Here is a 57,671-nt window from a genome sequence, read left to right on the forward strand (position 1 = left end):
CGCTGTCGGCACCGAGGACCTGCGGGCCGATGTAGCCCTTCACCAGGCCACGGTGCTTCTTGAAGTCGTCGTCGCCGGCGGCCTCGACCTCGGCCGGGGCGAACGACACCTCGGCGCGCTTCAGGTCGACGTCGCGGTCACCGGGCAGGCCGACGACCACGACCTCGCGCGTGCCGTCGAGGTGCGTGAGCGCGAGGACGACGTTCTTCAGCGTGTCGGCCGCGGTCCACGGTGCGCCGTCGCGCGGGGCGACCTGGTTGGCGTGGGCGACGAGGGTGTCGATCGTCGGGGTGTCCGACGCCGGCAGGAGCACGGGTTCGGGCTGGCCCTCGATCGGCAGGGACTCGGGGACCGGGGTGACGTACGCCTCGACGTTGGCCGCGTAACCGCCGGCGCTGCGGACGAAGGTGTCCTCGCCGACGCCGATCGGGTGCAGGAACTCCTCGGACTTGGAGCCGCCCATCGCGCCGGCGTCGGCCTTGACGATGACGTAGTCGAGGCCCAGGCGGGCGAAGATCTTCTCGTACGCATCGCGCATGACCTGGTAGCTGCGCTCGAGCCCCTCGTCCGTGAGGTCGAACGAGTAGGCGTCCTTCATCGTGAACTCGCGGCCGCGCAGGAGGCCGGCGCGGGGCCGGGCCTCGTCGCGGTACTTGTCCTGGATCTGGAACAGGGTGACCGGCAGGTCCTTGTAGGACGAGTACAGGTCCTTCACCAGGAGCGCGAACATCTCCTCGTGCGTGGGGGCGAGCAGGTAGTCGGACCCCTTGCGGTCCTGCAGGCGGAACATGCCGTCGCCGTACTCGGTCCAGCGGTTCGTCGCCTCGTACGGCTCACGCGGCAGGAGCGCTGGCAGCAGGACCTCCTGCGCACCGGCTGCGACCATCTCGTCGCGGATGATCGCCTCGATCTTGGCGCGCACCCGGAGGCCGAGCGGCAGCCAGGCGAAGATCCCCGGGGACTGGCGACGGACGTACCCGGCGCGGACGAGCAGCTTGTGGCTCGTCACCTCGGCGTCGGAGGGGTCGTCGCGGAGCGTACGGAGGAACAGATGCGAAAGCCGTGTGACCACGGGGCAAGCCTAGTGGCGGCGGGCTGGCGGCGCGGGCTCCCTACGGTGTCCCCGCCGCTGTGCGCGAGGATCGCCGCTCGGCACGGTGCGAGGTTCGCCGGATCGTGCGGCACGAGCCGCTCGGTGCGCGCCTGCAGGCTCGCACGGGGCGATCAACCCGGCTGCCGCTCGCGAAGTCCGCACCGTGCCGACGGGACGCACGTCGACCAGCCGCGCCGGGCCTCCAGGCCGTTCCCCGGTGCGGCAGGCGCGTCGCCGACGTCGCCGACGTCGCCGGCGTCGCCGGCGTCGCGGAGCAGCGCTGCACGGTGCGGGGTTGATCGGCAGGTGCGGCACCAGCCGCTCCGTGCGCGCCTGCAGGCTCGCACGGGGCGATCAACCCCACACGGAAGCGCGAAGCCCGCACCGTGCAGACCGGCGCCGGCACCAGCACCGCACGACGACGGACCGGAGGCCCGGTGCCAGCTGGCACCGGGCCTCCGGTCAGGATGGTGGTCGCGCCTACGGCGCCATGATCACCTGGGGCGTGCCGGTGGCGGCCGCGGGACCCATCTCGTCCGCGATGCGGTTCGCCTCGTTGATGAGCGTCTGGACGATCTCGGCCTCGGGCACGGTCTTGACGACCTGGCCCTTGACGAAGATCTGCCCCTTGCCGTTGCCGGAGGCGACGCCGAGGTCGGCCTCACGCGCCTCGCCCGGTCCGTTCACGACGCAGCCCATGACGGCCACGCGGAGCGGGACGGTCATGCCCTCGAGCCCCTTCGTGACGTCGTTCGCGAGCTGGTAGACGTCGACCTGGGCGCGGCCGCAGCTGGGGCAGGAGACGATCTCGAGCTTGCGCTCCCGCAGGTTGAGCGACTGCAGGATCTGCAGGCCGACCTTGACCTCTTGCGCGGGCGGGGCCGAGAGCGACACGCGGATGGTGTCACCGATGCCCTCGGCCAGCAGGATGCCGAACGCGGTGGCGCTCTTGATGGTGCCCTGGAACTCCGGCCCGGCCTCGGTCACACCGAGGTGCAGCGGCCAGTCACCAGCGGCGGCGAGCTGGCGGTAGGCCTTCACCATGACGATCGGGTCGTTGTGCTTGACCGAGATCTTGAAGTCGTGGAAGTCGTGCTCCTCGAACAGGGAGGCTTCCCACACGGCGGACTCGACGAGCGCCTCGGGGGTGGCCTTGCCGTACTTCTGGAGCAGGCTCGGCTCGAGCGACCCCGCGTTCACACCGATGCGGAGCGAGACGCCGGCGTCCTTGGCAGCCTTGGCGATCGCGCCGACCTGGTCGTCGAACTTGCGGATGTTGCCCGGGTTGACGCGGACCGCCGCGCAGCCGGCGTCGATCGCCTGGAAGACGTACTTCGGCTGGAAGTGGATGTCGGCGATCACGGGGATCTGCGACTTCTTCGCGATGATCGCCAGCGCGTCGGCGTCGTCCTGCGTGGGCACGGCGACCCGGACGATGTCGCAGCCCGACGCCGTGAGCTCGGCGATCTGCTGCAGCGTCGCGTTGATGTTGGTGGTCTGCGTCGTGGTCATCGACTGCACGGACACCGGGGCGTCGCCGCCCACGAGCACCTTGCCGACCCGGATCTGCCGCGACTTGCGACGCGGAGCGAGGGTTTCGGGGGACTTGGGCATACCGAGGTTGACTGCGGGCACGTGAGCACTCTACGCGCTCGGTCTGACCATGCCTGCTCCGGCCCCCGTGGGTCCGTTCAGAGCTCCCTGACCGAGTCCACGACCGTGATGAGCGGGGCGTAGAGCCGCATCACCGCGAGGGCCCGGTCGTGGTCCGCGTCGCTGGCGCCGGCGCAGGCGTCGGCCACGACCGTCACCGTCGCGCCGGCATCCGCCGCCGCCAGCGCGGTCGACAGCACGCAGCAGTCGGTCGACACCCCCGTGAGCACCAGGTGCGGATGGTCGCCGACGACGGCCTGGAGGCCCGTCCCCCACTTGCCGAAGGTCGGTTCCGTGACGACGGGGTCGTTCCGGTCCGCGGCAGCAGACGCGAAGGGCTCGGTGAGCGCGTACAGCGGGTCGGCGTCCGGGAGCAGAGCGAATGGCCATTCACGGTAGTACGGCACCCACGCACCCTCGGGCTGGACCGGGGCGACGAAGCGGGTGAAGACCGTGCGACCGGTGAACCGGGGCAGGAGCCGTTCGATGCCGGCGCCGGCGTGGTCGAAGCGCGGTGCCGCCCACGGGTTCTCGCCCGTGAAGACCTGCTGCATGTCGATGACGACGAGCCAGGCGTCGTCGGGGACCTCCGCGCTCATCGCAGGTCGTCCGGGGTGCCGAGTGCTTCCGGGGTGCTCAGTGCTTCCTGACGGCGGATCGACCCACGCGCGAACAGCAGCGTGCCGAGGAACCCGACCAGCAGGGCCACGAGCACGCCGAGGTTCGCGTACGCCCAGGCCCCTCCGCGTCCGCCGAGTCCGAACGGGCCGAGCAGGTAGCCCTGCCAGTTCAGCCACGCGGGGACGCCGTACGTGTTCGTGACCAGACCCCAGCCGAGCACCGTGCCGAGCACGACGAGCGCGATCGGCAGCCACCGGACGTCTCCGTAGCGCCCGCGGCGATCGTCGAGCTCCGCCTCGGCGTAGGCGCGACGACGGAGCAGGACATCGGCGACGAAGATGCCGGCCCACGCGGCGATCGGCACCCCGAGGGTCACGAGGAACGCCTGGAACGGCTTCACGAAGCTCTCCGAGAAGAAGGCGATGTACACGGCGCCGGCGACCATGAACGCGCCGTCGACCCCGGCGGCGACCGGCCGCGGGATCTTCACGCCGGCGCTGAGCAGCGCGAGGCCCGACGAGTAGATGTCGAGGACGGCTCCCCCGACGAGCCCGAGGATCGCCACGATCGCGAACGGGACGAGGAACCAGATCGGCAGGATCGTGGTGAGCGCGCCGATCGGGTCGTCCTGGATCGCCGCGTTCAGGTCCGGCGAGGACCCGGCGAGCAGGACGCCGAAGACCACGAGGATCGCCGGTGCCAGTGCGCCACCGAGGGTCGTCCACCCGACGACGCCACCGGTGGACGCGCCCCGCGGCAGGTACCGCGAGTAGTCGGCGGCGGCGTTCACCCAGCCCAGGCCGAACCCGGTCATCACGAGCACGAGCGCCCCGATGACGTTCTGGGTGCTGCCGGACGGCAGGGCACCGAGCGCCGCGAAGTCGATCGTCGGCGCGGCGAGCACGATGTAGACGACGGTCAACACGGCGGTGACGACGGTGATCACGGTCTGCAGGCGCATGATCACGTCGAACCCGGCGATCCCGGCGCCGACCACGAGCGCTGCGACGACGATCAGCGCGACGACCTTCGTCAGCACCCCGCCGTCCCAACCGAGCTCGGTGAAGACGGTCGAGGTCGCCAGGACCGCCAGCGCGGCGAGCGAGGTCTCCCACCCGACGGTGAGGACCCAGCTGAGGAACGAGGGCACCCGGTTGCCGCGGACCCCGAACGCCGCTCGGCTCAGCACCATGGTCGGCGCCGAACCGCGCTTGCCGGCGATCGCGACGATGCCGCACAGCAGGAACGAGAACACCACCCCGATGACCGAGACGATCGTCGCCTGGGCCAGCGAGATACCGAACCCGATGACGAACGACCCGTACGCGATGCCGAGGACGGAGATGTTCGCCGCGAACCACGGCCAGAACAGCCCCCTCGGGGAGCCCTTCCGATCCGACTCGGCGATGACGTCGAGCCCCTGTCGTTCGACGGCGCGAACCTCGGGAGGGTTCGTGGCGGCTGTGCTCATGCGCTGAGCGTAGTGGCTCCGAGCGCTACCCGAACAGGTTCACAGGTCGGACGATGTCGGCGTAGATGAGCAGCGCGCTCATGCCCGCCAGCAGCACCACGACGACCATCGTCAGCGGCATCGTCTTCGCCAGGTCGATGGGCCCCGGGTCGGCCTTGCCGACGAGCTTGAACGACCGTCGTTTGATCGCTTCCCACAGCGCGCCCGCGATGTGCCCGCCGTCGAGCGGCAGCAGCGGCACCATGTTGAGCACGAACAGGCCGATGTTGAGCGAGGCCAGCAGCCCGAGGATCGTGTACGCCTTGTCGACCACGGGGACACCGCTCATCGACGAGACCTCCCCGATCGCACGACCGACACCGACCACCGACACGGGGCTGTCCTGCGACCGCTCCTGCGCACCGAACGCGGCGTTCCACACCGCGACCAGACGCTGCGGCAGGTCGATGATCAGGTGCGCCGACGCGGCGATCTGGGCGCCCGTCGCGGGCAGGACCGCGGCCGGGGACTGCCGCACCAGGGACTGACCGATGCTGACGCCGACCACGCCGACGCGCTGGGTCTTCGTGGTGCCGTCGTCGTTCTTGACGACCTTCCCCTCGGCGTCGTAGACGTCACGGGTGGCGGTCGTCGGGGTGATCTCGAGCGTCTTCCGCGCGCCGTCGCGGTCGACGACCACGGTGACCTGCTCACCCGCGGACTCCTGGAAGACCTGGGAGACGCGCGTGATCGTGGGGTCCTGCTCGCCGTTCACCGAGAGCACGACGTCGCCGGACTCGATGCCGGCCTGCTTCGCCGGGGACACGGCGTCGCCGGGCGAACACTCGGTCGTCCGGCTGTTCGGCAGGACGCAGCCGACACTCGACGTGAAGGTCGTGGTCGGTGCCCCGAACCCGCACAGCAGCACGCCGAACAGCACGATGCCGATCACCAGGTTCATCGCCGGGCCTGCGACCATCACGATGATCCGCTTCCACGGCGTCAGGCGGTAGAAGGCGCGGGAGTCGTCGCCGCCGGAGTCCGCGATCTGCTCGGCGCTGGCCTGACGGGCGTCCTGCACGAACGCGCTGTACATCCCCGTGTTCGTGATCTCGCGGCCCGAAGCGCGCGGCTTGAGCATGCCCACCATCGAGATGTACCCGCCCAGCAGGATCGGGCGGATGCCGTACTCGGTCTCACCCCGCTTGAACGACCACATCGCCTTGCCGAAGCCCAGCGAGTACTGCGTCACCTTGACGTTGAAGAGCTTCGCGAAGGACAGGTGCCCCAGCTCGTGGAGTCCGATCGAGACCAGCAGGCCGATGATGAAGACGACCACGCCGAGGACGAAGAGCAGGACGGATTCGACGGTCACCGGGAAAGAGTACGGGACTGATTCCATGACGGAGCCGAGCGCCGTCTGCGAGGCGAGCTGGGCCTCCAGGCCGGTGCGTCACGTCCGCGGTCTGCCGCCTCCGCGTCGGACGGGAGGCGCGACCCGCGTCAGCGGGTCAGTGCGCGGTCCGCAGCGGTGCGCGCACACTGCTCCGCAGCGAGCACGCCGTCGAGTGACGGCTCCCCCGCGGTGTGCTCCTCGACGACGCGCTCGACCGTGTCGACGATGTCCAGGAAACCGATCGCGCCGGCGTGGAACGCGGCGACGGCCTGCTCGTTCGCGGCGTTGAACACGGCCGGGAACGTCCCACCCAGTTCGCCCACCCGCTTCGCGAGGGCAACGGCTCCGAAGGCGTCCTGGTCGAGGGGCTCGAACGTCCACGTGCTCGCGGTCGTCCAGTCGAGCGGGACGCCGACGCCGGGCACGCGGTCCGGCCAGGCCAGGCCGAGCGCGATCGGCAGCCGCATGTCCGGCGGCGATGCCTGGGCGATGGTGGAGCCGTCGACGAACTCGACCATCGAGTGCACGATCGACTGCGCGTGCACGGTGACGTCGATGCGGTCGTACGGCACGCCGAAGAGCAGGTGCGCCTCGATGACCTCGAGCCCCTTGTTCACCAGGGTCGCGGAGTTCGTCGTGACGACGAGTCCCATGTCCCAGGTGGGGTGCGCCAGCGCCTGGGCGGGGGTGACGTCGCGGAGCTGCTCACGGGTGCGCCCGCGGAAGGGACCGCCGCTCGCGGTGAGGACGAGCCGCTGCACCTCGGTGTCGGCGCCGGAACGGAGCGCCTGCGCGATCGCGGAGTGCTCGCTGTCGACGGGCACGATCTGCCCGGGCGCCGCGGCCTGCTGCACGAGCGAGCCGCCGACGATCAGGCTCTCCTTGTTGGCGAGGGCCAGTGTGGCGCCGCTCTCGAGCGCCGCGAGCGTCGGCCCGAGGCCGACCGAGCCCGTGATGCCGTTCAGGACGACGTCGGCCTCGACGCTGCGGATGAGCTGCTCCGAGTCCGCCGCACCGAACGCCGTGTCGCGGACGCCGAACCGGGCGGCCTGCTCGGCGACCAGTGCACGGTTGCTGCCGGCAGTGAGCCCGACGACCTCGAACCGGTCGGGGTTGCGGGCGACGACGTCGAGCGCCTGGGTGCCGATCGAGCCGGTGCTGCCGAGGACGACGATGCGCCGACGCTCCGGACCGGCGCTGCCGACGCGGTCGTCCGTCACGGTCAGCCCTTGGCGAGGATGTCGACGACGAAGACGAGCGTGGCGTTCTTCGGGATGCCCGAGCCCTCCCGCGGGTTGGCGCCGTAGGCGTCCTCCGGCGTGGCGACGATGAGCACCTGCGAGCCGACCTTCTGGCCGACGAGCCCGGTGACGAAGCCCTTGATGAGCGCGCTCTCCGAGACGGTGAAGGTGGTGGGGACGCCCTTCGACCACGAGGAGTCGAACTCCTTGCCGGTGTCGTAGACGACGCCCTTGTACTGCACGAGCGCGGTGTCGCCGTCGGCGATCGCGGCGCCGTCGCCCTGCTTCAGCACCTCGACCGTGGTCTTCGTGGGTGCCTTCACGCCCTTCGGGACCGTGATCTCCGGCTCACCGGAAGCCTTGTCCTTGACCGTGGGCAGTCCCGGGTCCTGGTCCTGCGGGGTGCCGTTCGCCTTGGTCGGGGTCTGCGCGACGACGTCGGCGACCACGACGATCTCGCCGCCGGTGTTGAAGCCGAGTGCGGAGGACTGTCCGACCGCGGCGATCCGGTCGCCGACCTTCGAGCAGGCCAGGAGCGCGCCGAAGCCCTTGCCACCGACGGAGAGCACCTGCGGGTTGCCCTCGTCGAAGCCGACGGTGCCGAGCTTCTTGGCGTCGGACGCCTCGTACACGCTGTAGGAGACCTGCGCGTAGTCGCCCTCGTCGAGGGACGCGCCCTTGCCCTGCACGAGCCGGGTGGCCTGCGGGGTCTTGGCGGACAGACCGGACGCGAACTTCACGCTCGGCGCCTGCGCTCCCCCGAACGCCCCGGTCGCCTTGATCGAGTCGGACGACTTGCCGGGGTCGGGGCACGAGGTGATCGCCGAGGCCGTGGCACTGGCCGACGGGGTCGGCGAGGCCGAGGGCCCGCTCGAACCGGAGCCGGAGCAGGCGGCGAGTCCCAGCACGACGGCGGGGACGATGGCGATCGGGAGCAGGCGGAGACGCTTCACGGGAACCTAGTCTGCCCCACCAGCCGAAGAGTCCCCTGCCAATGACGCAGGTCGGACGACCAGCTGCGGCTCGTGGTGCACCGGGAACGCCACCGACCGCGCGATGAAGCAGAGCTCGTTGGCCGTGGTGTGCGCGGCCTCGGCGTCCGCCACCCGGTCGGCCTCGAGGATCGTGACCACCGGGTGCAGGGTCGCCTCGGTCAGCTCGCCCGACCCGTCGCGGTTCAGGCGGAGCGACGCGGTCGCGGTATCCCGGTAGTCGACGACGGTGAAGCCCTTCGTGACCGCGACGTGCAGGTAGCTGAGCATGTGGCACTGGGCCAGTGCCGCGACCACCATCTCCTCGGGGTTCCAACGATCTCGGTCCCCGCGGAACGTCGGGTCGGCGGAGCCGGGGACGTCGGGCTTGCCGGTGGCCGAGACGACGTGTTCGCGGCCGTAGTCGCGGTACCCGGAGGTGCCGGTCCCGCGGTCGCCGGTCCAGCTGACGGAGACCTCGTAGGAGTGGTCGTGCACGGGTGCGCCCCTTCGCCTTGGCTAGCATGGCGGCATGACGGTGAGCCCCGAAGTCCGCAGTGATCGCCATCCTCTCACCGCCGACGGTTCCGTCGAGTTGGCGGTGCTCGAACGCTCAGGGTTCGACGAGAGCCGACACGTCGGAGCCGGCGTCGTCGTCGACGCGACCGGCACGGTGATCGACTCCGTCGGCGACGTGACCGCGAGCATCTACCCGCGTTCCACCATGAAGCCGTTCCAGGCGCTGGCGGTCCGACGAGCCGGTGCGCTGTTCTCCGACGAGGAGCTCGTCCTCACCACCGCGAGCCACGCCGGCACCGCCGCGCACCAGGCGCTCGCCCTGCACATGCTCGAGTCCTTCGACCACGTCGAGGCCGACCTCGGTTGCCCGCCGGACATGCCCTTCGACCGCGGGACCGCCCGCACGATGGACGGCCCCCGCCGACTGGCCATGAACTGCTCCGGCAAGCACGCCGGCATGCTCGCCGCCTGCCGGGTGAACGGGTGGGACGAAGCCACGTACCTGGACACGGAGCACCCGTTGCAGCAGCGGGTGCGTTCCGTGGTCGAGGAGTACACGCACGAGACCGTCGACCTGGTCGGCACGGACGGCTGCGGCGCTCCCGTGTTCCCACTGACCCTGACCGGGCTCGCGCGCGGGTTCGCCGGGGTCGTGGCACGGGCCGACGACGACTCCGCCGCCCTGACCGACGCGGTCCTGGCCCACCCGTGGGCGATCGACGGCGTCGGACGTGCGAACACGGTGACCATCGAGCGGCTGCAGGTGCTCGCGAAGTTCGGTGCCGAGGGCGTCATGGTCATGGGGTTGCCCGGCGGTGCGGCGGTCGCGGTGAAGGTGCTCGACGGCTCGCAACGGGCCGGCACCCTGGCAGCCCTGGCCCTGCTCGAGCGCAACGGGCTCGTCGCGGCCGACGGGGTGGCCGACGTGCTCGAGGCGACCGGTGAGCGGGTCCTCGGTGGCGGTGTGCCCGTCGGGACGGTGCGCGCGGGCGCCGGACTGCGCTGATGCTCGGTCGTCGCTGATCGATCGGCGCCCCCGTCCGGCGCGCTTCCTCAGCCGGTGCCGACGGGGTCGAGGTCGAGCAGCGGGAGCGCCGGGGCGACCCGGACGACGTCGTGGTCGTCGGATCGGCGGACGGAACAGCCGTACCGCGTGACCTCGACGGTGACGTCCCGGTGTCGGGGCACCGATCCGAGCCCGGCCACGAGCACCACGGTGCCGAGCGGTCGGCCGCCCTCGTCCATCCACACCGCGACCGAGGTGCCCCGCGGCAGGGTGCGCGGCGAGGGCTCGTCGGTGGTCGGTCCCCCGGCGTCGAGGAGTCCGGGTGCGGCGGCCCACCGCAGGTCGTCCCCGTCGTGGACGGCAGCGGCACGGAGCTGCTCGGCGAGCCCGCGGAACACCGCGAGAGCCAGTGCCCCGGTCCCGACGACCGCGACGTGTGACGTCGCATCGACCCGGACCACGTGATCGCCGGGACCGTGTCCGAGGACGAGTGTGGGTGACCCACCATCGGCGTCGGGGACGAGGGCCGGCGGCTGCAGCACGTGGAGGCGTTCCGACGTGTCAGGAGGTGTGCCCGGAGCACCGACCCGGTCGGGGATCGACGGCGCGACCACCACCACCGGACGGTCCGCCGGGAGCGCCGACGCGGAACGGTGGAACACCACGTCGACCAGGGCGCAGCACGCGCCTGCGCCGAGCAGGACACCGTGCCCGACGCCGCTGAGCGGCGCGAGGACGCCGACCACGACGAGCGCGACCGCGGCCCCCACGACCACGCAGCGAGCGGTGAACCGGGACATGTCCCCATCGCACCAGGAAACGGGTGCCCGGCGTTGGCCCGGGAGCGGATCTGTGGAGAAGTGCCCTACTGCACCAGGAAGAACTGCTCACCGATGTCGACGCGCGCGCCCCGCTCGACGCGGTACCGGCGACCGGGCTCGCAGCGGCGGATGGATCCGTCGATGTGCCGGACGACCGTGCCGTTGCCGGAGAACCGGTCCGAGACCCACAGGTCATCGCCGTCCCGGCCGAGCTCGAGGTGGGTCTTCGACACGGACTTGCCCGGATCGTGCACGGTCAGCAGGTCGTCGTAGCGCTCCCCCGGCTGCGGTCGGGGCAGTCGACCGAGAAGCCCGGTGCCGTGCACGCCGAGTCGCTCACCCGTGCTGAAGTGCAGCACGAACGGAGCCCGGGTCGGGGTCTTCGCGACGATGCGGGTCTCGTCGACGTCCTCGTCGAGGTCGTCGACTCCGGCGTTCGAGTCCGGCCGGTCAGCAGGTTGCAGGGGCAGCGCCGGTCCGGTCACGCCCGGGATCGGGGGCAGGGGCAGGGGCGCAGCGAGCGGTGCGCCCGTGGTCGTGGTGGACGGCGCCGAGGACGGCGCGGCGACGGAACCCGGCACGGGTGGGATCGGCGAATCCGCGACGAAAGGCGCCCCGCGCGGTGGCTCCGATTCGGTCTCCGGTGCAGCGTGCGCCCCGCGGGGGCGTCCGCTCGGACTCGACTGCTCCACGTCGGCGGGGACGGACTCGTCGTCCGCCTGGATCTCGTCATCCGGCTCGTCGAGTGCTGCGTCGTCGGCAGACCCGTCTGGGTCCGCGGGCTCGTCCGCACTGCTGTCGTGCCCGTCTGCCTGGTTCGTGGCGGTGCTCGCCTCGGACGTCTCGGTGCCGGCGGTGTCGTCCGCTGCCCAGTCGGGCCGGGTCATCGGCAACGGCATGACCGGGCCGGTGAAGGCCGCGGTCACGGCGGGCCGGACCGCCCCGCACTCACCGCAGAAGATGTCGTCCGGCTCGAGCCGGTTGCCGCAGACGTGGCAGATGGTCGTCTCGTGCATGCCCGGTGTGACGAGCGGGGCCGGACGCGGCGGACGGCGGTCGATCAGCGGTTCGACCACGGCGGTGTCCCCGGGCTGCGGGGGCGACACGACGGGCGACTGGTCGTCATCGGCAGCGGTCTCCGAGGCGGCGACGGTCAGGTGGTCCGGCTCCGGCGCGGAAACGACCGGCGCGTCGGACGCACGCGCGGAAGCCGGAGCGTCTTGCTCGGCGACCGGTTCGGACGGTGCTCCCGGCATGGGCGGGACGACCGGCTCGGCGGGTGCCTCGGCGGCGGCAGGTGCGCCCCGGCCCACCCACCAGGACGGACCGGCGGGTGCTGCCGGCGGTGCGGAGTCGGCTGGCGGTGCCCAGACGGGCAGGGCGGGCTCGGGCGCGACAGGCGCGACGGGAGCGACGGGAGCGGCTGGCGGAGACGGCACCGACTGTTGCACGGTGGGCGCATCGGCGTCGTTCGCCGGCGCCGCGGGTGTCGCGGGTCGACCGGGTGCCGGGGCGATCCGGGTCCGCTCGGGGTCGTCGGCGTCGAGCGGGTCGGACGCGTAGGCGTCGGGGTCCAGGACCGGCTCGGCCGCTGACCGGTCCGCCGCACCCGACCAGTCGTCGAGCCCCGACCCGGCACCGTGCACGTGCGAGGGCGCCTGTCGTGGGGCGAGGTCATCGGGACGCTGCACCGGCACGGGGGCCGGCGGTTCCTCGCCGCGGCGGTCGGCACCGGTGAGCCAGGCACGGGTCGCGGGGTCGAGCGTGGATTCGGGCAACCAGGCGTCGGAGGCGGGGTCCGATCGTCGGCCGTGCGCGTCGGGCTGCTGCAACGGCGGCGGCGGTGCCTGCTCGACGGGGGTCGGCGCGACCGGGCGACGGCTCGCCGCAGCGGTGACCGCGCGGCCGCACTCACCGCAGAAGATCGCCCCGTCCGGGAGCATCGATCCGCAGTGTTCGCATCTGATCACGTGGTGCCTCTGTCCTCACTCGGCCGACCACGACGCTCGTCCGGCCTCTGGACATCGTAGTCGCCGCGCCCCGGTGCACCCTGGCCGCCGGTCCCCCGACGAGCCCGCGCCGTCGGACGCCGCAGCGTTCCCCGCAGGGACCGGAGCGAGACCGCCGTACGGAACCGCTCCCGGCGGGTGCGGTCGCGGCGCAACGAGCCGATCGCGTCGTCGGTCGCGGACCACATGCGGTCGGCGGTGGTCTGGTCGGGGTCGCTCGGTCCGAACACCGCGCGGTCGGCCAGCGCAGCGAGTCCGGTACCGCCCTCGCCGGGTGCGCCGACGACGGCTTCACGACGGGTGGCGGAACGCCGCACGTCATGCCCACGGTCGAGCAGCTGGTCACGGTACTCGTCCCAGGCACCGACGATGCGGCCCCGCGGCGAGGCGGCGTTCCGCCGTCGGCGCCGTCGCAGTCGCTTCAGCAGCACGATCACGGCGAACGGCAGGAGCACGAGTGCGACCACGCCGAGGGTCCCGAGTGCCCAGGGCAGCACCGCGAGCAGGATCTGGAGCCAGAGCGGCTGCACCGGCGGCGTGTTCCGGTCACTCTCCGGAGGCGCCTGCTGGTCCTGGTCCTGCTGGTCCACCGGAGGCGGCGGCACGACGGTCTCCGGCCGGGTCACCGGCTGCGGGGTCTGCTGCTGCTCGTTCGGGATGTCGCGCACCTCGGGGTTCGGGTTGAGCATCACCCATCCCCACTGCGCGGTGTCCACCTCGATGCGAGCCGTCACGTCGGACCCGCGGAAGGTCGTCGTCCCCCCGCGCTGTGCGGTGCCGTTCCGGCCAGAGTCTCCCCCGGCGGTGAAGCCCATCACGACCCGTGCGCGGAACCCGATCTCGTCCGCCATGAGTGCGGCGGCCGCGGCGTACTGCTCCTGGTCGCCGATCATCAGGGGTGCGGTCAGGAGCTCCTGGACCCGGTCGGCGCCGTGGCCCGACCGGCTCTTCCGGTCGTCACCGACACCGTGGCTGACGTACCCGTTCCGCTGCAGCGCCTGCAGCGCGGCGAGGAGCTTCGCCCCGGGCGCCGACACGTCCTTCGTGGTCGACTCCACGGTGTCGCGGACGGCGTCGGGGACGTCCCGCGCGGTGGGCACGGCAGCGCTCCCCGGCCGGGCGGTGGCGAGCTGCCGTTCGGTCGGCTGGTCGGGCAGCACCGCGGTGAGGTCGTAGGAGGTGCCGTCGCCGACGCCGCCCACCACCGCGCCGGTGCTGGTCGACCCGTTGTAGAAGAACGCGCCGCGCTCGTCGTCGGCGTCCTTCCCGGTGAACTGCACACGTTCCAGGTCGCCGACGGTGGGCAACCAGACGCCGCGGTAGCCGTCGACGGTCACCCCGACGTCGACCGTGGTGCCCCGGACACCCCGGACGTCGACCGCGGTCGGCACCCGTTCAAAGGTGCCCGAGCCGGCCGAACCGTCGGACCCGCCGACACGGTAGACCACGCCGTCGTACGTGTCGAGCGTCGCGATGCGGACGAACCCGTCCTTCGGCAGACCGGTCACCCGGAGCTGGGTGGCGTCCGATGCCGTCGACTCCTCGTAGGCACGGAACCCGCTGAGCGGACTGACGTAGTCGCGGGGGTCGAACGGCTTCACGACGTCGGTGCGCGCGACCGTGCGGTCCCCGGACGGCGGAGCGACCAGGCCGAGACCGGTCGCCACGACCGCCGCGGCCACGATGGTCCCCGTGCCGACGAGCGCCGGACGGACGATCGACCGCGCGACCGGCACACGGGAACCGATGGTGGTGGCCACCGCGACCGCGCGACGCGCGTGCCGCACCGTCAGCGCCCAGACGAGCGCGATGCCGACCAGGACGACGGCCGTCACGATCGACGTGTCGAGCCGGCTCGGCCCGACGACCACGCCCACCGCGAAGAGCACGAGTGCCGGGATGCTCGCGAGTTCCTGCCTGGAGGCGCGGGTCGCCACGCTCACGGCGGTCACCGTGGCGACGAGCAGCGTCACGAAGTACGGCACGAGCAACGCTTCGTACGACCCCACGGGCAGGCTGATGGTCACCAGCTGCTTCCAGCCGAGGGCGACGCCCGCGAAGAGGTCGAGGAATCCGCGCCCGGTGGGCAGCAGGCCGTTGGCCTGACTCGGCACGGCGGCGGGGACACCGCTCACCGTGAAGGCGGCGACCGTCGCGATCGCCACGACGGCCGTCGGCAGCCGGAACAGGGTGCCGAGGAGCGCGACGACCGTCCCGATGACGATCGCGGTGACCGCCGCGGTGAGCATCGCTGAGTCGCGGTACACCGGCCACCACGACGCGCTCGCGACGGCCAGCAGCAGCCAGACCGCCAGGGTGCCGCCGGCGAGCCGGAACGGGACGAGACGTCGGGCATCGCGACGGTCCGACCGTCGCGTGGAACGCCTCGCCCGGTCCGCCGAGGGTGCCGGGGTGGTCACGGGTGCGGCGCTCACGCTGCCGACGCCGATCGGTGCAGGGCGTGCCGGAGGTCGTCCAGGTAGCCGATGGTCATCACGGTCAGGCCGGCGACCCGCAGGAACCGGGGCTGGGCCTCGGGCTCGCAGATCACCGCGACGACCTCCACCCCGACGGGGAACCGGGTTGCGGCGAGCCGCAGGGCGGGCAGGCCGACGGTGGACCCCACCACGAGGAACGCGACGGAGATGCCCTCGGTGTCGCTGCCGACGATCCGCGAGACCTCGGCGATGGGCAGGCAGGCGTCGGCGAGGCCGACCGAGGCGAAGTCGTCGAGCAGGCGCGTGGGCGTCACGGTCGGGAGCGTCCGCACGGCGTAGACGGCGCGCTTGGCGAACTCCGGGGTGCGCTGCGACACCACGACCGAGACCTCACGGCCGTCACGGATCGCCCGGGCACCGAGCGACGCCGCGGCGCTCACCGCGAGCTCGAACTCCTCGTCGTCGGCGAACTCGCCGCGGGCGATGCCGAGCGCGACCACGAGGTGCGAGCGTCGGGTGTCCTCGAACTGCCGGACCATGAGCGCGCCGGACTTGGCGGTCGACTTCCAGTGGATGGTGCGGGGGTCGTCACCGGGCATGTACTCGCGGATCGCGTGGAAGGCGATGTCCGACGGCGACAGGTCGGTCGTCGCCTGCCCCTCGAGGTCGCGCACCAGGCCCGTGCTCGTCGACGGGATCGCGATCGTGCGCGGGTGCACGATGACCTGCTCGCGGGCGGTCCAGACGACCTCGCGGCGGACGAGCCCGACCGGGTCGGCGCGGACCCCGGTCACGGGACCGACGTCGAGCACCCCGCGGCGGAGCGTGGGGACGGGAACCTGCCGCTCGAACGTGCCCTGCGGCCCGATGGCGGGGATCGCCACGTCCACGAGGCCCGATCCGACCGGCACCTCGACGGTCGTCGGCACCGACGGCAACCGTGTGGGGTTCTCGGCCGTGACGATCACACCGGCCTCGTCGCCGACCGCTACGCGGTGCTGCGGCAACCGCATCCGGATCGCGAGCCGCGACCGGCCGATCAGCGCCACCGCAGCGACGACCGCGAGCACCGCACCGGCGAACCCGACGACGACGATCTCCCGCAAGCCGAACCGGTAGCCGGCCACGAACGCGACGAGCGTCAGCGCGGCGACCGTCCACCCGAGCCCGGTGACGACGGACGAGACCTCGCCCCAGAGACGCAGGACGAGCCTCCAGGCCGTTGCCCAGAGCCGGACGATCCCGATGACCGCATCCGCTGCGACGCCGTCGCGGTCACCGACGATGCGCGTCCGGACGTTGGTCATGCCGGTGACGGTCCCCGTGCGCTCGTACGCCGTCGTGCCACGACGCGACCGCGTCGAGGACGGACGGCGCGAGCGCGTGGAGACGGACCGGCGGTCCGTCACGTCGTGACTCGGTCGGCGGGCGGCGGGGTCTCCACCAGCAGCTGTGCGATGACGCTCGGTGCGCTGACGCCGTCGAACTCGGCCTCGGCGTCGAGCACCAGGCGGTGTGCGAGGACGGGGACCGCAAGCGCCTTCACGTCGTCCGGGGTGACGTAGTGCCGGCCGCTCAGCGCCGCGAGGACGCGGGACGCGCGGATCAGGCCCATCGCACCGCGGACGCTGACGCCGAGTCGGACCTCGCTCGCCGAGCGGGTCGCGTCGACCAGGCGGGCGACGTAGTCGGCGATCACGGCGTCGACGTGCACGGTGCGCGCCAGGGCCGCCATCTCGGTGATGGTCGCGGCGGGCACGACGCTCGCCAGCGGGACCGACGCCGAGGGAGCCGACGAGGTCTCCAGGATCTTCACCGTCGCGGCGTGGTCCGGGTAGCCGATCGACGTCTTCATCAGGAAGCGGTCGAGCTGCGCCTCGGGCAGGCGGTACGTGCCGGCCTGCTCGATCGGGTTCTGGGTCGCGATGACCATGAACGGCGCAGCGAGACGGTGGTTGACGCCGTCCACCGTGATCGCGGACTCCTCCATCGCCTCGAGCAGCGCGGACTGGGTCTTCGGGCTGGCACGGTTGATCTCGTCGGCGAGCACGATGTTCGCGAAGACCGGCCCGCGGTGGAAGTCGAACTCCTGCGTCCGCTGGTCGTAGACGCTGATGCCGGTGATGTCACCCGGCAGCAGGTCGGGGGTGAACTGGATGCGGTTCGTGGTTCCCTGCACGCTCTGCGCCATCGCCCGGGCCAGGCTCGTCTTGCCCGTGCCGGGGACGTCCTCGAGGAGCAGGTGTCCCTCGCTCAGCATCGCCGTGACCGCGAGGCGGATCACGAACGTCTTCCCGAGGAGCACCTGCTCGACGTTGGTCACGATGCGTCCTGCGACGTCGGCGAACCAGGTGGCCTGCTCCGGGGTCATGCTCATGCGGGATGGTCCTTCGGTCGTGGCTGGAGGTGCAGCAGAGGGCTGGTCGGGGCGGCGGTGGTCAGCCGCCGGGGGCGGGTTCCGGGGCCGGTTGCTCTGGCGGAGGTTCCGGGGCGGCTGCGACCGGGAACGGTTCGGTCGCTTCGCCGGCCTGGGTCGAACCGGATCCGTCCGTCGCGCTGACGTACGCGCGGACCTTGACGGACTTGGCGAAGAACGGTGGTTCGGGAGGAGTTTGCCCGGCGTCCCAGCTCGATGTCGTGGGGAATCCGTCACCGTCGTCGCTCGCGTACCAGTACGCGGTGTACCGCACCGTGATCCCACTGCCGCTGGGGCCCGTCACGGCGATCGCCTGTCCTTGCTGGGCGGTCGTCACCGTCAGGTTCGCATCGAACGCGGTGGCGTTCCCCGTCCAGGAGTCAGCATCAGACGTGCAGAAGCTGCTCCCTGGGCCGCCGCATGCGCGGAGGGTCAGGGGTGCTGAGACGTTGCGGGCGCCGGACCCGGGCACGCCCGTCCACGTCTGACCAGGCTGGAGCGTGATCGGCTGTCCGCCGGTCTCGAGCTGGTAGTGATGTGCAGGCCGCGACGGGGCGGTGACGCTCACGTTCCAGAGGTTGGTGCCAGCCGGCACGACGCCAACCGAGGTTCTGCCGGTACCCGACGGGCGTTCGTAGGTCACGGCGTCGACGTACTCGACGTTGCAGAAGTAGCCGTTGGTCACGGTCACCGCGTACCGGGTCGACCCACCGCCGACACCCGAGTCGCGCGTCGGACTCGAGCTGCCGAGTGAGTTCGAGGAAGGCGAAGCGCAGTTCACGTTGCCGGAACGGAACACGGCGTAGCGGAGCCCCGAGCCGCCCGCGGCATCACCGGCGCTCCAGGTCACGGTCACGGTCGACCGACCCGAGGAGTCTGCCTGGTCTCCGGCGACCGCCTGCAGGTTCGTCGGCTTGCCGGGCGTCCCGACAGCGCTGCCGGTCGCGGACGCGGAGTTCCACTGCACGACGGTGCCGTTGCGGTCGGCGTCGTTGCGGGCCGACACGGTGACCTTGTACTGGGCAGCACTCTGCGCACCGGTGAACGAGGTGTTCGTGGCGGTCCCGGTGTGGCGAGTTGTCGACAGGCCCGGGCCCTCGATCGAGACGATGTAGTCGTCGACCGCGCTGCCGTTGTTCGGCGCGGACACCTTGCCCCACTTGACGTCGAGCTGGTTCGGCGTCGACTTGCTCGGCGTGACGGTGATGCCCTTCGGCGGTGCCGGCACGAAGTCCGCGCTCACCGGGGCCGAGCGGGCCGAGGGCTTCGAGTCGCCGATCGCGTTGGTCGCCACGACCTGGAACCGGTAGGACGCCTTCGGGTCGAGTCCCGTGAGCGTGCACACCGTCGCGGTGCCGCAGTTCTTCGAGACACCGTTGGTCCCGACGACGCGGTAGCCGGTGATGGGCGAGTTGTTGCCCTGCGGCGTCGACCAGGTGAGGGTGGCCTGGCCACCGTCGTAGGAGCCGGTCCGGCTGGGCGCACCGGGGGCATCGGGAACGTCCTGCACCGAGATCGTGACGTCGCCCCAGACGTAGCGGTCGGGATCGTTCGTCGCGTCCGCCACCTGGTACTGCAGGTGGGCGTCGCCGGGCTTCGCTGTGGCTGCGACCGAGACCTGCAGGCGGGTGCGGTCACCGCTCGGGGTGACGGTGACACCGCTCGGCAGCCCGCCGGACAGTCCGCGGATGTTCACCACGCGCAGACGCTCACCCGGGAACGGGTTGGTCGGCTGGTCGTTCGTGAGCACGTCGATGGTGGTGGTCGCCCCGCGTTTGGTCACCGATCGGTCGGCGCCGGGCTGCACCACCGGTCGCGTGGAGGCGACGACACCGACGGTGACCGTCCCGGCACGCCCGGCGTTGGCGTCGTCGGCGACACCGATCCCGACGGACGCCGTCGTGTTCTTCTTCGCGGTGTCGGCGACCGAGATCGTGAGCTGCTGCTTCGCGATCGACGCGGTCGTCCCCGCTGCGGGCCGCCCGACGATCGAGTACCGGAGTTCCGGCAGGTCCTTCGGGTACGGGTAGTCGGTCAGCTTCGTGAGGTCGATCTTGCGGGTCTCCCCCGGCTGCATCTCGACCGAGGAGCCCGTGAACGCCGGCGGCTGGTTCGACCGGGGCGTCACCGTGATCGGCAGCACGAGTGTGGCGACGCGTCCCTTGCCGCCGTTCGCCGACGACCCGTCGGTGACCTCGAACGAGATCGACGCCCTGCCGTAGTAGAGCTTCGCCGACGTGAACTGCAGCGTCGACGAGTCCACCACGAGACTCTGCCCGTTGGCGTGGGTGGCCTTGACCGTGCCGCGGTCGGTGATCTTCGCGGTCTTGCCGTTCGCGGTGACGACGAAGTCCTGCAGCGGGATGCGGACGGTCGCCTCGCTCTTCACCGTGACCGCGCCCGCGCTGCGGTTGATCTGGGGCAGGGCATCGTCGAAGCCCGGCACGTTGATGAAACCGTAGGACACGATGTCCGGATGGTCGATCCGAGCGACCGAGAACGGGATCACCTGCGAGTCGTCGGTCAACCGCACGGTGATGCGGCCGTCGTCGGTGGGCTTCGCCGTGTCGCCGTAGCCGGGGACGACGCCGACCCGCAGGTCGGCCGCGGTGCCCTCGGCGAAGAAGACGTTGTCGAGCACGTCGACGGTCACGCTCTGCCGGTGCAGGATGTCCTGCAGGTCGAGGGTGGTGTCGTCGACCTCGGGCCGGAGCGGCTGGGCGTCCGGGTCGACGGTCACCGTGAGGAAGGCCGTGCTCGATCCCCCGCTGGTGTTCGCGACGGTGTACAGGACCGCGAAGTCACCGCTCTTCGCCGACTTCGGGGGCGTGACGCGGATCTGCTGCTTGCGGAGGATCTTCGCGGTGACGTCCTCTGCCGTGGGCTCCGCCTGTGCGACGGTGAGCTGCCCACCCTCGGGGTCGGAGTCGTTCTGCAGGACGCGCACCGTGACCGAGCCGCCCGGCCGGATGGTGACGTGGTCGGCCTCGGCCACGGGGTTCGACGCCTGCTCGGCGCGCGGCGCGATGCCGACGCGCACGGTGCCGCTCGCACGGGCGCCGAGAGCGTCCACCACGGTGTAGGTGAACTCGTCGGTGCCGGCTGAGTAGTCGCCGGCCTCGTAGGTCAGGGCGTCCGCGGCCACGTCGGTGACCGATCCCTTGTCGGGGTTGGAACCCACGCCGACGAGCTGGACGGAGTCGCCGTCCGGGTCGATCCCGTTCAGGGGCACGCTGACCCGCACCGACGAACCGGCGACGACGCGCGCGGTGACGGTCTGCGGGACCGGCGGGTTGTTCGTGGCGGCGTCGCGCTCGCGCACCGAGATCGACACGGCGGCGTCGGCGTACTGGCCGTCGGGCCCGGCGACCCGGTAGACGGCGGTGTAGTTGCCCGGCGTCTTCGGGGCGAGGTACCGCAGGTGGTCACCGGAGACGAACAGCAGCCCGCCGTCGCCCGGCACGTTCTGCACCAGCTCGGGCTGCAGCGTCAGCGGCTCGCCTTCTGGCTGGGTGTCGTTGTCGAGCACGTCGATGTTCGCGACGTCGCCGACACGCACCGTGGAGCTGTCCGGTTGGGCGACCGGTGGCTGGATGCGGTCGGGCTTCGGGATCTCGACGACGGTGATCGTGCCAGGGGACGACGCCAGGCCGTTGGTCTCGGTGTACCCGAACGAGACCGGTCCGTCGAGCGGTGCCGTGAGGGTGACCCGGACCGTGTGCTGGTCGAGGATGCTCGCCTGCACGCCGCTGCCGCGTCCGGGGCCGTCGAGCGCCGTCACGAGCAGCACGCCGCCCGCCGGGTCGATGTCGGTCGCGGTGACGTCGGTGTCCTTCGAGGACAGGGTGTTGACGAACACCGTCTTCGGCGTGGTGATCGGCGCCGTCGACGCGTCCGGTGGCGCGAGGACGGTCACACGGACGATGCCGCTCGACGTCTTCACGCCGTCGGTCACCGTGTACTCGAGCTGGTGGTCGCCCGCCCGTTCACCCTGCACGCGGAACGTGCCGGCGTCGTAGCTCGGGGTGACGGTGAGGCCGGACGCCGAGGACACACTCGTCAGCGTCACGGTGCCGTTGCCGCCCCGCACGTGGTCGAGCGGCTCGACCGTGAACGCCTTGCCCGCGTAGCCGGACACGGGGAACGGATCGGCACGCAGCGGGACGGTGCCCTGCTTGGCCACCCGGACCGTCACGGCGCCCCGGCCGTCCGCGCGGCCGTCGCTCACGACCAGCTGCACGGACCGTTCGCCGGTCCGACCGCTGTCGTTCCGGAAGTCGAGCAGACCGTCGGGCGTGGTGGACACCCGGTCGCCGTTCGACGCCGTGGCCGACTCCAGGTACACCGGGTCGCCGTCCGGGTCGACCCAGTCGCCGAGGACGTTCGTCACGACGTGCCCGTTCTGGACGACGTCGGCAGAGGTGTCGCGCACCTGCCGCGGTGCTTCGTTCTGGCTGTCGGGGCGGACGGTGACCCGGACGGTCGCGGTGTCGGAGCCGCCGTTGCCGTCGGTGATCGTGTACGGGAACGTCACGGTTCCGGTGGCGCGCGACGACAGCGTCACCTGGAGGCGTTGACCGTCGCCGACGATCGCGACGCGGCCGGCGGACTTCGAGATGGTGCCGACCTTGCTCACGATGATCGGGTCACCGTTCGGGTCGTAGTCGTTGAGCAGGACCGGGAGGCTCGTGGTGCGTCCCGGACGAGCGCCCAGTTCGTCGTCGACCGCGACCGGCGGCTTCTGGTCCTTGTCGACCTCGGGGTCGTCGTCGGAGACCTGCTCCCGTTGCTGCTGGTCGTCCCGCTTGATCAGGTCGGCCCAGTTGTCGATGAGCTGACCGCTCCGGTCGATGGCCCAGGAACGGCCGCTCGCCGGGTCGTTGGCGACGACGGTGTCGCCGTTGTGCAGGATCTGCAGTTCGCTCGTGCCGCCGGTGCTCGCCAGCCGCTGCAGCGCGTTGCCGTCGCAGGTGTCGATCGCCTGTCCGCCCGCCCATGCCGCGTAGGTGCACGATCCGTCGACGTAGGGCCGGGCGGCGCGTCCGGAGACCTGGAGCGCGGTGGCGTCCACGGCACCGGAGGCGCTGACCCGGACCAGGCCCGCTGTGCCGGCGACGGTCACCTGGGCCGTCGTGTCCGACGAACGCTGCAGCGCCGGCGACGAGCCCACCCGGTCACCGAGCTCGACGGTGCGGCCGTCGACCGACAGGGCACCGCTCGTGCGGTCGAGCACGGCGAGGTGCCCGTCGAACGTCGCGACCTGGAAGTCGTCGCCGCGGTCCATCTTGACCTTCCACCGTTGGTCGACGGTGAGTGTCGTGCCGACGTCGACGAGCGATGCCGTCCCGGTCTTCGCGGAGTAGACCGCGACGTGCCCGTCGGAGGCGTCGAAGACGGTGTCGGCGCCGAGGGTCAGGTCGGCCTTGGCCGACGCGTCGAACTCGGCGAGGTCGCTCGCGGGTGTGGCCCAGAGCTCGCCCGTGTCGGCATTGCCGATGACCGCGGTGTCACCGGCGAAGAAGACATGTGGCGTCCCCGCCGGCAGGGTGATGGCGTCACCGACGGTGGCGTCGGCGACGTTGACCTGTGCGACGGTGCCCTTCGTCTCGTCGACGCTGTAGACGGTGGATCCACGCTGCAGCACCGAGAGGTCGTCGCTGGCCGTCTCGACCGCGGTGTTGAGCTGCAGGATGCCGGTGTTCGCCCGTCCGACGGCGCCGTACTCGGCAGAGGGCACCCACACGGTGCCGTCCCCGAGGTCGACGCGCTGCGTGTGGTACCCGGTGGACACGATGGCGGTGGTCGCGACGACGGCGGCGACGAGCACCGAGACGCCCGTCGTCACCGCGGCGGAGCGGTGCTTCGCGAGGAGGGCGCGGATCACCCGGCGCTCCCGATCGTCGCGCACTTCTGCGCACTCGCAGCGCCCGTCTTGCCGTCCCGGTTCACCGCGACGGCGATGCACTCCTCGTCGCCCCGGTCACCGGAGACGACGAAGGTCGTGCCGGTCTGCTGGCTCGAGGAGCCGTTCGACGAGATGACGTAGGTGTCGCCGCTGCGCAGGCCCGGGTCGGTCCAGCTGAACGACACCGACTGCGGGGACGTCTCGGCACGGAGTTCGGCGACGACGGGGATCGCCCCGGCGCCGAGTCGTCCGACGACGACGACGACCGTGGCGACGGCGAGGGCGGCGACCACGACGACGGTGAGGGAGGTCGCCCAGACCAGGGTCGAACGGCTCCGGCGGCGGCTCCGCGTCACGGAACCGGTGCGGTGCACCGTGCCGACGCTGTGGCCGCCGCCGGCCACGACACCGCCCTGCACGGCGCGTCGGGTCCGGCGGCGGCCACCGACACGGGTCGGCGGCTGCAGCTCACGGATCATCGTGCGGTCGCCGTGTGGGGTCGGTGTGGAGATCGCCCAGGCCTCGACCGCGACGTCGGCGGACGTCTGCGGGATGCCGAGCTCGGCCTCGACCTGCTGGAACCCGCGCACGAGCTCGATCACCGACGCCGGGCGCCCCTGCGGCTTGCGCGACAGTGCCGAGGCGAGCAGTCGCTCGAGCGAGGGCGGCACGTCGGTGCGTCCGGTGGGCTTCACCCCGCCCTTGTCGATCCGGTGCATCAGGTCGTTCGCACCGTTCTTGCCGCCACGGACCTCGAACGGGCTGCGCCCCGCCAGGAGCGAGTAGACGGTGGCAGCGAGCGAGTACACCTCGGACTGGATAGTGCCGCGCGACTCGTCGATCAGGACCTCGGGGGCCGACCACGGGATCGACATGCCGATCGGCTCGTCCGGGTCGGTGCCGCCGATGGTCGCGGCGATGCCGAAGTCGGAGAGCACGGGGTTGCCGTAGGCGGTCAGCAGGATGTTCGACGGCTTGATGTCGCGGTGCAGCACGCCCTCGCGGTGTGCGGTCTCGAGGGCGGATCCGATGCGGATGCCGATCGACAGCACCTCGGAGACCGGGATCGGTTCGCGACGGTACCGCTCGCTGAGCGACGACGAGCAGAGCTCCATCACGAGGTACGGGCGACCGTCCGCCGCGACGCTCGCCTGCAGGACGGTGAGGATCGACGGGTGCGTGCTCAGCCGTGCCATCAGGTTCGCCTCGGCCTGGAACATCTGCCGGACACGGTCGTCGACGACCTCGTCCAGCAGCACCTTGACCGCGACCTGGCGCCGGGGCATGTCCTGCTCGTAGAGGAAGACGTCGGCGAAGCCACCGGACCCGAGGACGTGCACGGGACTGAAACCGCCGATCACGGGCGGGTTGGACGGCAGGCGTCTCGCCATGGTCCTCTCCTCCCCCCGGCCGAGCGGCCAGCTCTCTCGACGTGGCCATGTCATTGTACGAAGCGTGGGTGACCGACATTCCGCACGTCGGTCCCCCACCGGTCGACGTGTTCCCCCAGTTCGGGGGCCAGCTAGTGCCGCGGCAGCGTGTCCTCGAGGTCACCGTCGTCCGGTGCGGCGTCGACCTGCAGCACCACCACGGTGACGTTGTCCCGGCCCCCGGCCACGACGGCGTCGCCGACCAGGCGCTCCGCCAGGTCCTGCGCGCCCGGCTCGCGTGCGGCGATCCGGGCGATGCCGGCGTCGCCGAGCTCCTTGGTCAGCCCGTCCGAGCAGACGATGTAGCGGTCACCGGCCCGCAGGGGCAGGGTCCACCAGTCCGGCGCCGGCGGCTCACCGAAGCCGACGGCTCGCGTGATGACGTTGCTGTCGGGGTGCTGTTCGGCGTCCTCGGCCCGCAACAGGCCGGCGTCCACCATCTCCTGCACCACCGAGTGGTCGACGGTGACGCGACGGAGCACGCCGTCCTCGATGCGGTAGGTACGCGAGTCGCCGACGTTGAACACGAGCGCCGCGGGCTGCCCGAGCGACGCCACGAGTGCGATCCCGGTGACCGTGGTACCTGCGCCGATGGCGTTGCCGCCGGCTGCACGCTCGATGTCGGCCGTCGCCAGGAGCAGGGCACGCTGGATGCCCTGCCGCGTGGTGAACGGTTCCGCGGTGACCTGTTCGAGCCGACGCACGACCGCGTCGCTGGCGCGGTCGCCTGCCAGGTGCCCGCCCATGCCGTCGGCGACGACGAAGAACGGCGCACCGACGATGTAGCTGTCCTCGTTGTGGTCACGCCGTCGACCGACGTCGGTCGCGGCTCCCCACGAGAGCGTCAGGGTGGCGCCGTCGGCACCGGGGACGTCGATGGCGTGCGCAGTGGCTGCTCGGCCGAGTTCGGTCACGTGTCAGGATCGCTCTCTGGTGGGTCGGGGCGTGCCGTGTGCTGTCTGATCGGAGGGCCACGGGAGAACCGGAGGCGCCCCATCTGCCGTCGGTGCGACCCGGAGGTACGGCGAGAGGACCTCGATGGCGTTGCCGTCACCGATCTCGACTACCGTACCCGTCAGCGCGACGATCGACGCACCCGAAGCCATGCGGTAGGCGGGTGCACCGGCCGGGCGGACGACCGTCCCGTTGGTGGACCGGAGGTCCTGCACGACGACGGCCTCGCCCTCGGCGTGCATCCGCACGTGCGATGAGGACACCTGTCCGTACACCGACCGCACGGTCACGAGTTCGGGCTGCGGACCGCGGGTGACCCGCGGCAGCGACGGCCGTCGGCCGATGACCACCGGGTGGTCGAGCCGGAAGGTGCGGTCGCCGATGCGGATGGACGGCACGCGTGCCGTCGGCGCTGCGGGGACCGACGGCACGGTCGGGAGGCCCGGGGCAGCACCCACGGACGGGCCCGGCCCGGCGCCCGGTCGCGCTGGCAGCCGGACGACGGTGTCCTCCGGATCGGCGTCGTCAGCCGGCGCCGGCACCCGGACGGCGCCGTCGTGTCCGGGCCGGATGACGGTGTCGCCGAGGACCCCGTCGTCGGACGCGGACGCCGGGTCCGCTCCGGTGCCGGAACCGCCCGGTGCTGCGCCACGGATGACCGTGTCGCCGATGGCGTCGGCCGTCCGGTCACCGCCCGGCGATCGTCGGGGTCGCCGGATGACGGTGTCCTCGATGTCGTCGTCGCGCAACCGGAGCCCTCCCAGTGTGGTCTCCCCCACCGTAGACGATCCTGTCGACCCCAGGTCATCGCCGCTCCCACGACGGCCCACTGCCGGCGATGACCGAGCGCAGGACCAGCCCCGCGAGCGGGTCGTCCGCGCGGGTCTCGAGGGCGTAGCGTGCCCGGGTCTCCGCCCGTGCCCACGATCCGAGCGCCCAGGCGCACCACGCCCCGAGCGACAGGGCACCCGCAGCGCCCGACGAGCCGTCGAACGGGCCGTCCTGTGCCCGCCACAGCCGCCAGGCATCAGCACACCGATCCCCTGCGAGCCGGACCCTGGCACGGTCGGGCGCTGGGCCGAACCCGTGGAGCGCCGGCGGCGTCGGATCGGCGAAGGGGTCGAACACGCGGATCGACCGGGGATCCGGTGCGCCCTGTGCCGCGATGAAGGGGACCAGGGCCATCCGGGGCGCGAGCGCGCCGCACGCTGTCACCACGGCCGTCGCAGCGGCCGTCGACAGGTCGGCACGACCGGGCGCGACCAGCGCGGCCGCCGCGGCGGGGAGGGTGACCGCAGCGGCGATCTCGCGAGGGTAACGGACTGCGGAACCGGGGTCGGACTGTGCCGTGAGAGGGATCATGCACGTCATCGAAACGTGCTGCGGGCCTCCAGGCAGGGGCGCCCCGGCCATCTGTGGACCGGAGCGCCACTGACGACGCTTGTGGAGGACGGACCGGGCGGGTCCCGCTCAGGCCGTGACGGGCTCCAGGCTCTCGGCGACCAGATCCCAGCCGCCCTCGTTCGGTTCGACGACGACACCGTGCGCAGCAGCCCACTCGACCAGGTCGCCCATGCTGCCGATGCTCGCACCGGTGCGGGCGAGCAGCGCCACCAGGCGACCCTTCGCCGTCTTGTTCCAGTGGTTCAGGGCTCGACGACGGCCGGAGCCGTCGACGCTCACCACCCGTGGTGCCACCGCTCCGGGCACGGGGCCGAGCTGCCGGTACCCCTCGGACCGCAGGTCGAGCACCAGGCCGTCCGCACGGGTCAGCAGGGAACGGGTCGACACCGCCGGCCAGTGCGCGGCCAACCGGATCGAACCGAGCCGCGAGTCGTGCGACAGCCGGTACGCCGGGATCGGGTCCCCCGCACCGATCGGCCCGAACATCGCGGACTGCACGATCACGTGCTCCGCCCACCACTCCCGGGTCGCAGCGTCCGCGTCCTGGGCGCCCAACGGGTCGTACAGGACCCCCGTGTACCGCTCGATCGCAGGCATGGTGCCCGAGGTCTCGAGCTCGAGGTTCCGGAGACGCTCGGCGATCGACTTCGGACCGAGCTTGAGTGCCGTCCTGGCCGCGGACTCCTCGGAACTGACGAAGCGGGCCGCGGTGATCACCGCGGCCCGCTCATCGGCCAGTTCCGGGAACGAGAGCGCACGCAGATCGAGCGTGCGACTCGTGTCCCCGCCCTCCCGCTTCGTCTCCGAAGGCGGGAGCAGGACGGTCAGTCCGGTCAGGACGCCAGCGCGGCCTGCCGCGCGACGATCGTCACCGTGTCGTGCTCGACCGACAGGAAGCCGTCCTCGGCGTCGACCGCGACGGTCGACCCATCGGCCCGCGTGATGCGGACCTGACCCTGCGCCAGGATCGCGAGCATCGGCTCGTGTCCGGCGAGGATGCCGATCTGGCCCTCTGTCGTCCGTGCGACGACCATGGTGGTGTCGCCCGACCAGACCTCACGGTCAGCCGAGACGACGCTCACGTTGAGACCCGCCATGTCAGCGGTTCTCCTTCTGGATCTGCGCCCACTTCTCTTCCACGTCGTTGATGCCACCGACGTTGAAGAACGCCTGGGTCGCAACGTGGTCGAACTCGCCGTCGGCGATGGCACGGAAGGACTCGATGGTGTCCTTGAGGGGCACCGTGGAGCCCTCGACACCCGTGAACTTCTTCGCCATGTAGGTGTTCTGCGAGAGGAACTGCTGGATACGACGAGCGCGCTCGACGGTGATCTTGTCCTCTTCGGAGAGCTCGTCGACACCGAGGATGGCGATGATCTCCTGCAGTTCCTTGTTCTTCTGGAGGATCTGCTTGACGCGCGTGGCCGTCTCGTAGTGGTCGGCACCCAGGTAACGCGGGTCCATGATGCGCGACGTCGACGCCAGCGGGTCGATCGCGGGGTACAGACCCTGCGACGCGATCTCACGGGAGAGCTCGGTCGTCGCGTCGAGGTGCGCGAACGTGGTGGCCGGAGCCGGGTCGGTGTAGTCGTCAGCCGGCACGTAGATCGCCTGCAGCGAGGTGATCGAGTGACCACGCGTCGAGGTGATGCGCTCCTGGAGCACACCCATCTCGTCGGCGAGGTTGGGCTGGTAGCCCACGGCGGACGGCATGCGACCGAGCAGCGTCGAGACCTCGGAGCCGGCCTGCGTGAAGCGGAAGATGTTGTCGATGAAGAGGAGCACGTCCTGCTTCTGGACATCGCGGAAGCTACTCCGCCATCGTCAGCGCCGACAGGGCCACGCGGAGACGCGTTCCCGGCGGCTCGTCCATCTGGCCGAACACGAGGGCCGTCTTGTCGAAGACACCCGCCTCTTCCATCTCACCGATGAGGTCGTTGCCCTCACGGGTGCGCTCACCGACACCGGCGAACACCGACACACCGCCGTGGTCCTGCGCGACGCGCTGGATCATCTCCTGGATGAGGACGGTCTTGCCGACGCCCGCACCACCGAAGAGGCCGATCTTGCCACCCTGCACGTACGGGGTGAGGAGGTCGATGGACTTGATGCCGGTCTCGAACATCGAGGTCTTGGACTCGAGCTGGTCGAAGGCCGGGGCCTTGCGGTGGATCGGCCAGCGCTCGGTGATCTCGAGCTTCTCGTCCGTGTTGAGCACGTTGCCGAGGACGTCGAAGACCTTGCCCTTGGTGACGTCCCCGACGGGGACCGAGATCGGAGCGCCCGAGTCACGGACCTCCTGGCCACGGACCAGGCCGTCGGTCGGCTTCAGGGAGATGGCACGAACGAGGTCGTCGCCGAGGTGCTGCGCGACCTCGAGGCCGATCTCCTGCGACGAGTCACCGATGGTGATGGTCGTGAACAGGAGGTTGTACATCTCCGGGATTGCGTCGTGGGGGAACTCGATGTCGACGACGGGGCCCGTGACGCGGGCGATCCGGCCGACACCGGGCGCCGACGACGTCTCGACCGCGGTGGTTGCGGTGTCGGTCATGGCTGGTGCCTTCCTGAGGGTGGGTATCTGTCCGCGAACGACGCGGACTACTTCTTCTTCGACGAGAGGGCGTCGGCGCCGCCGACGATCTCGGAGATCTGCTGGGTGATCTCCGCCTGACGCGCGTTGTTCGCGAGTCGGGTGAAGTCACGGATCAGCGAGTCGGCGTTGTCGCTGGCCGCCTTCATCGCCTTCTGCCGTGCGGCGTGCTCGGAAGCAGCCGACTGCAGCATGGCGTTGAAGATGCGGCTCTCGATGTAGACCGGGAGCAGCGAGTCGAGCACCGCGTCGGCGTCCGGCTCGAACTCGTAGAGCGGCAGGGGCTCGTTGCCCTCGGGCTCATCGATGCCCTCGACGACCTCGAGGGGCAGCAGGCGAACGACCTGGGGCTCCTGGGTCGCCAGGCTGATGAACCGGTTGAACACGATGTGGATCTCGTCCACGCCGCCCGCAGCGGTGTCCTGGAGGAACTTCGCCACGACGGCGTCGCCGATCTCCTTGGCCGTCGAGAACTCCGGCTGGTCGGTGTTGCCGACCCACTGCTGCTCGGACGGTCGCTCACGGAACGCGAAGTACCCGACGGACTTGCGACCGACCAGGTAGTAGACGACGTCCTTGCCCTCGCTGCGGAGCAGGGAGGCGAGCTCCTCGCCCTGCTTGAGGACGTTCGTGCTGAACGCACCGTTCAGGCCGCGGTCCGAGGTGAAGAGCACGACGGCTGCACGGGTCGACGACTCCGGCTCGGTGGTCAGCACGTGGTCGACGTTCGAGAACGTCGCCACGGCCGACACCGCACGCGTGACGGCCCGCGAGTACGGACCGGACGCAGCCATACGGGCCTGCGCCTTCTGGATCCGCGACGCCGAGATCAGCTCCATCGCGCGGGTGACCTTCTTCGTGGTCTTCGCCGACTTGATCCGCTGGCGGTAGACCCGGACCTGCGCCGCCATCTAGCGACGACCCTTGACGATCTGCTCCTGGTCGACGTCCTCGGCCTCGGCCGCGTCGAACTGCTCGGAGCCGAGGGTCTTGCCGTCGCTCGTCTGGAAGCTCTTCGTGAACTCGTCGATCTGCTTGTCCATCTCGGCGACGGTGTCGTCGCTGAGCTGGTTCGTCTCGCGCAGGGTCGTGAGCACGTCGGAGTTGCGACGCAGGTGGTCGAGCAGCTCGGACTCGAAGCGGAGCACGTCCGGCACCGGGACGGTGTCGAGCTTGCCGTTCGTGCCGGCCCAGATCGAGACGACCTGCTCCTCGACCGGGTACGGCGAGTACTGCGGCTGCTTGAGGAGCTCGGTCAGACGTGCACCGCGCTCCAGCTGACGACGCGACGCCTGGTCGAGGTCGGACGCGAACATCGCGAACGCCTCGAGCGAGCGGTACTGCGCCAGCTCGAGCTTCAGCGTGCCGGAGACCTTCTTGATCGACTTCACCTGGGCGTCACCACCGACGCGGGACACCGAGATGCCCACGTCGACGGCCGGACGCTGGTTCGCGTTGAAGAGGTCCGACTGCAGGAAGATCTGGCCGTCGGTGATGGAGATGACGTTGGTCGGGATGTACGCCGAGACGTCGTTCGCCTTGGTCTCGATGATCGGGAGACCCGTCATCGAGCCCGCGCCGAGCTCGTCGGACAGCTTCGCGCAACGCTCCAGCAGACGGGAGTGCAGGTAGAAGACGTCACCCGGGTAGGCCTCGCGGCCCGGCGGACGACGCAGCAGGAGCGACACCGCACGGTAGGCCTCGGCCTGCTTCGACAGGTCATCGAAGATGATGAGGACGTGCTTGCCCTGGTACATCCAGTGCTGGCCGATGGCCGAACCGGTGTACGGGGCGAGGTACTTGAAGCCGGCCGGGTCGGAGGCCGGAGCGGCGACGATGGTGGTGTACTCCATCGCACCGGCGTCCTCGAGCGCACCCTTGACGGAGGCGATCGTGGAGCCCTTCTGGCCGATGGCGACGTAGATGCAGCGGACCTGCTTGTCCTCGTCGCCGGACTCCCAGTTGGCCTTCTGGTTGATGATCGTGTCGATCGCGATGGCCGTCTTGCCGGTCTGGCGGTCGCCGATGATCAGCTGACGCTGACCACGGCCGACGGGGATCATCGCGTCGATGGCCTTGATGCCGGTCTGCAGCGGCTGGTGGACCGACTTGCGGGCCATGACGCCGGGGGCCTGCAGCTCGAGGGCACGACGGCCTTCGGCTGCGATCTCGCCGAGACCGTCGATCGGGGCGCCGAGCGGGTCGACGACGCGACCGAGGAAGGCGTCGCCGACGGGGGCGGAGAGGACCTCACCCGTGCGGGTGACCTCCATGCCCTCTTCGATGCCGCCGAACTCGCCGAGCACGATGGCGCCGATCGAGTCCTCATCGAGGTTCTGCGCCAGGCCGAGCGTGCCGTCCGCGAAGCGGATGAGCTCGTTCGCCATGACGCCGGGGAGACCCTCGACGTGGGCGATGCCGTCACCGGCGTCGGTGACGTGCCCGACCTCGGCCGTGGAGGCCTTCGTCGGCTCGTAGTTCGAGACGAAGTCCTTCAGGGCATCACGGATCTCATCGGGGCTGATGGTGATGTCTGCCATGGGATTTTCCTTGTGGTTTTCCGGGGCCCTTCGGCTCCGAGAGGGTGACGCTGCCGAACTCGGCAGTTCCCGTTGTGGACTTGGGGAGGAGCGGCTTCGACCGTACGCCTAGCCGGCGAGCTGGAGCCGGAGCTCCGAGAGTCGCGTGGACACGGTGCCGTCGATGACGTCGCCGCCGATCTGCACCCGGACCCCGCCGACGACCGTGGGGTCGACGACCTGGTTGATGCTGATGTCCTTGCCGTACCGCTCGGACAGACCGCGCGTGACGCGGGCCGACTGGGCGGGGGTCAGGTGCGTCGCCGTGACGACCGTCGCGACGAGCTTGCCGGCCTGCTCGGCCACGATGCGCGATGCGTCGCGGACGATCTCACCGATGCGACGACCACGGGGCTGCTGCACCAGGGACGACACGATGATGACCGTCTGCTCCGACGCCTTGGCACCGAGGAGCCGCTCCACGAGCGCGCCCTTCTGCTCGGGGCTGCCGAGCTTGGTGCCGAGCGCCAGCTCGAGTCCGGCGTCCGAACGGACGGCGGTCTCGAAGGCGAACAACTCCGACTCGATCGACGAGTCCGGACCCGCGGTGGCGGCGACGGCGCGGATGCCCGCGTCCTCGATGCCGGCGAGCAGGTCCTGCTGCGAGGACCAGCGCGAGCCAGCCACCGCGGTCAGGACCGCACGCGTCGCGTCCGACTGTCCGGCGAAGACACGGTCGATGAGGACCTTCTTGCCGGCCGCGTCGGCCGTGGGGTCGGACAGCAGCCCGAGCAGCTGCGGCGCACCGGCGATCGCACGCCCGGAGGCGAGGATCTCGGCACCCGCGACCAGGCCGGCGCTCGGACCGAGGTCCGAGAGCACCGCCCTGGTGGACGCGAGTGCTTCTCTGGTAGCGCTGCGCATGCTCAGTGCTCCCCCGTCTTCGTGGCCTGCGAGGCCTCGAGGTCGGCGAGGAAGCGGTCGACCACTGCGGTGGACTTGGCGTCGTCCTTGAGGGACTCACCGATCACGCCGGACGCGAGGTCCAGCGCGAGGGTGCCCACTTCGGACCGGAGTGCCTGGACGGCGCTCTGGCGCTCGGCCTCGATCTGCGCCTGGGCGTTGGCCGTGATGCGTGCTGCATCGGCGGTCGCCTGCTCGCGGACCTCGTTGCCGATCGCCGTGGCGTCGGCGCGGGCCTGCTCACGGATGCGCGATGCCTCGGCACGTGCATCAGCGAGCTGCTTGTTGTACTCCTCGAGCGCAGCAGCGGCCTGCTCCTGAGCGGCCTCGGCCTTCTTGATGCCGCCCTCGATGGCCTCGGTGCGCTCATCGAGCATCTTCGTGATGCGCGGCGTGACGACACGCCACATCACCAGGAAGATGATGACGAAGGCAAGCGCCGACCAGACGACGTCGTACAACGGCGGGATCAGCGGGTTGTGCGTCTCCTCCGCCGCGATGATGAGTGCGTTGTGCATCGAGGAGCCTTAGTTGGTGCCGGTGAAGATGAAGTACGTGGCGATACCGATGAAGGCCAGGGCCTCGGTGAAGGCGATACCGATGTACATGAGGGTCGTCAGGCGGCCCTGGAGCTCGGGCTGGCGAGCGACGGACTCGATCGTCTTACCGACGACGATGCCGACGCCGATGGCCGGGCCGATCGCTGCGAGGCCGTAGCCAACCGTCGCGATGTTGCCGTTGATCTCCGCGAGAACGGTCGTTGCGTCCACGTGTTTTCCTTTCGAGGTGCGGGTCCGACGGTCGTCGGTCCCGTAGGGGGTCAGTGAGGAATCAGTGCTCGTCAGCCAGCGCCAGCTGGATGTAGACGGCGGTGAGGAGCATGAAGACGTAGGCCTGCAGCAGCGCGACGAGGACCTCGAAGAAGCTGAACGCGATGCCGAACGCGATGGTCCCGACGCCGAAGGCCTTGAAGCCGAGCGAAGCGTCGAAGAAGAAGAACTGCGTGGCCGAGAAGAACAGCACGAGGAGCAGGTGCCCCACGACCATGTTCATCAGGAGTCGCAGCGTCAGGGTGACGGGACGGAGCACGAAGGTCGAGACCAGCTCGATCGGCGTCACGATGATGTAGAGGAACCACGGCACACCGGGCGGGAAGAGCGAGTTCCGGAGGAACGTGCCCGGGTGCTTGCGGAGACCGGCGTAGATGAACGCGACGTACGCGACGATCGCCAGGATCATCGGCATCGCGATGCGACTGGTCCCGCCGAGGTTCATGAACGGCACCAGACCGGTCAGGTTCATGAACAGCACGCCGAAGAAGATCGTCGCCAGGAGCGGCAGGAAGCGCTTGCCGTCCTTCTCGCCGAGGTTGTCGAACGTGTTGCGGCGGACGACGTCGAACGCGTACTCGATGAACGCCTGACCGCGGTTCGGCACGAGCTTCAGTGCACGGGTACCCACGAACGCGAACACCAGGAGCACGGCGACGGCGAAGAATCGGATGAGGACGAGCCGATCGATCTCGAACGGCGTCCCTGCCCACAGAAGAGCATCGGGGAAGAACTCGTTGATCGACGGACCATGGAACTCGGCGGCCTTGCTGCTCCCCGCCGCGACGGTGTCAACCGCAGCGGAGAGGGACAGGGGAAGAGCGTGGGATAGCAGCGCTGTCTCCTGTGTCGGCGCGCGCACATCATGGCACGCGATGGTGGACGTTGTGGAGGCTCGCCCGCCCCGAGCGAAAGGCTCCGGTAGCGGACTTCGAGAAGCCTATCAGGTGCGAGAGGCTTCCCGGCTTCTCAGACGCGGGGGGTCGGGTTCCCAGCGTCCGCGGAGTCGTCGAGACCGTCGCCCGGCAGCCGGACGTCGATCGGGGTGCGGGCCTTCGCGACCGCGACGACGTCGATCACCAGGGAGCCGACGACCCCCGCGATGATCACGATCGCCAGCACCGGGAAGTCGACCCAGTCGCGGTCCCTGAGCAGGACCAGCAGCACGATGAAGACGATGAACTTCAGCAGCCAGGTGCCCATCACGATCCCGAAGAACGCACCCGAGATCATCTGGCCCTTCGACACCCGCAGCGCGACGAGGACACTGACCGCGGTGAGGCCGAGGAACACGACGCTCAGCACCGCGCCGAGCAGTCCCCCGACCAGCCCGGGGCCGTCCCCGACGAGGAACCCGATGAGTCCGCCGACGACCGCCAGGGCGACGGCGAGGACCGCTCCCCAGGTGATGATGCGGCGGAACACCGGCCGGACGTGGTCGAGCGCGTTCGGTGCGGTCACGTGATGTCTCCAGGGATCGTGCGGTCGTTGGCGGCCCGGTCGAGCGGGTCGAGGCTCGCGTCCACCACGGCGGCGGAGCGGTTGGCGGTCTGCGCGGCGATCTCGGCGCGCTTCCGTCCGAGCGGCGCGAACGTCGCGACGGCGCAGACGGTGAAGCCGACGGACACGAAGACGACGACCCAGTACCAGTCCACGAAGAGGAACAGCAGGCACCCGAAGGCGACGGTCGCGGTCCAGGCGTAGAAGATCAGCACCGCGTGGAAGTGCGAGTGCCCCATGTCGAGCAGGCGGTGGTGCAGGTGCTTCCGGTCGGCCGAGAACGGCGACTTCCCCGCGCTGAGCCGTCGGGTGACCGCGAGCCCGAAGTCCAGGATCGGGACGATCAGGATCGCGAACGGCAGCAGGATCGGGATGAACGCCGGCAGCAGCGCCTGGCGTGTCTGGACCGCCGCCGGGTCGATGTTGCCCGTGACCGAGACCGCACTCGTGGCCATCAGGAACCCGACGAGCAGCGCGCCGGCATCCCCCATGAAGAGCTTCGCGGGGTGCCAGTTCAGGATGAGGAAGCCGAAGCAGGCCCCGACGAGGACCGCGGTGAGCAGCGACGGCAGGTTGAAGAAGAACTCGGTCTGCACGACCACGCGGTTGATGAAGAACGTGTAGAGGAAGAACACGCCGCCGGCGATGATCGCGACACCGGCCACCAGCCCGTCGAGCCCGTCGATGAAGTTCACCGCGTTCATCACGAGCACCACGGCCAGCACGGTGAAGATCAGGCTCATGTACGACGACCCGACGCCCAGCGTGTTGCCGATCGGCAGCGACACGATCGCGACGCCCTGCCAGGCGAGGATGCCCGCCGCGATGATCTGCCCGGCGAGCTTCGTCATCCAGTCGAGGTCCCAGATGTCGTCCGCGACGCCGAGGACCACGATGATCGTCGCTCCCCCGAGCACCGCGAGCACACGGCCCGGCTCGGAGAACACCAACCGGAAGTAGTCGGTCCCCGCGATCGACGGGAACAGGAACCAGGCCGCCAGCAGCGAGACGATGACGCCGATGTACATCGCGATGCCGCCGAGCCGCGGCGTCGGGGTGCGGTGCACGTCCCGCTCGCGGACCTGCGGGTACCACTTGTACTTCAGCCCGAGCTTCCAGACGATCAGGCTCATCACGAAGCTCACGACCGCGGCGATGGCCCCCGCGAGCAGGTAGTACTTCATGTGACGAGGTCGGCTCCGACGACCCGGATGATCTCCTCGTCGGGGATCACCCCGTGCCGGACGATGCGGAGCTTCCCGCCGTCCGACAGCCCGGTGGCGTCGACGATGGTCGACCCCGTGCTGGCCTCGAAGCCGTCGTGCACCTCGATCGGCCCGCCGTCCAGGTAGATCGCGACGCTGTCACCGAGCATGCGTTCGGCGGCGTCGACGTCCATCGCGGCCGGGTCGCCCGTGGAGTTCGCGGACGAGACCGCCAGGGGCCCGACCTCCTGCAACAGCTCGAGGGCGATCCGTGAGTCCGGCATCCGCAGGGCGACCGTGCCCCGCGTCTCGCCGAGGTCCCAGTCGAGCGACGGCTGGGCGTGCAGGATGACGGTCAGCCCGCCGGGCCAGAACTCGGCCACCAGGTCGCGCACCGGCTGCGGGACATCGCTGGCGAGGGCGTCGAGCGTGGGCGGACCGGGGATGAGCACGGGCGGCGGGGACTGCCGTGTGCGGCCCTTCGCGTCGAGCAGCCGCTGCACGGCGGTCGCGCTGAAGGCGTCCGCGGCGAGGCCGTAGACGGTGTCGGTGGGGACCACGACGAGCTCTCCGCGTCCGAGGGCGGCGCGTGCGAGCCGCATCCCGGTCAGGAGCCCGTCGGAGTCGGTGCAGTCGTATCGGGATGCCATGACTCGACGATGATAGTGCGACACAATGGTGGACATCGTGAACGAGACGCCTGCACCCCCGCTCCTGTTCCTCTTCGACATGGACGACGTCCTGGTCCGGTACGACTGGAAGGTGCGCATGGCCGCACTCTCCGAGTTCACCGGACACGCGTTCCAGGAGCTCCGACGCCGCTGGTGGGACTGCGGTCACGAGATGCGCGCCGAGGCCGGTGGGTTCGCGGACGGCGACGAGTACCTCGCTGCGTTCGAGCGCGCGATGGAGTGCGACGTCCCCGAGGCCGACTGGGCCCGGATCCGCGGCGCCGCGATGACCGAGCTGCCGGAACGCATCGAGGCGGTCCGGATCGCGAGCGAGCACGGGCGTGTCGGGCTGCTCACCAACAACGGTCCGCTCGCCGGCCGGTGGATCCACGAGTGGGCACCGTCCCTGCCCGAGGTCTTCGGCGAGCACCTCGACACGACGAGCAACTTCGGCGCCCGGAAGCCCGAACCCGAGGTCTTCCAGCGTGCGATCGCCCACCACGGGGTCCCCGCGGAGCGCACCTTCTTCGCCGACGACATGCCCGAGAACATCGCGGGTGCGCGGAGCGTCGGCATCCACGCGGTGCTGGTCGAGCACGACACCGACCTTCGCGAGCACGTCCGCGCCTTCGTCGCGGCGCAGCGCGAGACCTCCCCCGTCGCCTGACGAGCGCTCACACCCGCCGACACGCCGTCGTCTTGTCAGGACGCCGCCAGACACCGCGGCGTCTCGCGCACATCGCGGCGTCTCACCGACACGACGGCGTCTCACCGCAGCCGACGGCGGGCGAGGACGGCCTGGAGGCGCGGCTCACCCCCGCCTAGCGCGTCGCGGTGGTCGTGCGGTCGCGACCTGTCAGGTCGACGTGCGTCTCCGGGGTGCGGAACCCCCGGCCCGCCAGGACCTGCCGGACGCCGGCGCCCTGCGGCTCGGCGTGCTCGATGACCAGTGCTCCCCCGGGCACCAGCAACCGCCAGGCCGTCTCGGCGAGGGCGCGCACGGCGTCGAGGCCGTCCGGCCCACCGTAGAGCGCCATCGCCGGGTCGTGGTCGCGGACCTCGGGGTCGACCGGGATCGCGTCGTCCGGCACGTACGGCGGGTTCGACACGACGACGGAGACGGTGCCGTCGAGTTCCGGCAGCGCGTCGGCGAGGTCGCCGTCGACGAGCCGCACGGTCCCGCCGTGGGCATCGACGTTGCGCCGGGTCCAGGGCAGTGCCTCGGGCGACCGCTCGACCGCGTAGACCACGGCGTTCGGCACCTCGGTGTCCATCGCGATCGCGATCGCACCGCTTCCGGAGCCCAGGTCGACGGCGATCGGCTCGGGCACGGCGGTCGCGCGCAGGGCATCGATGCCGAACTGCACGACGCCCTCGGTCTCCGGACGGGGCACGAACACGCCCGGTCCGACCGCCAGGGTGAGCGCGCGGAAGTACGCATGCCCAGTGATGTGCTGCAGCGGCTCACGGGTGGCTCGGCGGGCGACCGCGTGCCGGAAGCGCTCGACGTGCTCCGGGGCGATGCCGCCGCCGATCAGCGCCCGGGCCTGGACGGCACCGCGCGAGGTGTCGGTCGCCCAGGCGAGCAGCAGCTCGGCGTCGACCCGGGGCGTGGGGACGCCGACGGCGACGAGCGCCGCGGTCGCCTGCTCGAGCAGGCGATCCGCGGCGTACGTGAGGGGCGTGTCGGCGGTGATACGGGCCTCCAGGCTGGGTGTGCGGTTACGCGTCCTGGTCGCCGATGGCGGCCAGCCGCGCCTCTTCGTCCGCCTGGATGGCGGACTGGATGACGGGCTCGAGGGCACCGTTCATCACGCGGTCGAGGTCGTACGCCTTGTAGCCGGTGCGGTGGTCCGCGATCCGGTTCTCCGGGAAGTTGTACGTACGGATGCGCTCCGAACGGTCCATCCCGCGGATCTGCGACTTGCGCGCGTCCGAGGCGATCGCGTCGAGCTCCTCCTGCTGGCGCGCGAGGATGCGTGCACGGAGCACGCGCATGCCGGCCTCACGGTTCTGCAGCTGCGACTTCTCGTTCTGCATCGCCACCGTGATGCCCGTGGGCAGGTGGGTGATGCGGACCGCGGAGTCCGTCGTGTTGACCGACTGGCCGCCCGGACCGGAGGACCGGTAGACGTCGATCTTCAGGTCGTTCTGGTTGATCTGGACCTCTTCGGGCTCGTCCACCTCGGGGAACACCAGCACGCCGGTGGTCGAGGTGTGGATGCGCCCCTGCGACTCGGTCTGCGGCACACGCTGGACGCGGTGCACACCGCCCTCGTACTTCAGGTGTGCCCAGACGCCCTGGGACGGGTCGGTCGTGTTCGACTTGATCGCGACCTGGACGTCCTTGTAGCCACCCAGGTCGGACTCGGTGCGCTCGAGGAGCTCGACCTTCCAACCCTTGGTCTCGGCGTAGTGCGAGTACATGCGCAGGAGGTCGGCCGCGAACAGCGCCGATTCCTCGCCGCCCTCGCCGCCCTTGATCTCCATGATGACGTCGCGGCCGTCGTCCGGGTCGCGCGGGATGAGCAGCCGCCGGAGACGCTCCTGGCGCTCCGACAGCTGCTCCTCGAGCCCGGGGACCTCGTCCGCGAACGCCGCGTCCTCACGCGCGAGTTCCTGGGCGGCGGCGAGGTCGTCCCCCGCCGCCTGCCAGGCCTCGTACGCGGACTTGATCTGGTTGAGCTCGGCGTACCGCCGGTTCACCTTCTTCGCCCGGGCCGCATCGGCGTGGAGCGCGGGGTCCGACAGCTGCTGCGTCAGGTCCTCGTGTTCCGCCAGCAGCCCCGCTACCGACTCGAACACGCGTTACTCCTGGTGGCCGTTGTGGTGGGCGCCGGTCGAGGGGACCGACTTCTGCACCTGCACCAGGAACTCGACGTTCGACTGCGTCTCCTTGAGGTTCCGCAGCACGATCTCGAGGGCCTGCTGCGGGTCGAGCCCGGCGAGGGCCCGGCGCAGACGCCAGGTGATCTTGACCTCGTCCGCGGAGAGCAGCTGCTCCTCGCGACGGGTACCAGAGGCGTTCACGTCGACCGCGGGGAAGATCCGCTTGTCGGCGAGGTGACGGTTCAGGCGGAGCTCCATGTTGCCGGTGCCCTTGAACTCCTCGAAGATGACCTCGTCCATCTTGGAGCCGGTCTCGACGAGCGCGGTCGCGAGGATGGTCAGCGAGCCGCCGTCCTCGATGTTGCGCGCGGCGCCGAAGAAGCGCTTCGGCGGGTAGAGCGCCGCCGAGTCGACGCCACCGGAGAGCACGCGGCCCGACGGCGGGGTCGACAGGTTGTACGCACGGCCCAGGCGGGTGATCGAGTCGAGCAGCAGCACGACGTCGTGGCCCAGCTCCACCAGGCGCTTCGCACGCTCGATGGCGAGCTCGGCGACGGTGGTGTGGTCCTCGGCGGGACGGTCGAAGGTCGAGGCGATGACCTCGCCCTTCACCGTGCGCTGCATGTCGGTGACCTCTTCGGGCCGCTCGTCGACGAGGACGACCATCAGGTGCGCCTCGGGGTTGTTCTTGGCGACGGCGTTCGCGATGGCCTGCAGCACGACGGTCTTGCCGGCCTTCGGCGGGGACACGATGAGACCGCGCTGGCCCTTGCCGATCGGCGACACGAGGTCGATGATGCGGGTCGACAGCTTGCCCGGCTCCGTCTCGAGGCGCAGGCGCTCGTTCGGGTACAGCGGGGTGAGGTCGTTGAAGTCGACACGGGCCGCGGCCTCGTCGGCGGACTGGCCGTTGATCGACTCGACGGCCACGAGCGCGTTGTACTTCTGACGGCTCTGCTGCTCGCCGTCACGCGGCTGCTTGATCGAACCGACGACGGCGTCGCCCTTGCGCAGGTGGTACTTCTTCACCTGGCCGAGGGAGACGTAGACGTCGCTCGGGCCCGGCAGGTAGCCGGTGGTGCGGACGAACGCGTAGTTGTCGAGGACGTCGAGGATGCCCGCGATCGGGATCAGGACGTCGTCCTCGGTGACCTCGGGCTCGAAGTCGTCGTTCTGGCCGCCACGGCCGCGCTTGCGGTCGCGCTGGCGACGGCTGCGGCCGCTCTCGGCCTCGTCGGCGTGCTGTTGCTGCTGCTGCTTCTGCTGGCCGCTGGTCTGCTGCTTCTGCTGACCGGCGTTCTGCTGCTTCTGGTCGGACTTGTCGTCCTGCTTGGCGTCGGCCTGCTTCGGCTGGTCGTTCTGCTTGCCGTTCTGCTGCTCGCCGCCGTTCTGCTTCTGCTGGTTCTGCTGGCCGCCGTTCTGCTGGCCGCCGTTCTGCTGGCCGTTCTGGTCGGCGCCGTTCTGCTTCTGCTGGCCGCCGTTCTGGCCACCGTTCTGCTGGTCGGCGCCGTTCTGCTGCTCGCCGTTCTCGGCGTTCTGCCCACGGCCACGACCGCGACCACGGCTGCGACGACCGCGGCGCGAGCCGCCCTCGCCCTGCTCGGAGTTCTGGTCGCCCTGGTCGTTCTGGTCGCCGGACTCGTTCTGGTCCTGGTCGGCCTGCACGGCGGACGTCGGGGCCTGCTGGCTCTGCTGGCCCTGCTGCTGGGCAGCCTGGTTCGGCTGCTCGGCCTCGGCCGGTGCCGACGCCTGCTGGCCCTGCTCGGCGCCACGCTGCTCGGTGCGCTGCTCGGCGTTCCGCTGGCCACGGCCGCGGCGCTGCGAGCCGGACTGCGCGGCTTCCTGCGCGTCCTTCTCGGCGCGGACCTGGTCGAGCCCGGCGAGGAGGTCCTCGGTGCCGGTCTGACCGTGGTTGGTGTGCTCGGCGGCCGAGGTCGGTGCGGCGTTCACGGTGCCACCGGACGACGCACGGCGCGAACGACGGGCACGGCTCGGGGCTGCCGACTCGGCGGGTGCCTCGGAGTCGGCGACGGGGGCCTCGGCAGCGGGCTGCGCGGGCGTCTCGGCGGGTTCCGGCAGGGTCGGCTGCTCGGTGGCAGCCGGCTCGGCGGGGGTCTCGGGGACGACGGCGGCCGGGGCGGCCGGCGTCTCGTCGACGGGGCGCTTGTCCTCGATGGAGGCGATCAGGTCGCCCTTGCGGAGCTTGGAGAGCCCGGTGATGCCGAGCGAGGAGGCGATGCGCTGGAGCTCCGGGAGACGGAGGGCACGCAGGTCGCTGGGGATCTCCACCTGGGCGGAGTTGTTGTCGGTCAAGGTCGGTGTTTCCTTTCGAACCGCAGAACGCGGAGAGTTTCCACCGTCCCGGATGCAGTGAGCATCGACCGCCGTTCAGACGACGGATCGGGATTCGGTGATCAGAAAGAGATGCACACTCGCGCACCGGACCCTGCGACGTCGTAGGAGCTGTCCTGGAGGACGAGCGATCCGTACGGTTACGCGGGTTCGGCTTCGAGCGCCGAGTGCGCTGCCACTGTAGCACCACCGAGATCGACGGCCAGCATGAGCGGCCGCCAGTCGGATTCGGCGTGTCGCTGGACCAGGTCGGCGGCGGTCAGCCGCTGTGCCGGGTCGCTGCCGAGGACGAGCAGGCTCGGCCCCGCACCGGAGACCACCGCGGCCAGGCCGTGCTGCCGGAGCAGCCGGATCAGGGCGTCGGTCTCGGGCATGGCGCTGGCGCGGTACGCCTGGTGCAGACGGTCCTCGGTCGCGGCGAGCAACAGCTCGGGGCTCTGGATGAGCGCCGCGACGAGCAGCGCCGAGCGGGAGACGTTGAACGCGGCGTCGGCGTGCGGGACCTGCTCGGGCTGCAGGGAGCGCGCGAGCTTGGTGGAGAGCGTCGAGGTCGGCACGAACACCACCGGGGCGACACCGCGGTGCACCAGGAGCCGTTTGTACGCCGGGCCCTCGGCGGTCATCCACGCGATCGTCAGGCCGCCGAAGAGCGCCGGCGCGACGTTGTCCGGGTGGCCCTCCATCTCGGTGGCCAGGGTCAGGAGCGTCGAGGCGTCGAGGTCGACGATGCCCTCGAGCAGGCCGCGGGCCGCCATCAGCCCCGCGACGATCGCCGCGGCGGACGAGCCGAGACCGCGCCCGTGCGGGATCGCGTTCGTCGCGTGCAGCTCGAGGCCGGGCTGGTCGACACCGGCGTGTTCGAACCCTCGGCGGACGGCACGGACGACCAGGTTCGAGTCGTCGGTGGCGACCTCACCGGCGCCGACGCCCTCGACCGTGACGGTCGCGCCGGGTTCGGGGCGCACGCGCACCACGACCTCGTCGTAGAGCGAGAGCGCGAGGCCGAGCGAGTCGAAGCCGGGGCCGAGGTTCGCCGACGTGGCCGGCACCCGGACGCGGACCGTCGATCCGGCCGGCAGTGTCCGGACCGCCCGTCCGGCCGGTACAGCGCTGCGGGCGGTGACGCCCTCCCCCGGTCCGGACGAGCGGTCGGAGATCACTGCTCGCTGACCAGACCGAGCACGTCGGCGATCGACTTCGTGTCGACCGGCACGCTCGTCGGGGTGACCTCGCCGCCGTCCGGCGTGCGGAGGGCCCACTGCGGGTCCTTCAGGCCGTGACCCGTGACCGTGATGACGACCTTCGCGCCCTTCGGCACGACACCGGCGTCGGCGCGCTCGAGCAGCCCGGCGACACCGATCGCCGACGCGGGCTCGACGAAGACGCCGACCTCGGCCGACAGGATGCGGTGCGCGGCGAGGATGGCCTCGTCGCTGATCGCACCGAAGTAGCCGTCGGTCTCCTGCTGCGCCTCGAGCGCGAACTGCCACGAGGCCGGGTTGCCGATGCGGATGGCCGACGCGATGGTGTCCGGGTGCCGGACGACCTCGCCGTGCACGATCGGGGCGGAACCGGCGGCCTGGAACCCGAACATGCGGGGCAGCTTGGTGCTCCGACCGGCGGCGACGTCCTCGCGGTAGCCGCGCGAGTACGCGGTGTAGTTGCCCGCGTTGCCGACGGGCAGGAAGTGGAAGTCCGGTGCGTCACCGAGGACGTCGACGACCTCGAACGCGGCGGTCTTCTGCCCCTCGATGCGGTCGTTGTTGACGGAGTTGACGAGGTGCACCGGGTAGTTCGCCGCCAGGTCGCGGGCGATGTCGAGGCAGTCGTCGAAGTTACCCTGCACCTGCAGCAGCTGGGCGTCGTGGGCGACGGCCTGGCTGAGCTTGCCCATGGCGATCTTGCCCTCGGGCACGAGCACCGCGGCGGTGATGCCGGCGTGCGTCGCGTACGCGGCGGCCGAGGCGCTGGTGTTGCCGGTCGAGGCGCAGATGACGGCCTTCGCGCCGTGCTCGACGGCCTTCGAGATCGCCATCGTCATGCCGCGGTCCTTGAACGAGCCCGTCGGGTTCATGCCCTCGAACTTCACGTAGACCTCGGCGCCGGTGCGCTCGGAGAGCCGACGAGCCGGGATGAGCGGCGTGCCGCCCTCACCGAGGGTGACGATGGGCGTCGCCTCGGTCACGTCGAGTCGGTCGGCGTACTCGCGCAGGACTCCCTGCCACTGGTGGGCCATCAGGCTTCTCTCTCTGTCCGGTGGGGTGGATCTGGTGGTGGTTCGGCTCGGCGAGCCTGCTGGTCGGCCTGGAGGCCCGTGGTCGCGTCAGCGACCGACGACGCGCAGGACGCTGGTGACGTCCAGGACGACGTCCTCGCCGCGGAGGGCGACGACGGTGTCCGCGAGGTCGGCCTCGCGCGCCAGGTGGGTGCCGATGACGAGCGTCGCGGTCCCCTCGGCTGCGCCGGTGGTGGTCTGCTCGACCGTCTCGACGCTGACGCCGTGCTTGGCGAGCACGCCCGCGACGGTCGACAGCACGCCGGGTGCGTCCGTGACGTGCAGGGTGATCTGGTAGCTCGTGCGAACGGTGCCGATCGGGAACACCGGCAGCTCGGACTGCGTCGACTCGGCGACGCCCGGGCCACCGATGACGTGCCGACGAGCCGCGGAGACCAGGTCGCCGAGGACCGCCGAGGCCGTCTCGACGCCACCGGCACCCGCGCCGTAGAACATCAGGTCACCGGCGGCTTCAGCCTCGACGAACACGGCGTTCTTCGCTCCGTGCACGCTCGCGAGCGGGTGCGACTCGGGCACGAGGGCCGGGTAGACGCGGGCGCTGACGCCCTCGCGGCCGTCCTCGTCCGTCAGCCGCTCCGCGGTCGCCAGGATCTTCACGACGTAGCCGGCCTTGCGGGCGGCGCGGACCTGCTCGATCGTGACGTGGGTGATGCCCTCGCGGTGCACGGCGGCGAGCGGCACCGAGGTGTGGAACGCGAGCGAGGCCAGGATCGCGGCCTTCTGCGCGGCGTCGTAGCCCTCGATGTCGGCGGTCGGGTCGGCCTCGGCGTACCCGAGCTCCGTCGCGGTGGCCAGGGCGTCCTCGAACGTGGAACCCTTGCGGTCCATCAGGTCGAGGATGAAGTTGGTCGTGCCGTTGACGATGCCCATGATCCGGACGATGCGGTCACCGGCGAGCGAGTCGTGCAGCGGACGGATGATCGGGATCGCACCGGCCACGGCGGCCTCGTAGTAGAGCTGTGCACCGACCTGCTCGGCCGCGGCGAAGAGCTCCGGGCCGTGGGTGGCGAGCAGCGCCTTGTTGCCGGTGACGACGTCGGCGCCGGACTGCAGCGCCTGGAGCACGAGGGTGCGCGCCGGCTCGATGCCGCCGATGAGCTCGACGACGATGTCCGCGCCGAGGATGAGCGACGCAGCGTCCGTGGTGAAGAGCTCCGCCGGCAGGTCGACGTCGCGCTCCGCGTCCACGTCGCGCACGGCGATCCCGACGAGCTCCAGCCCGGCTCCGGCGCGCGAGGCCAGCTCGTCGCCGTGCTCGAGGAGCAGTCGCGCGACCTGGGAACCGACCGAGCCGGCCCCGAGCAGCGCGACACGGACGTTGCGGTATTCGATCATCTGGTAGCGGTTCCTGTCGATGGGGGCACGCCCTGCGGGGTGGGCGGACCCGGTCGGGTCGGGGGTCAGCGGCCGGTGCCCTCGGCGGGCACGGCGGCGACCCCGGTGTCACGGGCGAGCAGGTCGTCGATCGTCTCGCCCCGCACGAGGATACGGGCTGTGCCGTCCGCGACGGCGACGACCGGCGGGCGGCCCACGTGGTTGTAGTTGCTCGACAGCGCCCAGCAGTAGGCACCGGTGGCCGCCACGGCCAGCAGGTCGCCGCGCTGCACGTCGCCGGGCAGGTACTCGTCGTTCACCACGACGTCGCCGCTCTCGCAGTGCTTGCCGACGACGCGGCTCAGCACCGCTGGTGCGTCGGAGGTGCGGGCGAGCCGGGCCGTGTAGTCGGCGCCGTACAGGGCCGGACGGATGTTGTCGCTCATCCCGCCGTCGACCGAGACGTACGTGCGGGTCGCGCTGCCGCCGTCGTCGGTCTCGAGCGTGACGGGCTTGATCGTGCCGACGCGGTACAGCGTCACCCCGGGCGGGCCGATGACGTACCGGCCCGGCTCGACGGCGATGTCCGGCACCGGGATGCCGCGTTCGGCGCAGGCCTCGCCGATGATCGCGGCCAGTGCATCGGCGACGTCCTCGGGGGCGAACGCCGAGTCGGCCTCGGTGTAGTCGATGCCCCAGCCGCCGCCGAGGTTCAGCTCGGGCACCGGGCCGGTGGCGACGAGCGTCGCGTGCACGTCCATCAGCCGACGTGCTGCCTCGCGGAAGCCGGCGTCGTCGAAGATCTGCGAACCGATGTGCGAGTGCAGGCCGACGAAGGCGAGCGAGGGCTCGGCACGGACGGCTGCCGCGGCGTCGACGGCCTCGGACAGCGGGACGCCGAACTTCTGGTCCTCGCGAGCGGTCGCCAGGTACTCGTGGGTGGACGCGTGCACGCCGGTGTTGATCCGGATGCGCACACGCTGCACGACCCCGGCGTCGGCGGCGGCGCGGGCGACGCGCTGCACCTCTTCGTGGCTGTCGAGCACGATCGTGCCGACGCCGACCTCGAGGGCACGGGCGATCTCGGCGTCGGACTTGTCGTTGCCGTGGAAGCCGAGCCGACCGGGGTCGATGCCACCGGCCAGGGCGACCGCGAGCTCACCGGCGGTGCAGACGTCGACGCGCAGGTCCGCCTCGGCCATCCACGCGACCACCTGCGTCGTCAGGAACGCCTTGCCGGCGTAGTAGACGTGCGCGTGACTGCCGATGCGTTCGAAGGCCTCGGTGAAGGCGTTCCGCACCCGCACCGCACGGGACTGCACGTCACGCTCGTCGACGACGTACAGCGGCGTGCCGAACCGGGCGACCAGGTCGGTCGCGCTGATGCCACCGATCGCCAGGGTGCCGTCGTCGGTCCGCGTCGCGGACGCGGGCCAGATGCGGTCCACCAGTTCGGAGGCGTCCGTCGGGAACCGCAGCCGCGGCGGTGCAAGGGGGTTCTCGCTCACGGGACCCGATCCTACCGACGCGAGCCACGCCTCCCGGGCCGCGTTACGCACCCGTCCGCTCAGCGGCAGCTGCCGACGGTCCGCAGGCCGTCCTCGGTGAGCGGCAGCGCGTCCGCGGTGATGCGGACCGTCGCGTCCGACTTCGACACGTCGAGTGAGCGCACCCGCAGCGCCTCGGGCAGGAACTGCGCGGTGCAGACCTGCACCGGGACGCCGGTGACACCCGGGATCGAGTCGACCTTCAGACCGAGGTCGGAGTTCGTGATCCGGACGCTCTCCGGGGTGATCGAGATACCGCGGCCGTCGTCCTGCGCGACGACGGCACCCTTGGCGGCGTAGGTGATGTCGTAGCCGAGCACCGACGACGACCCGGTCAGCTCGACCCCACCGTCGGCCAGGCTGAGGCGGTCGAAGAGCGGGCTGTACTTCGCCAGGTCCTTGACGCTCGACGACGCCAGGGTGACCGTGCCGTCGACGTCGCGGACGTCACCCTTGCCGTCCACCGGGACGTCCTGCGCAGTGACGTCGGCGGCGAGCGGGATGCCGTCGACCGTGAGCTTCTCCGAGGAGATCTCGACGCGATCGAGCGTGCCGCTGATGAGCTGCGGGATGACGATGCCCTCGGCGTGCGCGTCGACCTGGCCGGTCGTGCCGTCGGGCAGCGACTGCTCGACCTGCTGGGCGATGATCCGGTCGACGACGCCGCGCAGCACGAACTCGGCGACGACGACGAGGCCGGCGAGCACCACGACGAGCACGAGCAGGACGACGGGCCAGCGGCGGCGCTTGGTGGGGCGTTCGGTGGCTGCAGGCATGCGTCCTAGCCTGCCAGCCCGGCCTGCGGCGCAGCTGCGGCCGGGCGCGGCCGGGCGCGGCCGGGCTGCGGCCGGGCGCGGCCAGGACGCAAAACACCGGTGTTCGCGCTCGACACCCCGGGATGCGGGTGTTCGGTGCGCGAACACCGGTGTCTTGCGGAGAGGGCGACCGCTACATGCGGGACGGAGCCGACACGCCGAGCAGGCCGAGGCCGTTCCGGACGACCTGGCCGGTGGCGTCGTTCAGCCACAGGCGCGTGCGGTGCAGGTCGGTCACGGGCTCGTCGCCGAGGGGCGTGACGCGGCAGGAGTCGTACCAGCGGTGGTACAGGCCGGCCAGCTGCTCGATGTAGCGCGCGATGCGGTGCGGCTCGCGCAGCTCGGCGGCGTGCCGGACGACCCGCGGGTACTCGGCGAGGGCTCCGAGGAGCGCGCTCTCCGACTCGTGGGTCAGCAGCGAGGCGTCGAACACCGACCGGTCGACCCCGGCGGCCGCGGCGTTCCGGGCCACCGACTGGGTGCGGGCGTGGGCGTACTGCACGTAGAAGACGGGGTTGTCGTTCGTGCGCTTCGTGAGCAGGTCGAGGTCGATGTCGATCGCGGTGTCGCTGGCGAAGCGGACCAGGGCGTAGCGGCCGGCGTCGACACCGACGGCGTCGACCAGGTCCTCCATCGTGACGATGGTGCCGTTGCGCTTCGACATGCGCATCGGTTCGCCGTCCTTGAGCAGGTTGACCATCTGCCCGATCAGGATCTCGAGGTTCTTGCCCGGCTCGTCGCCGAACGCGGCGCACATCGCCATCAGCCGGCCGACGTAGCCGTGGTGGTCGGCGCCCAGCATGATCAGGTTGCGCTCGAACCCGCGCTCGCGCTTGTCGAGGTAGTACGCCAGGTCACCGGCGATGTACGCGGGTTCGCCGTCCGACTTGATGACGACGCGGTCGCGGTCGTCGCCGAAGTCGGTGGTGCGGAGCCACTCGGCGCCCTCGGCCTCGTACATCACACCGGCCGACCGCAGTCGGGCGATGGCACGCTCGACGGCCTTCGACTCGTGTAGCGCGTTCTCGTGGAAGTAGACGTCGAAGTCGACGCCGAAGTCATGCAGCGACGACTTGATGTCGGCGAACATGAAGTCGACGCCCTCGCGGCGGAAGAGCTCCTGCGCCTCGTCACGCGGCAGGTCGCGGACGTCGGTGCCCGGCTCGAGGGTCGCGATGACCCGTGCCGCGATCTCGGCGATGTAGGCGCCGCCGTAGCCGTCCTCGGGCGTCGGCTCACCGAGGGCGCTGGCCACGAGGGAGCGGGCGAAGCGGTCGATCTGCGCGCCGTGGTCGTTGAAGTAGTACTCGCGGGTGACGAGCCCGCCCTGCGCCTGGAACACGCGGGCCAGGCTGTCGCCGACCGCTGCCCAGCGCACGCCGCCCATGTGGATCGGACCGGTGGGGTTGGCGGAGACGAACTCCAGGTTGATCCGGACGCCGTCGTACAGGTCCCCGGTGCCGAAGGACTCGCCGCCGTCGACGATGGTGCGCGCGATCTCACCCGCGGCGGCGGCTTCGAGCGTGATGTTGATGAAGCCCGGGCCGGCGACGTCGACCGAGTCCACGCCGTCGAGCTCGGTCAGCTCACCGGCGATCTCGGTCGCGAGCTCGCGCGGGTTCGTGCCGAGCCGCTTCGCGAGCTGCATGGCCGCGTTCGAGGCCCAGTCACCGTGGGCGCGGTTCTTCGGACGCTCGAGCACCACGTGGGACTCCTCGATCGTCACGGTGTCGGACGCGCCTCGGCGCTCGACGATCCCGGTCAGGATCGACAGGTACGCGGCGGAGAGTTCGGCTGGAGTCACGAGGACCGATCCTACCGGGACGCCCAGGTCCGCACCGATCGATGCAGCATCATGTCGGGATGACCCCCCGCAGCCGTGCCCGGGCGCTCACCGTCGCCACCCTCACCACCGCAGCAGCCGTCGTGCTCGCCGGGTGCTCGGGCGGCGGGGCCAGCACCCCGTCGGCCCGTGGCACCCCCGCGGGCAAGCCGGTGTCGCAGACCTGCGGGGAACTCCTGCCGATGAGCGCCCTGTCCGTGTACGGGCAGACCTTCGAGCTCGACGACTCGTTCACACCGGCGAAGGGCTCCCCCGCCGCGACCATCGCGAAGCAGCAGGGCCGCGTCTGCCGGTTCGTGAGCACCGACGCGGACGCCACGGCGATCACGTTCGCGGTCGCCGACCTGCCTGAGAAGTCGCTCACCAACCTGAAGGACGCCCTGTACGAGCGGGGCGGATCGGTCCCCACCTACCGCGTCGAGGGGTACTTCGCCCTGAACGGTGCCGTCGGCCGGGCGGATGCCTTCGCCGACCCGTACTGGATCACCGCGCAGTCGACGCTGTTCACGGAGCCGGGTGGGGCGCAGCCCGTCGTCGACGCGGTGCGGGCCGCGCTGCAGCCGTCCGCGACGGGGTCGGCGACGCCTGCGGGCTGACGCACGCGGGCCGGCACGGTGCGCGGTCCGCCACCCGGTGCGCGGTTGCGTGCCCGGTGCGCGCTTCCAGCGCCGCACGGAACGCGGAACACCGCACCGGAACGCAACCCGCGCACCGTGCGGACGGGAGGCCCGTGGCGGGCCCGCACCGCGCCTCCCGTCCGGCGACCCCCGCGTCCACAGCGCGACACGCGCTGTCCAGGACCACCCACCGGACCTGCTACGGTTGTTCACACCCCTTGGCCCCCATAGCTCAGGGGATAGAGCACTGCCCTCCGGAGGCAGGGGCGGAGGTTCGAATCCTCCTGGGGGCACTGGACACACCCGCGCAAGCAGACGTCTTCGCTGCGCTCTGTCGGCTGCGCACGATGTCGCCTGCGGCGACCTTCCCCCGTTGGGGCTCCTCGTCGAGTGAGCAGAACGCGACGGGTCGAGGCGGGTGACCCGACGTCTTCTGCTCACTCGGCGCGCGACGCCCCGCCCCGCCCCTGCGCTACCCCGTGTTTCCGAGCGGGACACCTCGGTCCCCTAGGATCACGGGCCGGTCGTCCCGCACGCGACCGGGAAGAGGCCTCGATGACCACCGGCACCGGGAACGCGCAGCTCGAACTCGCCCGCGGCGGCGACGCACCCGCCCCACGGACCCTGTTCGACGTCCTTTCGGCGACCGCGGCGACCCATCCGGACGCCACCGCGCTCGAGGACCCCGCCGGCAGCGTCGACTACGCCGCCCTGCTCGACCTGGTGCACGCGCAGGCCGACGACCTCGCACGCCGGGGCGTCCGGCGCGGGGACCGGGTCGGGGTGCGGATCCCCTCCGGCGGGCGCGACCTGTACCTGTCGATCCTCGCCGTGCTGGCCGCCGGAGCCGCCTACGTGCCCGTCGATGCCGACGACCCCGAGGAACGCGCCACCCTGGTGTTCGGCGAAGCCGGTGTCGTCGGGGTGATCGGTGCCGGCGGCGTCCTGCGCGATCGTGACGGCACGGAACTGCCCGTGACCGACCCTGCGGCGAGCGCCGAGCTCCCCCGCGAGACCGACGACGCGTGGATCATCTTCACGTCCGGGTCGACCGGGGTGCCGAAGGGCGTGGCGGTCACCCACCGCAGTGCTGCGGCGTTCGTGGACGCCGAGGCGCGGATGTTCCTGCAGGCGGCGCCGATCGGTCCGGGTGACCGGGTGCTGGCGGGGCTGAGTGTGGCCTTCGACGCGTCGTGCGAGGAGATGTGGTTGGCGTGGGGGCACGGTGCCGCGTTGGTGCCGGCGCCCCGGTCGCTGGTGCGGACGGGGGTGGACCTGGGGCCGTGGCTCATCGCGCACACGATCACGGTGGTGTCGACGGTGCCGACGCTCGCGGCGTTGTGGCCGGACGATGCGCTGGAGCAGGTGCGGCTGGTGATCTTCGGTGGTGAGGCGTGCCCGCCGGAGCTGGCGGCGCGCATCGCGAGTCGTGACCGTGAGGTGTGGAACACGTACGGGCCGACCGAGGCGACGGTGGTGGCGTGCGGGTCCCTGCTCGACGGGAGCCAGCCGATCCGGATCGGGTTGCCGCTGGACGGGTGGGACCTGGCCGTGGTGGACGGTGCCGGGCAGCGGGTGGAGCCGGGCGGTGTCGGTGAGCTGGTGATCGGTGGGGTCGGGCTGGGGCGGTACCTGGACCCGGCGAAGGACGCGGAGAAGTACGCGCCGTTCCCGGAGCTCGGGTGGGAGCGGGCGTACCGGAGCGGGGACCTGGTGCGGTACGAGCCCGAGGGGCTGGTGTTCCAGGGGCGTGCGGACGACCAGGTGAAGCTCGGCGGTCGGCGGATCGAGCTCGGTGAGATCGATGCGGCGCTGCAGGCCCTGGACGACGTGGCGGGTGGTGCTGCGGTGGTGCAGCGGACCCCGGCGGGGAACCAGGTGCTCGTCGGGTACGTGGCGCCGGTGGCGGGGGCGACGGTGGACGTGGCGGCGGCGAACGCACGGTTGCGCCAGGAGTTGCCGGCGGCGCTGGTGCCGTTGGTGGCGGTGGTGGAGTCGCTGCCGACACGGACGTCGGGCAAGGTCGACCGTGCGGCGCTGCCGTGGCCGTTGCCGGGGGCGACGGACGCGGCGATGCTGCCGGACACGGTGGCGTGGATCGCCGAGCGGTGGTCGGCGATCCTCGGGGTGCCGGTGGCGAGCGTCGACGACGACTTCTTCGCGCACGGCGGTGGGTCGTTGACGGCGGCGCAGCTGGTGTCGGCCATCCGTGAGCGGTTCCCGACGACGACGGTGGCTGACGTGTACGACCACCCGCGGATCGGGGCGTTGGCGGCGGCGCTGGACGAGTCCGGGCCGGTCGAGGCGTCGTCGCGCGACGTGGCTCCGGTCCCCCCGGCGACGGGGCTGCTGATGACGCTGCTCGGGCTGCCGGTGCAGGTGCTCCGCGGGCTGCGGGTGCTGACGTGGACGGCCCTGGTGGCTGCGGTGCTGCACGCGACGACGTTGCCGTTCCTGCCGGTGCTGCCCTGGCCGGTGCTGGTGCTGATGCTCCTGGTGTTCGTGACGCCGATCGGCAAGATGGCGCTGACGGCGGTGCTGGCGCGGCTGCTGCTCGCCGGGGTCGGTCCGGGCTCGTACCCCCGTGGGGGTTCGGTGCACCTGCGGGTGTGGTTGGCCGAGCGCATCGCCGAGGCGGTGGACGGCCCGTCGACCGCGGGTGCCCCGTGGATCAGCTACTACGCACGGGCGCTCGGTGCGCGGATCGGGCGGGACGTCGACCTGCACACACTGCCGCCGGTGACCGGGATGCTGACGATCGGCAAGCGCGCGTCGATCGAACCCGAGGTCGACCTTGCCGGGCACTGGCTCGACGGCGACGTGTTCCACCTGGGGCACGTCCGCATCGACGACGACGCCGTGGTGCGGAGCCGGACGACGCTGCTGCCGGGGGCGCACGTCGGCGCGGGTGCCGAGGTGACGGCGGGTTCCGCCGTCGGCGGTCCGGTGCCGGCGGGCGAACGCTGGGCGGGGGCGCCGGCGGAACGCGTCGGGTCGGCTCGCGGCGACCGGGAGGCCCGCCCTGCGGTCCGTCGCCGCTGGCTGCTCGCGTACGGGGCCGGGTCCCTGGCGGTGGCCGGGTTGCCGGTGGTCGGTGTCGCGGTCGGACTGCTGGTCGCCCTGGCCCTGGTGGGGCGGGCGTCGGCCCTGGGCGACGCGGTGCTCCGCGCGCTGGTGACGGTCCCCCTGGCGACGGTCGTCGCCGGTGCGGTGTACGCGCTGCTGGTGGTGGTCGCGGTGCGGTTGCTCGGCATCGGCCTGCACGAGGGGCGGCACCCGGTGCGCTCCCGGATCGGCTGGCAGGTGTGGTCGACCGAGCGGGTGCTCGACGCGGCGCGGACCCTGCTGTTCCCGCTGTACGCCTCGCTCGTGACGCCGGTGTGGTTGCGCCTGCTCGGCGCCCGGGTCGGTCGGGACACCGAGATCTCCACGGTGCTGCTCATCCCGGCGCTGACGCAGATCGCGTCGGGGGCGTTCCTGGCCGACGACACCATGGTGGCCACCTACGAGCTCGGCGGCGGTCGGGTGCGGATCGGTCGGTCGAAGGTCGGTCGTCGGGCGTTCCTCGGCAACAGCGGGATGACGGGCGCCGGACGCTCGGTGCCGCGCGAGGCCCTGGTGGCGGTGCTGTCCGCCGTGCCGAAGAAGGCCAAGCGCGGGTCGTCGTGGCTCGGATCACCCCCGGTGCGGCTGCGACGAGCGGCGACGGAGTTCGACGAGGCACGCACGTTCCGTCCGTCCAGGCGGCTCAAGGTCTCCCGCGGCTGCTGGGAGCTGCTGCGCCTGGTCGCCCCGATGGTGTCCGCCGCGATCGCGCTCGGCGTGGCCGGCACACTGCTGGCGCTGTGGTCGGCCGTCGGGATCGGGTGGACGGTGCTGCTCGCCGGTCCGGTGCTCATCGCCGCCGGTGCCGTCGCCGCAGTGGTGTCGACGATCGCGAAGTGGGCGTTCGTCGGCCGGATCACCGCCCGGGAGCACCCGCTGTGGTCGTCGTTCGTGTGGCGCAACGAGGTGCAGGACACCTTCGTCGAGACCGTCGCCCGGCCGTGGTTCGCCGAGCAGGCCACCGGCACCCCTGCTCTGGCCGTCTGGTTGCGGAGCCTCGGCGCGACGATCGGGCGCGGGACCTGGCTCGAGACGTACTGGCTGCCCGAGGCCGACCTGGTCACCATCGGGTCCGGGGCGTCGGTGGCGCGGGGCACGGTCGTGCAGACGCACCTGTTCCACGACCGCGTGATGCAGCTCGACACCGTCCGGCTCGACGCTGGCGCCACGCTCGGGCCGCACAGCGTGGTCCTGCCGGCGGCCGGCATCGGTGCCGGGGCGACCGTCGGACCGTCCTCGCTCGTGATGCGCGGTGAGCAGGTGCCGCCGGGGTCCCGCTGGGCCGGCAACCCGATCGCTCCGTGGACAGCGGCACCGCCCTCGGTGACAGCCCCACCGGCACCATGAGGTTGACTGTCCCCGTGCCCACCGATCCCGCTGCAGACCCCTACACCCCGCACAGCGGCGACCGACGTTGGAGTGCGGAGCACTACGAGCTCCGGCTCGACTACCGCGTCGCCACCAACCGCCTGGACGGCACCGCGACGATCACCGCGCGCGCCCTCGAACCCCTCGACAAGGTCGTCATCGACCTGCACGGGCTCACGGTCGACCGCGTCGACGTCGACGGCCGACGCGCCAAGAAGGTGTCGACCGCCACGCACAAGGTGACCGTCACCCCGGCCGACCCGATCGCCGCCGACACCGTGTTCAGCGTGCACCTGCGGTACCGGGGCACCCCGCACCCCGTGCGCAGCGCATGGGGGCAGCTCGGGTGGGAGGAACTCTCCGACGGCGTGATCGTCGCCGCGCAGCCCACCGGGGCGCCGTCGTGGTTCCCGTGCAACGACCGCCCCGACGACAAGGCCACCTACCGCATCGAGATCGCGGCCGAGGCGGCGTACGACGTCCTGGCGAACGGCGAGCTGCTCGCCAAGGAACGTGACCGCGTCGGCACCCGCTGGACCTACGCCACCACCGAGCCGATGGCGACGTACCTGGCGACCGTGCAGATCGGCCGCTACCGCACCGCGAAGCTGCGCACGAGCGGCGTCCCCGTGACACTGCACCACCCCGCCGACCTCGCCGCCGCCGCGAAGACCGACTTCGGCCAGGTGCCGGAGATGCTCGCGCTCTTCGGTGACCGGTTCGGCCCCTACCCGTTCGCGGCGTACGCCGTCGTGGTGACCGACGACGACCTCGAGATCCCGCTCGAGGCCCACGGCCTGGCGGTGTTCGGCCGGAACCACGTCGACGGCGAGCACGGCACCGACCGTCTCATCGCCCACGAGCTCGCCCACCAGTGGTTCGGCAACTCCGTGACCGTCACCCGGTGGCAGGACATCTGGCTGCACGAGGGGTTCGCCTGCTACGCCGAGTGGCTGTGGTCCGAGGACCGCGGCGACGACACCGCCGACGTGTTGGCCGAGCGGTACCGGCAGGGACTGCTCGAGCAGCCGGAGGACCTGGTGGTCGGTGACCCGGGCGCAAAGGACATGTTCGACGACCGCGTCTACAAGCGCGGCGCCCTCGCCCTGCACGCCGTCCGCCGCACGTTCGGCGACGACGCCTTCTTCACCGGGCTGCGGAGCATCACCGAGCGGCACCGGCACGGATCCGTCACCGTGCAGGCCGTGCTCAGCGCCTTCGCGGACGCCGCCGGCCGCTCCGTCGCGGACGTCCACGCGGTGACCGGGCCCTGGGTCGACGAGGTGTCCGTGCCGGCGCTGCCCGCTGGCTAGCAGGCTTCGCCGCGTCGACTATCCCGCCAGCTCGCCGTCGACCGGGTCGCAGCTGACCTCGGACCACACCGCGTCGAGCGACAGCCCGACCACACCGGCGACCGACGCGATCGTCGAGAACGCCGGCGTCGCGATGCGCCCGGTCTCGATCTTCCGGAGCGTCTCCGGCGAGATCCCCGCAGCCAGGGCGGTGTCCACGATCGACCGCGGACCCCGGGCACGACGGAGCAGCGCACCGAGGCGACGACCGCGCGCGACCTCGTCCGGGCGGAGTGGGAGACGGACCATGACCACATAGTAATACCGGTATGATCATCCGCGTGATCGAGATCCTGACCCCCGCCGAGGTCGACAAGGGCCGCGCCACCGGAGCCCTCGTCGGCACGATCCTGCAGACCCTGCGCGAACGCACCCGCGTCGGCACGAACCTGCTCGAGATCGATCGGTGGGCGAAGGAGATGATCGAGGCCGCCGGCGCCGACTCCTGCTACGTCGACTACGCCCCCTCGTTCGGCCGCGGCCCCTTCGGCCACCACATCTGCACCGCCGTGAACGACGCCGTCCTGCACGGACTGCCCCACGATCAGGCGCTGCGTGACGGCGACCTGCTGACCCTCGACCTCGCGGTCTCCCTCGACGGCATCGCCGCCGACGCCGCGATCAG

At 71.2% G+C, this 57,671-nt stretch carries 45 protein-coding genes, 1 tRNA gene and 1 pseudogene (2 of these 47 running past the window's edge); 7 read left to right on the top strand and 40 right to left on the bottom strand.

All coding sequences use genetic code 11. The annotated features are described in order from the left end of the window. The 8 genes from MXD64_RS10080 to MXD64_RS10115 all read right to left on the bottom strand — a co-directional run. Window positions 1–1,072 carry the 5' portion of a proline--tRNA ligase gene (locus MXD64_RS10080; RefSeq protein WP_262117627.1) on the bottom strand. The gene continues 680 nt to the left of window position 1, outside the view, so only the first 1,072 of its 1,752 coding nucleotides appear in the window; it begins with the start codon at window positions 1,070–1,072; the stop codon falls past the left edge of the window. Window positions 1,073–1,573: 501 nt separating this feature from the next. Beyond that, window positions 1,574–2,728, bottom strand: coding sequence for a flavodoxin-dependent (E)-4-hydroxy-3-methylbut-2-enyl-diphosphate synthase (gene ispG, locus MXD64_RS10085; protein ID WP_171907786.1), 1,155 nt, complete (start codon window positions 2,726–2,728; stop codon window positions 1,574–1,576). Between the two features lie 56 nt (window positions 2,729–2,784). Beyond that, window positions 2,785–3,345 (bottom strand): cysteine hydrolase family protein, encoded by a 561-nt coding sequence (locus tag MXD64_RS10090; RefSeq protein WP_017885726.1) that lies wholly within the window; start codon window positions 3,343–3,345, stop codon window positions 2,785–2,787. Then, entirely contained in the window at window positions 3,342–4,838 is a 1,497-nt protein-coding gene (locus MXD64_RS10095; RefSeq protein ID WP_214563189.1) for a purine-cytosine permease family protein, read from the bottom strand. The genes MXD64_RS10090 and MXD64_RS10095 overlap by 4 nt, the downstream gene beginning before the upstream one ends. Window positions 4,839–4,863: 25 nt before the next feature. Beyond that, window positions 4,864–6,192 (bottom strand): M50 family metallopeptidase, encoded by a 1,329-nt coding sequence (locus MXD64_RS10100; RefSeq protein WP_175470761.1) that lies wholly within the window; start codon window positions 6,190–6,192, stop codon window positions 4,864–4,866. Between the two features lie 128 nt (window positions 6,193–6,320). After that, window positions 6,321–7,433: a 1-deoxy-D-xylulose-5-phosphate reductoisomerase gene (dxr, locus tag MXD64_RS10105; RefSeq protein WP_263136374.1), complete on the bottom strand. Its 1,113-nt coding sequence runs from the start codon at window positions 7,431–7,433 to the stop codon at window positions 6,321–6,323. Window positions 7,434–7,435: 2 nt separating this feature from the next. Continuing rightward, a complete protein-coding gene (locus MXD64_RS10110; protein ID WP_071251714.1) occupies window positions 7,436–8,407 on the bottom strand; it encodes an FKBP-type peptidyl-prolyl cis-trans isomerase in 972 nt (323 codons plus the stop codon). A gap of 6 nt (window positions 8,408–8,413) precedes the next feature. Then, window positions 8,414–8,923 carry an OsmC family protein gene (locus MXD64_RS10115; RefSeq protein ID WP_017885731.1) on the bottom strand — a complete coding sequence of 170 codons (510 nt, stop codon included), beginning with the start codon at window positions 8,921–8,923 and terminating at the stop codon, window positions 8,414–8,416. Between the two features lie 34 nt (window positions 8,924–8,957). Here MXD64_RS10115 and MXD64_RS10120 point away from each other — a divergent pair, with 34 nt between their 5' ends. After that, window positions 8,958–9,950 carry an asparaginase gene (locus MXD64_RS10120; protein WP_159558007.1) on the top strand — a complete coding sequence of 331 codons (993 nt, stop codon included), beginning with the start codon at window positions 8,958–8,960 and terminating at the stop codon, window positions 9,948–9,950. A 47-nt stretch (window positions 9,951–9,997) separates the two neighbouring features. Here the strand turns inward: MXD64_RS10120 and MXD64_RS10125 are convergent, their stop codons facing one another. From MXD64_RS10125 to MXD64_RS10230, 22 genes and pseudogenes are all read right to left on the bottom strand, one after another. Next, window positions 9,998–10,750 (bottom strand): hypothetical protein, encoded by a 753-nt coding sequence (locus tag MXD64_RS10125; RefSeq protein WP_263136375.1) that lies wholly within the window; start codon window positions 10,748–10,750, stop codon window positions 9,998–10,000. A gap of 65 nt (window positions 10,751–10,815) precedes the next feature. Then, entirely contained in the window at window positions 10,816–12,741 is a 1,926-nt protein-coding gene (locus MXD64_RS10130; RefSeq protein ID WP_411512246.1) for a zinc-ribbon domain-containing protein, read from the bottom strand. Continuing rightward, window positions 12,738–15,215: a DUF3488 domain-containing protein gene (locus MXD64_RS10135; RefSeq protein WP_263136377.1), complete on the bottom strand. Its 2,478-nt coding sequence runs from the start codon at window positions 15,213–15,215 to the stop codon at window positions 12,738–12,740. The genes MXD64_RS10130 and MXD64_RS10135 overlap by 4 nt, the downstream gene beginning before the upstream one ends. Next, window positions 15,212–16,525 carry a DUF58 domain-containing protein gene (locus MXD64_RS10140; RefSeq protein WP_056069134.1) on the bottom strand — a complete coding sequence of 438 codons (1,314 nt, stop codon included), beginning with the start codon at window positions 16,523–16,525 and terminating at the stop codon, window positions 15,212–15,214. The genes MXD64_RS10135 and MXD64_RS10140 overlap by 4 nt, the downstream gene beginning before the upstream one ends. A 98-nt stretch (window positions 16,526–16,623) precedes the next feature. After that, complete coding sequence (locus MXD64_RS10145; RefSeq protein WP_027465773.1) at window positions 16,624–17,595, bottom strand: AAA family ATPase; 972 nt, start codon at window positions 17,593–17,595, stop codon at window positions 16,624–16,626. A 61-nt stretch (window positions 17,596–17,656) separates the two neighbouring features. Further along, window positions 17,657–23,518: an Ig-like domain-containing protein gene (locus tag MXD64_RS10150; RefSeq protein WP_263136378.1), complete on the bottom strand. Its 5,862-nt coding sequence runs from the start codon at window positions 23,516–23,518 to the stop codon at window positions 17,657–17,659. Then, window positions 23,515–24,930, bottom strand: coding sequence for a serine/threonine-protein kinase (locus MXD64_RS10155; RefSeq protein WP_263136379.1), 1,416 nt, complete (start codon window positions 24,928–24,930; stop codon window positions 23,515–23,517). Before MXD64_RS10155 ends, MXD64_RS10150 begins: the two co-directional genes overlap by 4 nt. Before the next feature lie 131 nt (window positions 24,931–25,061). Beyond that, complete coding sequence (locus tag MXD64_RS10160; RefSeq protein ID WP_017885739.1) at window positions 25,062–25,883, bottom strand: PP2C family protein-serine/threonine phosphatase; 822 nt, start codon at window positions 25,881–25,883, stop codon at window positions 25,062–25,064. 3 nt (window positions 25,884–25,886) lie between these two features. After that, a complete protein-coding gene (locus MXD64_RS10165; protein WP_263136380.1) occupies window positions 25,887–26,702 on the bottom strand; it encodes an FHA domain-containing protein in 816 nt (271 codons plus the stop codon). A 25-nt stretch (window positions 26,703–26,727) separates the two neighbouring features. After that, complete coding sequence (locus MXD64_RS10170) at window positions 26,728–27,285, bottom strand: hypothetical protein (protein WP_017885741.1); 558 nt, start codon at window positions 27,283–27,285, stop codon at window positions 26,728–26,730. Between the two features lie 108 nt (window positions 27,286–27,393). Continuing rightward, window positions 27,394–28,164: a YaaA family protein gene (locus MXD64_RS10175; RefSeq protein ID WP_317629865.1), complete on the bottom strand. Its 771-nt coding sequence runs from the start codon at window positions 28,162–28,164 to the stop codon at window positions 27,394–27,396. Continuing rightward, a complete protein-coding gene (locus MXD64_RS10180; RefSeq protein ID WP_017885743.1) occupies window positions 28,161–28,424 on the bottom strand; it encodes a F0F1 ATP synthase subunit epsilon in 264 nt (87 codons plus the stop codon). Before MXD64_RS10180 ends, MXD64_RS10175 begins: the two co-directional genes overlap by 4 nt. Before the next feature lies 1 nt (window position 28,425). Further along, window positions 28,426–29,881: pseudogene (gene atpD / locus MXD64_RS10185) on the bottom strand (F0F1 ATP synthase subunit beta). Between the two features lie 47 nt (window positions 29,882–29,928). Then, entirely contained in the window at window positions 29,929–30,831 is a 903-nt protein-coding gene (locus MXD64_RS10190; RefSeq protein WP_017885745.1) for a F0F1 ATP synthase subunit gamma, read from the bottom strand. Then, the gene (gene atpA / locus MXD64_RS10195) at window positions 30,832–32,460 is read right to left on the bottom strand and encodes a F0F1 ATP synthase subunit alpha (RefSeq protein WP_017885746.1); all 1,629 of its coding nucleotides are present in this window, start codon (window positions 32,458–32,460) and stop codon (window positions 30,832–30,834) included. It lies immediately after the preceding gene. 108 nt (window positions 32,461–32,568) lie between these two features. Continuing rightward, window positions 32,569–33,363, bottom strand: coding sequence for a F0F1 ATP synthase subunit delta (locus MXD64_RS10200; RefSeq protein WP_031259114.1), 795 nt, complete (start codon window positions 33,361–33,363; stop codon window positions 32,569–32,571). A 2-nt stretch (window positions 33,364–33,365) separates the two neighbouring features. Beyond that, on the bottom strand, window positions 33,366–33,920 hold the full coding sequence (locus tag MXD64_RS10205; protein WP_017885748.1) for a F0F1 ATP synthase subunit B: 555 nt from the start codon (window positions 33,918–33,920) through the stop codon (window positions 33,366–33,368). A gap of 9 nt (window positions 33,921–33,929) precedes the next feature. Further along, complete coding sequence (gene atpE / locus MXD64_RS10210; protein ID WP_017885749.1) at window positions 33,930–34,172, bottom strand: ATP synthase F0 subunit C; 243 nt, start codon at window positions 34,170–34,172, stop codon at window positions 33,930–33,932. A 61-nt stretch (window positions 34,173–34,233) separates the two neighbouring features. Further along, on the bottom strand, window positions 34,234–35,094 hold the full coding sequence (gene atpB / locus MXD64_RS10215; RefSeq protein WP_017885750.1) for a F0F1 ATP synthase subunit A: 861 nt from the start codon (window positions 35,092–35,094) through the stop codon (window positions 34,234–34,236). Between the two features lie 107 nt (window positions 35,095–35,201). Next, a complete protein-coding gene (locus tag MXD64_RS10220; RefSeq protein WP_263136381.1) occupies window positions 35,202–35,693 on the bottom strand; it encodes a hypothetical protein in 492 nt (163 codons plus the stop codon). Beyond that, window positions 35,690–36,916, bottom strand: a complete 1,227-nt coding sequence (locus MXD64_RS10225; RefSeq protein ID WP_017885752.1) for an MraY family glycosyltransferase — start codon at window positions 36,914–36,916, stop codon at window positions 35,690–35,692. Before MXD64_RS10225 ends, MXD64_RS10220 begins: the two co-directional genes overlap by 4 nt. Beyond that, complete coding sequence (locus MXD64_RS10230) at window positions 36,913–37,587, bottom strand: L-threonylcarbamoyladenylate synthase (protein ID WP_017885753.1); 675 nt, start codon at window positions 37,585–37,587, stop codon at window positions 36,913–36,915. The genes MXD64_RS10225 and MXD64_RS10230 overlap by 4 nt, the downstream gene beginning before the upstream one ends. Before the next feature lie 37 nt (window positions 37,588–37,624). Here MXD64_RS10230 and MXD64_RS10235 point away from each other — a divergent pair, with 37 nt between their 5' ends. Beyond that, entirely contained in the window at window positions 37,625–38,275 is a 651-nt protein-coding gene (locus tag MXD64_RS10235; protein WP_159557995.1) for an HAD family hydrolase, read from the top strand. 154 nt (window positions 38,276–38,429) lie between these two features. Here the strand turns inward: MXD64_RS10235 and prmC are convergent, their stop codons facing one another. The 9 genes from prmC to argS all read right to left on the bottom strand — a co-directional run bounded on the left by prmC (window position 38,430) and on the right by argS (window position 50,565). Beyond that, window positions 38,430–39,305, bottom strand: coding sequence for a peptide chain release factor N(5)-glutamine methyltransferase (gene prmC, locus MXD64_RS10240; protein WP_042540885.1), 876 nt, complete (start codon window positions 39,303–39,305; stop codon window positions 38,430–38,432). A 25-nt stretch (window positions 39,306–39,330) separates the two neighbouring features. Further along, the gene (gene prfA / locus MXD64_RS10245; RefSeq protein WP_017885756.1) at window positions 39,331–40,413 is read right to left on the bottom strand and encodes a peptide chain release factor 1; all 1,083 of its coding nucleotides are present in this window, start codon (window positions 40,411–40,413) and stop codon (window positions 39,331–39,333) included. A gap of 3 nt (window positions 40,414–40,416) precedes the next feature. Further along, window positions 40,417–42,750 (bottom strand): transcription termination factor Rho, encoded by a 2,334-nt coding sequence (gene rho, locus MXD64_RS10250; protein WP_263136382.1) that lies wholly within the window; start codon window positions 42,748–42,750, stop codon window positions 40,417–40,419. A 179-nt stretch (window positions 42,751–42,929) separates the two neighbouring features. Next, entirely contained in the window at window positions 42,930–43,868 is a 939-nt protein-coding gene (gene thrB, locus MXD64_RS10255; protein WP_071251731.1) for a homoserine kinase, read from the bottom strand. Window positions 43,869–43,945: 77 nt separating this feature from the next. After that, window positions 43,946–45,025, bottom strand: a complete 1,080-nt coding sequence (gene thrC, locus MXD64_RS10260; protein ID WP_017885759.1) for a threonine synthase — start codon at window positions 45,023–45,025, stop codon at window positions 43,946–43,948. An 87-nt stretch (window positions 45,026–45,112) separates the two neighbouring features. After that, a complete protein-coding gene (locus tag MXD64_RS10265; protein WP_017885760.1) occupies window positions 45,113–46,420 on the bottom strand; it encodes a homoserine dehydrogenase in 1,308 nt (435 codons plus the stop codon). Window positions 46,421–46,485: 65 nt separating this feature from the next. After that, window positions 46,486–47,907 carry a diaminopimelate decarboxylase gene (gene lysA, locus MXD64_RS10270; RefSeq protein ID WP_263136383.1) on the bottom strand — a complete coding sequence of 474 codons (1,422 nt, stop codon included), beginning with the start codon at window positions 47,905–47,907 and terminating at the stop codon, window positions 46,486–46,488. Window positions 47,908–47,966: 59 nt separating this feature from the next. Then, window positions 47,967–48,722: an LmeA family phospholipid-binding protein gene (locus MXD64_RS10275; RefSeq protein WP_017885762.1), complete on the bottom strand. Its 756-nt coding sequence runs from the start codon at window positions 48,720–48,722 to the stop codon at window positions 47,967–47,969. Between the two features lie 172 nt (window positions 48,723–48,894). Beyond that, entirely contained in the window at window positions 48,895–50,565 is a 1,671-nt protein-coding gene (gene argS / locus MXD64_RS10280) for an arginine--tRNA ligase (protein WP_017885763.1), read from the bottom strand. 59 nt (window positions 50,566–50,624) lie between these two features. Between argS and MXD64_RS10285 the strand changes: the two genes are divergently transcribed. From MXD64_RS10285 to MXD64_RS10300, 4 genes are all read left to right on the top strand, one after another. Next, complete coding sequence (locus MXD64_RS10285) at window positions 50,625–51,200, top strand: hypothetical protein (protein ID WP_071251723.1); 576 nt, start codon at window positions 50,625–50,627, stop codon at window positions 51,198–51,200. Window positions 51,201–51,442: 242 nt separating this feature from the next. Next, window positions 51,443–51,514, top strand: a tRNA-Arg gene (locus MXD64_RS10290). A 262-nt stretch (window positions 51,515–51,776) separates the two neighbouring features. Beyond that, complete coding sequence (locus tag MXD64_RS10295; protein WP_263136384.1) at window positions 51,777–55,673, top strand: Pls/PosA family non-ribosomal peptide synthetase; 3,897 nt, start codon at window positions 51,777–51,779, stop codon at window positions 55,671–55,673. Window positions 55,674–55,687: 14 nt separating this feature from the next. Further along, window positions 55,688–57,007, top strand: a complete 1,320-nt coding sequence (locus MXD64_RS10300) for a M1 family metallopeptidase (RefSeq protein WP_263136385.1) — start codon at window positions 55,688–55,690, stop codon at window positions 57,005–57,007. An 18-nt stretch (window positions 57,008–57,025) separates the two neighbouring features. Here the strand turns inward: MXD64_RS10300 and MXD64_RS10305 are convergent, their stop codons facing one another. Continuing rightward, the gene (locus tag MXD64_RS10305; protein ID WP_031259117.1) at window positions 57,026–57,295 is read right to left on the bottom strand and encodes a helix-turn-helix domain-containing protein; all 270 of its coding nucleotides are present in this window, start codon (window positions 57,293–57,295) and stop codon (window positions 57,026–57,028) included. Between the two features lie 32 nt (window positions 57,296–57,327). Here MXD64_RS10305 and map point away from each other — a divergent pair, with 32 nt between their 5' ends. After that, window positions 57,328–57,671: the start of a type I methionyl aminopeptidase gene (gene map / locus MXD64_RS10310; RefSeq protein WP_031259118.1), read on the top strand. The gene runs 424 nt beyond the window's last position; the window shows 344 of its 768 coding nt (coding positions 1–344); the start codon lies at window positions 57,328–57,330; its stop codon lies beyond the right edge, outside the window.

This window comes from Curtobacterium sp. Arg-1 (assembly GCF_025643395.1).
GTDB lineage: Bacteria > Actinomycetota > Actinomycetes > Actinomycetales > Microbacteriaceae > Curtobacterium > Curtobacterium poinsettiae.

Coding starts and splice junctions, on each gene's coding strand:
- MXD64_RS10225 (WP_017885752.1), bottom strand. CDS start 36,916: ATGAAGTACTACCTGCTCGCGGGGGCCATCGCCGCGGTCGTGAGCTTC.
- MXD64_RS10230 (WP_017885753.1), bottom strand. CDS start 37,587: ATGGCATCCCGATACGACTGCACCGACTCCGACGGGCTCCTGACCGGG.
- MXD64_RS10180 (WP_017885743.1), bottom strand. CDS start 28,424: ATGGCGGGTCTCAACGTGAGCGTCGTCTCGGCTGACCGTGAGGTCTGG.
- atpA (WP_017885746.1), bottom strand. CDS start 32,460: ATGGCAGACATCACCATCAGCCCCGATGAGATCCGTGATGCCCTGAAG.
- MXD64_RS10265 (WP_017885760.1), bottom strand. CDS start 46,420: ATGATCGAATACCGCAACGTCCGTGTCGCGCTGCTCGGGGCCGGCTCG.
- MXD64_RS10305 (WP_031259117.1), bottom strand. CDS start 57,295: ATGGTCCGTCTCCCACTCCGCCCGGACGAGGTCGCGCGCGGTCGTCGC.
- MXD64_RS10275 (WP_017885762.1), bottom strand. CDS start 48,722: ATGCCTGCAGCCACCGAACGCCCCACCAAGCGCCGCCGCTGGCCCGTC.
- MXD64_RS10145 (WP_027465773.1), bottom strand. CDS start 17,595: ATGAGCATGACCCCGGAGCAGGCCACCTGGTTCGCCGACGTCGCAGGA.
- MXD64_RS10120 (WP_159558007.1), top strand. CDS start 8,958: ATGACGGTGAGCCCCGAAGTCCGCAGTGATCGCCATCCTCTCACCGCC.
- MXD64_RS10125 (WP_263136375.1), bottom strand. CDS start 10,750: ATGTCCCGGTTCACCGCTCGCTGCGTGGTCGTGGGGGCCGCGGTCGCG.
- MXD64_RS10095 (WP_214563189.1), bottom strand. CDS start 4,838: ATGAGCACAGCCGCCACGAACCCTCCCGAGGTTCGCGCCGTCGAACGA.
- MXD64_RS10155 (WP_263136379.1), bottom strand. CDS start 24,930: ATGGCGAGACGCCTGCCGTCCAACCCGCCCGTGATCGGCGGTTTCAGT.
- MXD64_RS10285 (WP_071251723.1), top strand. CDS start 50,625: ATGACCCCCCGCAGCCGTGCCCGGGCGCTCACCGTCGCCACCCTCACC.
- MXD64_RS10200 (WP_031259114.1), bottom strand. CDS start 33,363: ATGCGCAGCGCTACCAGAGAAGCACTCGCGTCCACCAGGGCGGTGCTC.
- MXD64_RS10170 (WP_017885741.1), bottom strand. CDS start 27,285: ATGATCCCTCTCACGGCACAGTCCGACCCCGGTTCCGCAGTCCGTTAC.
- MXD64_RS10295 (WP_263136384.1), top strand. CDS start 51,777: ATGACCACCGGCACCGGGAACGCGCAGCTCGAACTCGCCCGCGGCGGC.
- thrC (WP_017885759.1), bottom strand. CDS start 45,025: ATGGCCCACCAGTGGCAGGGAGTCCTGCGCGAGTACGCCGACCGACTC.
- MXD64_RS10090 (WP_017885726.1), bottom strand. CDS start 3,345: ATGAGCGCGGAGGTCCCCGACGACGCCTGGCTCGTCGTCATCGACATG.
- MXD64_RS10190 (WP_017885745.1), bottom strand. CDS start 30,831: ATGGCGGCGCAGGTCCGGGTCTACCGCCAGCGGATCAAGTCGGCGAAG.
- MXD64_RS10205 (WP_017885748.1), bottom strand. CDS start 33,920: ATGCACAACGCACTCATCATCGCGGCGGAGGAGACGCACAACCCGCTG.
- MXD64_RS10140 (WP_056069134.1), bottom strand. CDS start 16,525: ATGACCAACGTCCGGACGCGCATCGTCGGTGACCGCGACGGCGTCGCA.